This window comes from Actinosynnema sp. NPDC050801, assembly GCF_040673975.1.
In the GTDB taxonomy this organism is placed as follows: Bacteria; Actinomycetota; Actinomycetes; order Mycobacteriales; family Pseudonocardiaceae; genus Actinosynnema.
Map to the genome: position 1 here is coordinate 1 of NZ_JBFAQZ010000018.1, position 57,671 is coordinate 57,671.

Below are 57,671 nucleotides of genomic sequence, written 5' to 3' on the forward strand. Positions count from 1 at the left end.
CACCGAAGTCGAGGCCGTCTACTACCGTCAACACCAGCCAACCCCGGCTGGAGCAGTCAACTGATCGAGTCTCCACCGAACCCGGGGCGGTTCACGGGCGAGCTTCAGCCCGGCGCTGCGTTCATCGCCGGAGCACTCGTCGCACTCCAACCCATGGCCTTCGACGACCTGTTCAAGGTGGTTCCCCAACCGAACGACACCCTCACGTGAGCGCCCCGAGGCACGCGGCCACACAGCTGCGCCACGAACTGACAACCTCCCCACACCGCCACCGATTCGACACCGACCGCGTCCTCACGACACTGCACGCGGTGCTGGACGAGCCTGAGACGGCGGTTGCCCTGCTGGCCGAGATCTGGCCCGCCACGCCACCCGACGCCGGCCCCGACTTCGTTCACCGGTTGAGCGACATCGGAGCCCAGCTGACGGGCGTCCTGCCCACGTCCCTGCTTCTGGCAAAGGCATTGCGCCGGGCCGCCCAGTCCCTGCGCGCGAACGACCAGCTCCACTTCGCCGCCATCCACGGCATGCGCGAACTCGCCATCCACCGACAGCGCGACAACGAGCCCGACGCCACCGCTGAAGCCCTGCACGACCTCGCCCAGACCTACCGCTCCCTCGGCGTGCTCCACAAGGTCATCGGCTGCGCCGACGAAACACTGGAGACCTACCTCCTGCACCACCACCAGCCAGGCATCGCACGAACACTCACCCACCTCGGCGCCCTCATGATCGAAGCCCACCGACACGACTCCGCCATCACCTACCTCACCCGAGCCGACAAGGCCTACGCACAACTACCCGAACCCACCACACACGCCGAATCCCTGGTCCTACTCGGCCAAGCCCAGTACCTGTCCGGCGACCACCACACTGCCGACCGCACCCTCAACCGCGCCCTCTCCCTGATCATCCGTCTCGACGACCGCGCAGCGCGAAAGGTCCGAGCCCTCGTCGCGGAGACCCGACCTGCATAAGTAGCTGTTTTCGTCCTGCTGGGGTGGATGAGTCGTCGGCTGGTGATACGGATCGCGGACCAGCGGACCATCGCCTCGTAGTGGCGACGCTGGCAGGGCTGGCCGAGTCGGGCGCGGTGGTCCTGATCATCGACCGGACCTACCCGTTGTCCGAGGCGAGCACTGAACACCTCGACAGGAATTCATCGGCGCCCAACAAGGCGACTATCTCCAGCAAGGGACCTGCCATGCCAGCAGGCTCCAGCCGGTCGGCGTGCTCGACGGAAATCGACCAGGTCGCTGCCACCGTCACCTGGTGCGAGTCCGGCAGTGCCTCATCCTCGCAACACCGCAGCCAACCGCCTGTGACGATCGGTCAACCGCTCCAGCTAGGCGGCGGACGACAGGTCCCGGTCGAGCATGTACGCGGCGACTTGGGCCAATGCCAACGGCAGGTATCCCAGCGCCGTAGCAAAGCTCGACCTTGTCCTGCAGCAGGTACGTACGTTCGCCTACCACGCCGGTCAGATATGCACGCGCCTCAGCCTCAGCGCCGCCCCTACGCCGAGGAACCGACGGCCATGCCCACGCGGCGCGGCGTCGCGTCGCCGAGTTGTCACCACAACGCGTCCGGTGCCCGAGATCGGCGGCCACATCTCCGCGAGGTCACTGGGGCGACCGAACATCGTCGAGCACCCACTAGCCACCGCACCGAGGCGCTCGCCAACCAGTCGAGCAACGGGCGGGCGCCGTCTCCAGGATCAGCGTCCTCGATGCCGGTGAGGTCGGCGGCGACTCGGGCGAAGGCAGACGCGATCGCGTCCCGTGATCCGGCTGAGACCCACACGAGCAGGTCGACCTCAGCGGCGGCCCACCGACGTCAGTCAGCCGTTGGTTCGCCCCGACAAACCGAACGCGGCAAGACCGCCAGAAGATCGACGCCGTCCCCACGGCCGCGATAGCGGTAGGCGGCTAGAAGTTGCGTGGAGCGAGGGTCAGGGCGTCTGGGCGGATGGTGGTGATGGGCTGACATCCTGCCGGGTTGAAGGCTTGGCGGGCGTGCTCCAACTCGAACCCCGATACTCATCGAACCCGAGTTCCTTTTTGGCCTCGATGAGCACCCAGGACATCTCGTCCACGACCGACCAGACCCGATCATGCAGGAAATCCCACCCCCGCTCTTCCGGGGTGCAGAGATCGTGCGCCACCATCGCGATCTCGTACCACGCGTTCATGGCGGTGTGCTGAAGCTCGCCGCCGCTGACCAGTTCCAGCACGCCAAGGGCTTCGGCGGCCGCCTGTTGAGCTTCGATCACCGACTGGCGCATCTCGTTGGTAAGCTGCGGACGGTCATAGTCGATCGCCTGGACGATCTCCTGCATGACGCCCTCCCAGAGACGAACACGGCCGACGTACTGGGCTACCGCCCGGACGGTTTCCGCGCGGCGCTCCATTTCTTTGTCGTGGATGCGTTGTCGTTCCTCCCGCTCCCGGTCACGAGCCCAACGCACATCCTCCCGGGCCCGCTCACGTCGCGCGTTGATCAGTTGCCCGAGCACGACACCGACGATTCCGAAGATCCCGGCAAGCAACGCGACCACGATCGGCACCCATACGGACACCTGTCCTGACTGCATGATCGAACCCTAGGAACGACCGCGCCCACCGCACTGCGGATCGTGTTCCGTTCACCCGACTGGTGGAGTTGGTCGTCTGATCTCCGCGAAGTTCGAGCTGTCCTCTGTCCAGTGGGTGGCGCGGTTGGCACATCTGCACAACGCCCAGCTCCTCGAACTCGAACTGCTCGACGCCTATTACGCAGGCGAACAGTCCTTGTCGTGCGTGCACCTGGAACCGATCCGCAGGTTGGACTGACCAGGCTCAACTGGCCCAGCTGGTCGTAGACGCGTTGGAGGAGCGGTTGGACCTCACCAGTTTCCGGCCGGGAGGGCAGCACGCCGCAGACCGCGAGCCTTGGCAGATCTGGCAGGCCAACCGCCTGGACCTGAACGTCGAACAAGCCCGTCCGCGAGCGTGCACCGCTGCCGGTACAGTTCCGAAAACCGGTGCTCACCGGGCGGTGACCGTCCGACGGAGCCAGCGGCTCCCCTCGTCGTGGAAAACCCGGAGAACCAGTCGGGCGACCAGAGCATTGCCAAGGCGATACTGAACCCAATCGCCAGCGCCGTCGCCAGCCGATGGCCAAGCTGTGCGAACATCGCCTTCGGTCCGTTCGTGGTCCGCTCTTCGTCCTGGTCGAGTGGTGGAAGCGGAACGGTTCGTGTGTGCGGACCGACCTCAGTACTCGAGGGACGGCGAACACGACGCACCTGGCACGCTGCGGCTCGCAACCGGCCAGACACGTTCTGCCCAGTCCAGGCGATCATGTCGAACTCGCCCAGTTCGGCCAGCGCGGTGAACTGGTGATCGGCCGAGGCCACGGAGAACGTTTGACAGCCGCGAGCATGGGCGTAGCGGGCGTGCGACAGCAGCGCGGTCAGCCGCGTCCGCGCCTGGGGTGACCAACCATGTGGGTATCCGCCCTGTCCGACAACCCGACCACTCCCGTCGACGCCGCTGCTACTCCGGCTCGTGTCGGATCTCTTCCTCGGTCCACGTCCCATCATGATCGTGATCCCGCGGCTCAGCGACGAGGACGATCGCTACATGGCTGCGGTCTACCGGGTGTGTTCCCAGCAAGCTGGTGGGCTGGCGCCCGGCCGTTGTTCGCTGCACTCAGGGTATGGCCGAGTAACGGCTTCATCGGTAGCGCTTGCAGTCCGTGGCTATGGCATAGAGGCGTGCGCGAGGAAGGTTCACCCCCTCGTCGAGGAGAAAACAACGGCGACCTGAAGCCTCTTAGCTACGCGGTTATGTTACGCCAGTTTCACGACGTAAACGTCTTTCAGTCGCCTTTTGGTGAAGCTGGACACCACTCCGGCTTTTTTGAGGCGATCGAGGACCGTTCGATGCGAGTGATCAGAACTCACCTCGAACTTGTCCTGGGCGCGACTCGTCAGGTTGCTGTAAGGGTCCCCCAGTTCGGTCAATACCATGACGAGTTCAGTCGCATCCACCAGAGGCGCCGCAGATGCAAGCAGCTTCAACGTAAGGCCTTGATCCTTGGTGGCAGCAGCGATCCGGCGAACTTGATTCGCGGCGAGATTCCGCCGTTGAGAAAAAGCATACTGGCCGGCGGCCGAGAGTGAAGCTGCATCGTCGGGAACGTAACGTTCAAAGTCGCTGATGACCTGGTACTTGGCTTGCGAAGGACTCACCCGACTGCCGAGAAGGTCCGGGATGAACTCGCTGACGAGGTCGGGATTCATGAACTCGACAAACTTCTTCGATTTGGCAATGGCAGGTTCGATCGTGGCCCATCCTCCACTTCGGAAATGCATGAACGATTCCAGGGAATCTTCAACCAAGTTGTGATCCAATAGGAGTGCCAGGAGATCGCCAGTGACTGATTCGATCGCTGCAGGCGACATGTATTCCTCGGGATCCAGACTCGCCGCGAGGTTCACCCTATGACTAGACTCGGGGATGAACTCGGTCGCGTTGAGTATGTCGATGGCAACATTCGCCTTCGCAGTCTCGCCCTCGCCAGCGCTCTCTATGCTTCCGCTGCGTACAAGCAGTTCGGCAAGCCTTTGGTCGATAGACCCAATCGCTTTGCTGTAGGCCAGTACATTCCGGACAGTCGCGCGGAACAGGTGGTGCGTAGCAAGGTCCGGCCAGCATGGCTCGGGAATGGAATCCAAGTGCTCAAGTTGACTGTCGGGTGCAGCCGTCGCAATCAGCTCACGGAGGTGGTCCATTCCCCAAACTTCGGATAGTTCGGTCAAGGCCTCGGCAAGAGCAGTCTCTGTGTGGACCGAGTACTGAGTAAGCTCATCGTTCCGTACTGCGATGAGATACTCGTTCGGGGAACGTCGGCAACGGTCCAGTACGTCCGGGTGTTCGCGCACTCGATCGTAACTGATGTCACCGCTCACATCTAGTGCCACCCGCAGGTTGTCTGCTGTGAGGCGGTACAGATCGTGGTGGACGATGCAGTCGCGCATCGCATTGTCTAGTATTGCCAGTTCGGGAAGGACGGCGCCGAGCTCTTCCATGAACGCAACGACCTTTGCGGCTACGGAGTCGTCTTGGCGATGTGTGAAGGCCTCCATCTCCGAGTAGTTCGCGATGATGAAGTCGCAAACCTTACGATTCAGTTCGTAAATGTCGACGCGGTTAGCCGCGCGAAGCGCACTGTCAACGAGGGCAGGTCGTATGTCGACAGGGATTCCCTCCTCTAGAGCTAGGTACGCGAAGACCTCCGACCAAGGGCGCCTGCTCAGCAGTGCAGCAAAGGCCGCCCTCTCCTGGCCAGAGTTGAAGTATGATTCGAGGAACTTCTGCTCTTGTCTCCCGAAGTTGGACGCGATGGTATCGGCAATGTGCTCCGCCCGCGCATCGTTCTCTTTAAGGAGGTAGTCAAGGAGTTGCGTGTTGTACGCGCTAATCGTGCGACTGAACTCCTCCGGTGCCTCATTGAGTAGATTCTTGATCGCTTCGGGTCCAGTAAAGGTGTAGTCGATGTCCATCTGGTTTACCTGAACGGTCCGCACGATGAACGTTGCTACGTCGACCCCAGTGAAGTGTCCGTAGAATACTGCCGCGTACAGTGCAAAGTTCCGGTCGAGGTAGCCGTGTCGCACGAGATCTCTAGCCAACTTCGACTTCATCGTCGTATCGACGAGATCTATGAAATTCTTGTCGCTGTTCCCGAGTGGGAGAGTGAACCTGCTTTCGCGCATAAGATCCTTGAAGTCGGCTCCGCGCAAGAATGCTACATCGTCGTCAAGCTGCTTGAGTGCGGCTTGAGCGGCCTGCTCGTCATATTCGAACCACTGGTCCGCGTCGACTGCTTCCGGGAAGAGAGCAGTGATCAACCCGCGGTCCAAGTTGCCAACAGGATGAGTACTGGGACCTGATTGGGCAATGATCGAGATGTGGCCCGCCTCGGTAAGCTTGACCCAGAACTCGTATGACGTTACTTCTTGTGAAGTATAATCTTCAGACCCGGTACTGAACCGAACAGACGGCCAACCTGCATGACCCGTCGAAGCCTTTACGGCCACCCAGACGGCGATTAGTCGATTGCCAATCCGCTCGGCCGTCAAAGCCCTTGTTTGATATCTGACTACTCCTGCCAGGACGTTGCGTTTGCGCCTTTCACACTCGTCGATGGATTCGCGCACAAGCTTGCGGTGTAGATCGTAAAGCTCGTCCAGGTCGCTGCTGCGGTGTGAAATTCGTTCGAAGTCATTGAGATGGAAGTTCTTATACGCAACAAGTGCGAAAAGATTGCTGGAAGTAAGTCCGGGAGCGGTTTTATCCGACACGAGCAGGCGCTCAGCGAACACGGAATACTCGTTGCAGATGTTTCTCAGCAACCGCATGTCGGTGGCGTGTCGAGCAACTAGGGCTACTAGCGGGCGTTCGATGCCCGCCACCCCTCGATTTTTAAGCAGTTCATCAAGGAGTTCGCGCGCGTTGCGGTGCGAAATGAACGGAACAACCGGAATCACAACATCGAAGAATTTTGTGCGATTCGCACGCACGACCTCGATAGCTGCAGCGTCGTCCTGCGACTTCTCCGTGTCGGAGCCCAGCTTCTCGAACAAGCTGTCCTTGATGGCGTAGATGAACCGAAGTGGATTTCCCTTGAGGCGCTTGGGTGTCTGATTGAGGAGTGTATTAAGTTCGCGCAGAGCCTCGAAAATGTGTGGATCGTCGAACCGGTCAAGGTCTTCGAAGATCACAACCTCGGGGAAGACCTTGTCGAAGAAGTAGACGATCTCTTCCAGATACTCATCAAAGTAGGTCGAGCTACGGGGTGATAGCTTCACGGCGGCCCCGGCTGCTGAAACGTCGGACACAACGAAGCGACCGTGAACGATCAGTAGTAGAGTGGCCACAATGACGATGGCACCGCTGGCGAGCCCTAGCCACGATAGGCCGGGAATCCACCAGGGCTTTCCCGGCCCTGTCCCGACCGTGTTGGGTAGCAGTTTCAGAAGCCATAGCATTCCGCCGACGATGCCGACGGCAATTGCCGCCCTGATTGCCGCACGTGTACGAGAAAGTGAGACAATGCGATTGAAGCGCGAGAAGCGAAAGTCTCTCGGACTCGCTCGATAAATGAGCTGCTTGACAAGTTCCTTCTGGATTCGATTGGTTAGAGTGGATCCCTCGGGCCTGACGTCCTCCGATCTTGCCTCAACCGCCCTTGCCTCCTCCGAGCTTGGGCCGAGCGTGGAAATTGTGATACGGAGCGTCTTTTTCTTAGGTTTGAATGCCTTACGTAGGGACTTCTTGTTCGTGGACTCGAACTCGTCGAGAACGCTGGACTTGCCCGTCCCGTACCCGGCCAGTAAGTGCGATATTACGGTTCCGCGGGTCCGCTACCGCCTCGTGGAGGTGTCGAAGATACGTCGCGTGTTGGTCAGCAACGTAGCGTGATGCCAAGGACTCCAGCGTAGCGGCCTGGGGGGCGGGAATGGACGCCGTCGAGCCTGACCTGTTGGTGATGCCGCCAGGCGCTCCAACATCGCGGCCGCCCTCGGACACGTTGTCGGGCGACACATTGTTAGGTGTGGTCATCCAGGTCCTCTGTACCTCTCCATTCGCACCCGTCCACCTGACCAAACCACCCCGGTGCCGGTGGCTCGTGCGGGCCACCGACATCAGGACGGCAGGGCACCCTGCCGTTGCGCGAGGTCGAGCAGGACGTCGACTCGCAGGGCCGTTGTTCCGACGGTGTGGAACAGACGCATCACCGCCTGGTTGTTCCACTCGGCACTACCCGGTCCCTCCAGAGCCTTGAGCAGCCGCCGCGGCTCGGGATTCACGTGCACCAGGCCACCGCCGTAGAGCATGGCCTCGGCGACCTCCCAGTCCGTGTAGACCCGGTCCGGTGGAGTTTCGCCCTTCCTCCACGTGCCGGTCGTGGCGAACAGCACGCTCTTGCTCGCCCTCTTGTAATCCACCCGCAGGTCGTCGAATCCCTTGGCGATCAACGGATCGGTGCACCCCTGCCTGAACTGTCCGAAGCAGACGAGGAGGGAGACCATGTCACGCTGGGACAGGAACGGGCGCAGCACCGAGGCCAGGTAGTGCTGCTGGTCCTCGGTGGCCGGCGGGAACAGGAACCGACTCCCCTGCGGCGAGGCGAGCATCGTGAACGAGAACGAGTAGACCGCGGTCGCGAACAGCGGGTGGGCGCGCACCTTCGCGGCCTGCACGCGGAACGCCTCCACCCGCTCGCCCACGCCGACCTGGTCATGCGGCTTCCTGCCCATGGCCGGGCAACGTACGCCCGCCCACCGACAAAAGCACCCCGGATACCACGGCGAACAGCCGCCGGTCACCGTCCCAGGCACCGCACCACGCAGCGGGCGTCCGGTCCGACGCCGCGCAGCGTCGCCGAGGACAGGCCGCGCTGCCACTCCAACCCCACGAACCCCAAACCGGGGTGCATGGTCGACAGCCCCGAGCGGTACCGCGCGGAGCGGTACGGCAGTCAAGCCCGGGCCGTGGTCGATGCCCGTTGACGGCTCATCGCGAAGCCGTGGCGGTCGGGTGGCTGCCTTCGACGTGCGTGGCTGGAAGGATGGGCGCGGGGTCGGCGTGGTCGGCCCTGTCAGGCCGGTGGTGAGCGGGCCAGGGTCAAGCTGGCCCGCTCACCACCGGTTGCGCCTCGACCACCTGCAGTGGGTTGGTCGGGGTTACACGGTGGCGCTGCACACGCAGACGCCGTCCGGGCTCGCGGCGCACGTGCTGACGTCGCCCTGCCCGCCGACGACCGTGTCGAGCTCGGTGTCGGTCAGCTCCAGGATCTTCTCCATGATGGGTTCACCTCCTTCCGTTGCCGTGGGTGGTCTCCGCTGTCGCGGAGGTGGCTGGTGTGGGCACCTGCGGTGCGGTCGCGGGCTGGTCGAGTTGTGCGGTGACCAGCGCGGTGTAGTGCCCGTCGCGGGTGAGCAGCTGGTCGTGGGTGCCGGTTTCGACCAGGCGGCCGTCGTGCAGGACGAGGATCTGGTCGGCGTCGCGGACGGTGCTCAGCCGGTGGGCAATGACGATCTGGGTGCACCGCTGGTCGGCGAGGTTGCGGTGGACGCGGGCCTCGGTGACGGCGTCGAGGTGGCTGGTGGCCTCGTCGAGCAGCAGCACCGTGGGGCGGCGCACGAGGGCGCGGGTCAGGGCGAGGCGTTGGCGCTGCCCGCCGGACAGGCCGGTGCCGCGTTGGGCCAGGCGGGTGGCGTAGCCCTGGGGCATGGCGCTGATCTCGTCGTGCAGACCGGCCAGGCGCGCGGCCCGCACGATCTCCTCGTCGGGGATCGCCGGGTCGTGCAGGGTGATGTTGTCGCGGATGGTGCCGCTGAACACGAACGGCTCCTGCAACACCACACCGATCTGGCCGCGCAACGCGCGCGGATCAAGGCTGCCGATGTCGTGGCCGTCGAAGCGGATGGTGCCCGCCGTGGGGGCGTAGAGGCCGAGCAGGAGCATGCCGAGCGTGGTCTTGCCCGATCCGGTGGAGCCGACGACGGCGACGCGCTGACCGGGGCTGATGGCGACGGTGACGTCGTGCAGGACGGCGGGGCTGTAGGGGTCGTAGCCGAAGCCGACCCGGTCGAGTTCGATCGCCCCCCGCAGCCGCGGCGCCGTGTCCTCGGAGGGCTCGGGCCGCGGTTCCGTGGCGGTGTCGAGCACGTCGGCGAGGCGTTGCAGCTGCGCGCCCGCCAGTTGCAGGCGTTGACTGTTGGCCGCGACCGAGGCCAACGGGGTGAGGATCGCGGCGGCCAGCCAGGTGACCGCGAGCATGGTGCCCGCTGACAGGGTGCCGTCGAGCACCCGGGTCAGGCACAGCCACAGCACCAGCAGCGGCGTCACGAAGCGCAATGTGGAGGTGACCGCGTCGATGGTGGAGGCGAGGTAGCCGCGGCGCAGGGTGACCGAAGTCCAGGTGGACACCAGGGTCGACAACCGGCCCATGGCGCGGTCCTCCGCCGCGGCGGCCTTGACGGTGGACATGCCTTCGAGCATCTCCACCAGGTAGCCCTGAGCCTCGGACTGCGTGGCCAGGTCCAACGCCATCCGTTCGCGCACCACCCTGGTGGTGCTCCACAACAGCACCACCACGGCGACGGCGACCGCCAGCACCGCGAGCGCCACGGTCAGGTCGACGAAGAACAACAGGCCCAAGTAGGTCAGCACCAGCACGGCGTCGAGCAGCGAACCGAGGGTCTGCCCGGTCATCAGCTCGCGCAGCATCGCGATGCTGCCGAACCTGGTCACCAGGTCGCCGGTGCTGCGTTGCTCGAAGAACCGCATCGGCAGCCGCAGCAGGTGCGCGCTGAACCCGAGCAGGGCCTGGGTGTCGAGCCTGCCCTGCAACGCGACCAGCAACGCCGCCCGTAGCAGGCCGGTGACCAGTTGCGCGACGGCCACGACCAGCACGCCCACGCCGAGCAGGGTCATCAGCGAGGAGTCCCGCAGGGTGGCCGTCTCGTCGATGACGAGCTTGGTGGCCAGCGGCATCGCGACCACGAGCGCCTGCGCGACCAGGCTGACCAGCAGTACCTGCGCCAGCAGGCCACGTGTGCCGGGCAGGGCGAGCAGCGAGCGCAGATAGCGGCGCCAGAACGGTTCCACGCGCCGACCGCCGGGCTTCGCGCCCTCACCGGGCCGGATGCTGAGCACGACCTTGCCCAGCCCGGCGGAGAACTCCGACGGCGACAGCCGTCGCCGTCCGAGCCGGGGGTCCACCAGGTCGACGCCGCGGTCGGAGACCCGTTCCACGACGACGAAGTGGTCGTCCTCCCAGTGCGCGATCAGCGGCAGCGGCACCTGCTCGAACACCGCCGAGACCGCCGGGTAGCCAGCTGCCCGCATACCCAGTTGCCTGGCGGCGCGGACCATGACACCGGCGCTGATCCCGTCACGCCCGACCGGGCACAACCGCCGCACCTCCTGCGGCGAGATCACGTGGCCGTGGCGGTTGAGCACCATGGTCAGGCACGCGACCCCGCACTCGGCGCGGCTGGCCTGCAACACCACCGGCACCCTGCGCCGCCCGGGTCTGGCGAGGACGGGCATCACAGGACCGTCCCGATCGCCACCGCGATACCGGCCAGGACCAGCAGCACCGCTGTGAGGACGAGCCAGGTCCGGCGCACGGCCGCGGGACGCGCCTGAGCGGGAAGCAGCTCCTCGGCCGGGCCGGGGAGCCACCGCGCGGCGTCGTCACCGAACAGGAGTCGGTCGGCACCGACGGCGTCCGGTAGCGCGGCGGAGGGGGTGGTCGACGGCATCACACGTCCTCGACCTGCTCGACCGGCGGATCGGTCTGTGCCTGCGGTGACAGCGGCTGCGACGGCGCGTCGCCGAGGTCGATCACGGTGCCCAGCCGGCGCATGGCCTCGCGGTCCACCGAGTAGTAGGCCCAGCTGCCCCGCTGTTGGCGGTGCAGGAGTCCGGCGCCGACGAGTTGCTTGAGGTGGTGGCTGATCGTGGACTGGGGCATGCCCATCGCGACCTGGATGTCGTAGACGCAGGCCGCGAACGGGCTGGACACCAGCAGGTTCATCAACTGCACCCGGGTCGGGTGCGCCAGGGCTTTGAACACGACCGACAGGTCGTTGGCCTGTTCGTGCGACAGACGTGGGGCGGTGAGCGGAACACTGCAATGGGGTGCGCCCGACGACCGCGTCTCCACGATCTCCAAGCCGATGACCCGCCCAGCGGTTGTCACGAGCCGTCCACCCCCGACATCGAATACCGTCGATCCCTAAGGGGATCGAACTCCGTCGATGTGACCGAGAGTAGGCCCGGAGTGGCGGGCCGCGCAATCCCCTGGCACTGCCGACTGGTCAAGAGCCAGGTGTCAGGGGACCGCGCGGGGTCAGGCCGCTAGGCGAACTGGGCCAGCTTGCTCTCGTAGAACTGCTTCATGCCGGCGTTGGCCTGCACGGTGACCTTGAGCGCCTCGACGAACTCGTCGACCTTGGCGCCCGGCAGCACGGCCAGCATCCGGTCGGCCGCGATGCCGGTGAACGTGCGCATGCCGATGCAGCCCAGCGCCATGCGCGGCTGCCCGGTGTCCATCGCCAGCGCCAGCGCGGTGCACCCGGGACGTCCGGACACCTGACCCGCCTCCGCGGTCCAGTTCGCGTTGCCGGACGCCTCGTTGTAGATCATCGCCTGCGCCGGGGTGAGCCACAGCAGCACCACGTCCGGCTCGACCGGCAGGTCGGCCAACGGCCCGTAGACCACGCCCGTACCCGCCTTGCGCACCGACGGGATCCTCGCCACCTCCGACATCTCCAGGTACCGGGCGTCGCACATCGACTGCACCAGGCCGCCCAGCTCGGCGTTGACCTCGTCGGGCATCTCGAAGCCCATCACCATGGACCCCACCGGACAGTTGAAGTGCTCCGCGGCCTCGGCGTAGAAGACCCCCTTCTCCGCCACACGCCACATCGCACAGCTGGACGGCACCGGCCGACCGGTGTCGACAACACCCTCCGGCCGCGCCTCCACCTTCGACAGCGCCACCGGTGGCAGGTCCAGCGACAGCAACTCGGTCAACGCGGTGGCCAGCTCGGAATGACTCATCACTTCGTCCTCTTCTTTTCATTCCATGCCATGACGAATCAAGCGCGCCACGACAAATGATGGGGAAAGCTCATATTTCGACGACTCACGACGCGGACCGCAAAAGGGCGGTCGGCACAGGATCAACTGACAGACCTAAGGCATCCCCCCAAAGAACTCTGCCCGCGATGCGCCTAACGGCGCACCCCCGGAAGCGCAGTCTGAACCAGACCCAATCAACGACACACCCCGCATACGGGTACGTTTTCCGCAGCCGCGAACGGCCATCCCAGTCACACAACGTGCCGACCCTGCAGATGTGACTACACCTTGCGGGTGAGGGCGACCGAGAGCCGCTGGCGTTGTCGCCGGAGTCGATCCGCCGTCCCACCACGTGGTGACGATGTTCCGCGAGGCAGCGACGACCGTCTGCTGGGTGGGCTTTGGGTCGATCAGCTCGCACGCGCTCCCTGCTCGGCCGCCGACGCACCGTCATCGAGGAACTCCGCCCGCTCATCCTTCGCAGGACAGCGCTTCGCACCACCGTTGCGGAGAAGGACAACAGCGGCGGCGCCTCAGCGACGGAAGGGGCGGCGGGGGTCGCGTGGGGTCATGTTGTCGAAGGTGGTGAACCAGGCTCGTGGCGTGTAGTCGCCCATGCCCGGGTGGCGGTTCTGTTCGTCGTCGGGGTCTTCGATGCCGTCGAGGCCAGCGTTGAACAGGGCGAGGATGTCGGTGTCCTGGAGCAGCACGTCCGGCAGCAGGTCCCAGTCGAGGTCGCGGTCGTGTTCGGGGAGTCCGGCGAAGTGGGTTTCCAGGCCCGACCAGCCGTCGTCCACGGCCGACTCGCCGTAGCGCAGCATCAGGTGCAACGCCATCTCCTCGGCCGAGCACGTCGGCTGCGGCCACTGCCCCGCCGCCAGGTCCGCGGCGAGGTCGTCGAACGCCCGAGCCGCCTGGCGCCGCCACACCGCGTCCTGCCGCCAGGTGATCCCGGGGAACTCGCCGAACACCAACCAGATGCCGTCACTGCCCTGAACCGGGTCGTCGCCGTGCTCGATCACATCGTCGTAGGCCTGGTCGGCGAGCAGTCCGGCCATGCTCCACAGCACCGCCGCCGTCCGCCGCGTCACGCAATCGGAGGCACACCTCTCACAGTCCGGTGTGCCGCAGCCGCACACCGGGAACAGGGCGGCGAAGTCCGGCCACATCGGAAGCGGACGGTCGTGTTCGTCGACTTCCTCGACGCCGCACTGCGTCTCGCGGACCTGCACCCCGTCGACGTCGACCACCAGGTCGTCGGCGTACACCAGTTCCTGCAGGGCCGAGGCGACACCGCCACGCACACGTTCCCGCTCGGCGGCGCGCACGTCCTCGACGGTCTCGTCGGAGCCGCGGCCTACGACATAGGTCGCCTCGTCGACGTGCAGCAGGGCCGCCTGTGTCAACGCGGCTTCGTCGACGACGTCGACGAACACCTCGGCGGTCAACTTCAGTCTGCGCACGTTCGCGCCGGCCTCGGTCATCCGGCGACCTTACGACCCCGTCCGCCACAGGTTCAGGCGCTTGACGAACCTTGAGGGCGGTTCACGCCAACGGGTGACGTTTGGCGGCGGTTGGCGACATTCACCCGTTCGAGGCGACCCCATTTGGCGTTGGTCAAAAGTCTGGAGCGACCCGCTCCCGATTTCGCTCCTAAACAGCGTTCACCAAGATCGCAAAGTTACTGTTCCGTGACCGAATGAAGATCAACAGCCGAACACGAAAAAGCCCGCTGACCTGGTCAAATGTCCAGATCCAGCGGGCTTCTTCAGACCGTCGGGACGACAGGATTTGAACCTGCGACCCCTTGACCCCCAGTCAAGTGCGCTACCAAGCTGCGCCACGTCCCGGCCGCATCCCGTTGTGGGGTGCGCGGATAGCTTAGCGCACTCGCAACGGGCCCCCGACGCGGCCCCCTTGGAGGGGCGCCCAGGCGATCTACCTGCGGAGATGGCAGAGGCCCGCGCTTGGCGGGCCCCTGTTCCCCTCGGTCGCACCGCTCCCCCGAGTCGACGCCCCGGTTTACTATGCGTTCGCGGGGTTTCGTGCACTACCGCCGAAAGTCGAGTCATCTGTGTCAACTTTCGACGGACTTGAGGGTAGGTCGGCTTCCAGCACGAACCCGCCGTCGGACCTCGTGGTGGTGGTCAGGGTGCCGCCGGCCTGGGTCACGCGCTCCGTCAGGCCGTGCAGGCCGTGGCCGCCTTGGTCCGGGGTCGGCGGCGTGGTGGTCGGTGGGCCGTTGACGATCGTCACGCGCAGGCGTCCGTCCTTTTTTGACAGTCGCACGTGGACGGCGGCGCCGGGGGCGTGCTTGGTCACGTTGGTCAGGGCTTCCTGGATCACCCGGTAGACGGCTCGGCCCGTGGCGGGTGGTGGGGGTGGGCCGCTCTGGTCTTCGAAGTGGACGGTGAGGCCAGCGGCGGTCGCCCGATCGATCAAGGAGCGGATGCCTTCGATGCCCGGCGTGGGTTCGGTGTTGAGCAGGCCCAGTGCTGCTCGCATCTCGGCCAGGGCCTCCTTGGCCAAGGCTCTCAGGCGCAGGGCCGTCTCACGTGTCTTCGTGTCCTCCGTGGTGGCGGCGAGGGCGGCTGACTCCACCGCGATGAGCGTCGCGTGATGACCGACGGCGTCGTGGATCTCACGGGCTATCCGGGCGCGTTCCGACGCACGCGCACCGCTCTCGCGGGCCTCCAGTTCGGCGGTGCGGGCGCGGGAGGCTTCGGCGAGGCTCGCGGTCAGTTCGCGCCTGGTCGTGATCAGGGCGCCGAGCGCGGTGGGGGCGCCCGCCATGAACAGGCTGAACGCGAACGTGAGCAGGGCGGCACCGGGGGCCAGGCCTTGGCTGGCGACGACCAGCGTGGACGGCAGCACGGTGGCCAGGGTCACCCAGGTGATCATCGCTCGAACGGTGGACTTGCGCCCCACCCGGTACATCGCGACCACGGTGGGTGGCCAGCCCAGACCCCCGATGAGGCCGGGCAGGCAGGCCAGGGCGGCTGTCCACGGCTGCCGGCGGCGCACCGGCAGCAGCAGGCAGGCCGCCAGCGCCGTCGGGATGGACCACGAGTACGGCACGTAGTCGGCGAGCAGCACCATCGCCGCCGGCACGGCGACGACCAGGAGCTCCAGCAGGATCACCACGTGCCCACCTGGTGCGCGACGAGGGCGGCTTGGACGCGGTTCTCGACGCCGAGCTTGGTGAGCACGGTGGACACGTAGCTCTTCACCGTCGCCTCGCTCAGGCCGAGTGACGCGGCGATGGCGCCGTTCGGCTGCCCGCTCGCCAGCAGTTCGAGCACCTGCCGCTCACGGGCGCTGAGCCCGTCGAGCTGCGCGTTGCCCCGCAGCCGGGAGGTGCGCAGCTTCGGCAGCAACCGGGCGGTGATGCGGGGGTCCAGGACCGCTCCCCCGGCGGCCAGGTCGAGCACGGCGCGCACCAGGGCGTCGGGCTCGGCGTCCTTGAGCAGGAAGCCCTGGGCGCCGAGCTCCAACGCCGTGGCCACGTAGTCGTCCAGGTCGAACGTGGTCAGCACGGCGAGTGCGGGCGGGTCGGGCCAGGTCAGCAGGACCTTCAGCGCGGCCAGCCCGTCCATGCCCGGCATCTGCACGTCGACGAGCGCGACGTCCGGCCGGAACCGGCGCACGACGTCCAGCAGGCCGGCGCCGTCCGCGGCCTCGGCCACGACCTGCACCCGACCGTCCGCTTCGAGCAGCACCTTCAGCCCTCGGCGGAGCAGCGGTTCGTCGTCAGCTAGGACCAATCGCACCGGCACGATGCCAGGCAACCGCATTCGGCCTGCCGGAGCAACCGATCACGTCGGCAACCGGTCACGCCGGCAACCGGTCACGTCGGCAACCGGTCACTTCTTGGTGCGCTTCTCCCGCACCCGCACCGAGATGCGCACCGGGCTGCCCTGGAAGCCGAACTCCTCGCGCAGCCTGCGCTCGATGAACCGCCGGTAGCCCGCCTCCAGGAAGCCGGTCGTGAACAGCACGAACGTCGGCGGCCGGGTGGAGGCCTGGGTGGCGAACAGCACCTTCGGCTGCTTGCCGCTGCGCACGGGCGGCGGGGTGGCGGCGATCAGGTCGGTCAGCCACGAGTTGAGCTGACCGGTCGAGATGCGGGCGTCCCAGGAGGTCAGGGCCGTGCGCAGGGCGGGGGCGAGCTTGCGCACCGCACGTCCCGTCAACGCCGAGATGTTCACCTTCTCGGCCCACGGCACCCGGACGAGCCCGCGTTCCAGCTCACGCACCATCGCGTGGCGCCGGTCTTCGTCCACGAGGTCCCACTTGTTGAACGCCAGCACGCACGCCCGACCGGAGTCGACGACCATGGTCAGCACCCGCAGGTCCTGCTCGCTGATCGGCTCGGACGCGTCCAGCAGCACGATGGCCACCTCGGCGGACTCGATCGCGGCCTTGGTGCGCAGGGACGCGTAGTACTCGGCGCCGGAGGCGAAGTTGACCCGCTTGCGCAGGCCCGCGGTGTCGACGAACCGCCACATCTCGTCGTCCAGCTCGACCAGCGAGTCGACCGGGTCGACGGTGGTGCCCGCGACGTCGTGCACGACCGACCGGTTCTCCCCGGTCAGCCGGTTGAGCAGGGACGACTTGCCGACGTTGGGCCGGCCGACCAGGGCCACCCGGCGCGGGCCGCCGCGGACGGCTTCGAACGTCTCGCGCGGCGTCTGCGGCAGCGCCTTGAGGATCGCGTCGAGCATGTCGCCGGAGCCGCGGCCGTGCAGGCCGGACACCGGGATCGGCTCGCCGAGGCCCAGTGACCACAGCGACGCGACCTCGGCCACGAGCCGCTCGTCGTCGACCTTGTTCGCGACCAGCAGCACGGGCCGCTTGGACCGGCGCAGCAGCTTCACCGCGGCCTCGTCGTTGGTGGTCGCGCCGACCGTGGCGTCGACCACGAACAGGATCGCGTCGGCGGTCGCCATGGCCAGTTCGGCCTGGGCGGCGACGGCGGCCATCATGCCGACGGCGTCGGGCTCCCAGCCGCCGGTGTCGACCACGGTGAACTTGCGGCCGTTCCACAGCGCGTCGTAGGCGACCCGGTCGCGGGTCACGCCCGGCACGTCCTGCACGACCGCCTCACGACGGCCGATGATGCGGTTGACCAGCGTCGACTTGCCCACGTTCGGTCGGCCGACGACGGCGAGCACCGGCATCGGCGGCGTGCCGCCCTCCTCGCCCTCCACCGTCTCGTCGAACGCGGTCCAGTCGGACTCGTCCGCCCAGGTGCCGTCCAAGTCCGTCATGGTGTTGCTTCTCCTCGCTGGCTGTCGAGCTCGGCCACCAGCGTGGCCAAGCGGTCGCGGACCTGCTCGGTGGCCTTCACGAGCGCCTGGCGACCCTTGTCGGTCGGCAGCTCGAACGGCTCACCCACGAGCACGTCCACCACGGGCCGGAACCGTCGTCGGGTTCCGGCCGGGCGCAGGGTGCCGCGGCACGCGATGGGCACGACGACCGCGCCGGTCGTGCGGGCGAGCCACGCGGCGCCTGCTTGCGCCTCGGCCACGTCGCCCGTGCCACGGGTGCCTTCGGGGAACACGCCGATCACGCCGCCGGCCCGCAGCACCTTCTGCGCGGCGAGCAGCGGCGCCCGGTCGGGTTCGCCGCGCCGCACGGCCAGTTGGCCGATCTTGCGCAGCAGCGTGCCCGCCACACCCCTGAACATCTCCTGCTTGATCAAGAACACCACACGTCGGGGCAGGAGGCCGAACAATATCGGTCCGTCCACCATCGAGCTGTGGTTGGCCACGATGACCACGGGGCCGTCCAGCGGCATCCGTGAGGCGCCGTGCGTGCGGACGCGGAACGGCACGTGGAACGGTCCGCGCGAGATCCACCGGCCGACGTCGTGCAGCCAGGGCGTCGCACCGTCGGGGAGCTGGTCGGTCACCCGCGCACCCGTCCGCTCGGCTGGGCCAGCAGGCCGTGCGAGTCCACCAGCTCCAGCAACGCGGCCAGCGTGCCGGGCAGGTCGAGCGTCGTCGTGTCGAGCACGATGGCGTCCTCGGCGGCGCGCAACGGCGACACCGCCCGTGATGAGTCGTAGGCGTCACGGCGCTGCACGTCGGCGAGCGTGGCGTCCAGGGTGGACTCGCGGCCGGACGCGCTGTCCTGCTTGGCGCGGCGCTGGGCGCGGGCCTCGGCGTCGGCGGTCAGGTAGACCTTGAGCGGCGCGTCGGGTGCGACGGCGGTGCCGATGTCACGGCCCTCCACCACGATGCCGCCGACCTCGTCCACCGCCCGCGCGATGATCCGGCGCTGTTCGGCGACGAGCAGCTCGCGCACCGCGGGCACGGCCGACACCGGTGACACGGCCAGCGTCACCTCGGGGCCGCGGATCTCCGCGCCGACGTCGTGGCCGTCGAGGAAGGTGGTCGAGCGGTCGGGGTTCGTGCCCTGCACGAGCGGTGCCGCCGCGGCGACCCGGGCGACCTCGACCTGGTCGGCGAGGTCGACGCCGGCGCGCAGCACGGCCAACGTCACCGCCCGGTACATGGCCCCGGTGTCGAGGTAGCGTGCGCCGAGGGTCGCCGCGAGCCGCCGCGCCGCGGAGGACTTGCCGGTGCCGGAAGGCCCGTCCAGGGCCACCACGCCACGCAGCTCACCGTGTCCCACGGGGTATTCCTCCTCAAGCGACGACGGTCGTCAACCTCCAATTGTGCCTGGTGCGGCCCGTCACACCCACATCAGGTGGCCTGTCGTGCCTCGTCCGCGCCGCCGGCGCCGTCAGCCCAGGTCGGCCAGCAACAGCCCGCTGCGCGGCTTCGGGGTGAAGTAGGTGCTCTTGCGCGGCATCCGGCCGCCGGCCGCGTGCACGTCCAGCACGTCGGCCAGCGGCACGGGGGCGATCAGCAGGACCGCGTCCACCGGTGCGCCGTCGGGCACGTCACCGGTCACCGGCCGCACGTGCGGGCTCTCCGGGTCCAGTCCGAGCGCCTTGTCCAGCAGCACGGCCTCGACGAACGCGTGGTCGACGCCCGCCGACGGCAGCTCGACGCGGACCGCGGCGGACCCGGCCACCGCGACGACCACCCCCGGCGACGGGCGGGTCGCGGCGTCGACCGGCGTCACCACCAGCCCGAGCGCGCGCCACGCGACCACCATGTCGGCCAGCGACAGCCCGGTGCCCGCCACGGCACGGTGGATCGGCCCGATCCGCAGGTCGGGACCGGCCGTGACCAGCGCCAGCAGTCCGGACAGGCCGGCCGACGCGGCCACCCGGTGGTTGCCGTCGGCCACCATCAGCGGGTGCTCACCGGCGGCGGCCAGCAACGCGTCCTGCCGTTCGCCCGGTCCCACGAGCCACAGCCAGTGCCGCCGCCCGCCGGGGTCGACGACGGACACGGCGGGCTCGTCGTCCACCTCCGCCACGAGCCGGGTCAGCGCGACCTCGCGCGCCACCGGCACCAACATCGCCGCGCTGGTCACGCAGCCGAGGCCGGACAGCACGCGCGCCCGTTCGGCGACCACGTCGGGGTACACGTCCTCGGTGTGCCCGACCGCGGCCGGGTCGACCATGCACAGCAGGCCGTGCGCGGTGCCGTCCGGGCCGTCCACCCGGTACGGCGCGACCACGTCCCGCACCTCGCGGTAGGCGGTGCGGCGCAGCTGGGCGAGCTCGGCGACGGCGTGCGGCAGGGAGTCGAGCAGGCTCGACCCGGCGGCCAGCGCGGCGGGCGTGCGGTGCGGGTGCTGCACCGCGAGCAGCGTGCCGGGGCGGGCGCGAGCCAGCGCGGCGACGATCCGCTCCGGCTCGGCGAACTCGTCGACGTCGGGCCCCGGCACGCGGTCGCGCACCACCCACCCACGGCTGATAGCCCGAACGCGTGCTGTCACTCGGCTAGGATCACATGGTGTGAACGTCGAGGTGACGCCGCTTCCGGGGATCGGCACCCGTCAGGACTTCATGATCCGGGCGGGCCGGCGGATCGGGGTGATCACGCACCGTGACGGGAAGTTCGAGCTGATCGTCTCGCACCTGGACGACCCGGACGACTGCGCGGCGTCGATAGCGCTGACCCCGGCGGAGGCGAGCACCCTGGCCGGGCTGCTCGGCTCGCCGCAGCTGGTCGCGCACCTCCAGGAGCAGCACCGCGAGGTCGCGGGCATCTCCACCAAGCAGTTCCCGATCGTGCCCGGCTCCCGGTTCGACGGCAGCCCGCTGGCCGAGACGGAGCTGCGCACCCGCACCGGCGCGTCCATCGTGGCCGTGGTGCGGGCTGGTTCGGTGCACGCGTCGCCGCGCCCGGACTTCGTCTTCGCGGGCGGCGACCTCGTCGTCGTGGTCGGCACGGCCGACGGCCTCGGCGCCGCGGCCGAGTTGCTGGGCGGTGGCTGAGCACCTTGCACAACACCGCAATCGCACTGATCCAACTGGGTGCGGTCTTCTTCGGGCTGGGCCTGCTCGGCAAGATGGCGTGGCGGGTCGGCATCTCCCCGATCCCGCTCTACCTGATCGGCGGCCTGGCCTTCGGGCAGGGCGGCCTGGTGCCGCTGCACGGCATCGAGGACTTCACGCACCTGTCCAGCGAGATCGGCGTCATCCTCCTGCTGCTCCTGCTCGGCCTGGAGTACTCGGCCGTCGAGCTCATGACGGGGCTCAAGAAGTCGTGGACGGCGGGCCTGCTCGACATCGTGCTGAACGCGACGCCGGGCGTGATCGCGGCGTTGATCCTGGGCTGGGGCCCGGTGGGCGCGTTGGCGATGGGCGGCGTCACCTACATCTCGTCGTCCGGGATCATCGCCAAGGTGCTCGGCGACCTGGGCCGGCTGGGCAACCGGGAGACCCCGGTGGTGCTGTCGGTGCTGGTGTTCGAGGACCTGGCGATGGCGGTCTACCTGCCGATCCTGACCGCCGTGCTGGCGGGCGTGAGCTTCGTCGGCGGGTTGACCGCGGTGGGCATCTCGCTGGCCGCGATCACGGTGGTGCTGGTGATCGCGCTGAAGTTCGGCCGGTACGTGTCGGCGCTGGTGGACAGCCCCGACCCGGAGGTGTTCCTGCTCAAGGTGCTCGGCGCGGCGCTGCTGGTCGCGGGCGTGGCCTCGCAGCTGCAGGTGTCGGCGGCGGTGGGCGCGTTCCTGCTGGGCATCGCGATCTCCGGGTCGACGGCGGAGAACGCGACCCGGATGCTGGAGCCGCTGCGGGACCTGTTCGCGGCGATGTTCTTCGTGGTGTTCGGCCTGAACACCGATCCGGCGTCGATACCGCCGGTGCTGGTGCTCGCGGTGGCGCTGGCCGTGGCGACGACGCTGACGAAGGTCGCCACCGGGTGGTGGGCCGCGCGGCGGCAGGGCATCGGGCGGATGGGTCGGGCCCGGGCGGGGGCGGCGTTGGTGGCGCGGGGCGAGTTCTCGATCGTCATCGCGTCGCTCACGGTGGCGTCCGGCGCGGTGGACGGGCAGTTGGCGGCGCTCGCGACGGCGTACGTCCTGTTGATGGCGGTGCTTGGGCCGGTCGCGGCACGCGTAGTGGAGCCGTTGGCCAGGAAGTTCACCCGAAAGCGTGGTACGGCTCCGGCAACGGCCTGACCTGTATCTCTGCCCACCTGGACGGCTCCACTACGGCATAGGTCCACGTGCGCGCAAGTCGCCAACTCTTCCGGGCGATTGAGCGCGGGCGTGATCCGGGGTTACACCTGACTGCCGTCCAACCCCGAAGGGGGTCGTCATGTCACAACCAACGGGCACCGAGACCACGGGCCGCTACCTGGTGCTGCTCGACGACAAGTCCGTCGCCGCCGGCGCCCGGGAGATGCACCGGGTCGCCGGCATCAGCACCGCGAGCACCGCCGACGCCGCCACCAGAGCGGATTTCGCCGCGGCCGACGGCGTGATCTTCCAGGACCTGGGCATCGCCGTGGTCGACGCGACGCCGGACCAGGTCACGAGGCTGACCAGGGCCGCCGAGGCGCCGGGCCCGATCGCCGTGGTCGAGGCCGAGCGCGTCGTGCACGCCTACTCGGCGGCGCCGGACACCGGCACCGACCAGGCCGCCGCGTCTCCCGTGGACGAGTCGGTGTTCACCTGGGGCTTGCAGGCCGTGGGCGCGAACCTCAGCTCGGCCACCGGCAAGGGCGTGCGGATCGCCGTGCTCGACACCGGTTTCACCGTCGCGCACCCCGACTTCGCCGGCCGCACCGTGATCACGCAGTCGTTCATCGACGGTGAGACGGTGGACGACGCGCACGGCCACGGCACGCACTGCATCGGCTCCGCGGCGGGACCGCGCCAGGCGCCCAGCGGCGGCCCCGGCTACGGCGTCGCCCACGAGGCCGAGATCTACGCGGGCAAGGTGCTGTCGAACAGGGGCAGCGGCACCGACAGCGGCATCCTGGCCGGCATCGAGTGGGCCATCGCCAACAACTGCGCGGTCGTCTCGATGTCCCTGGGCGCGACCGTGCGACCGGGCACGCCGCACTCGCAGATCTTCGAGCACGCCGCCACGCGCGCCCTGGCCAAGGGCACGTTGATCATCGCGGCGGCGGGCAACGACAGCAAGCGGCCGGGCAAGGTCGCACCGGTCGGCCACCCCGCCAACTGCCCGTCGATCCTCTCCGTGGGCGCGGTCGACGTGCAGCGCGCGATCGCGGTCTTCTCCTGCGGGACGGTCGACACGATCGGCCAGGTCGACCTCTCCGGTCCCGGCGTGGACGTCTACTCCAGCTGGAACGTCGAGGACGGCGGGCTCGGCATGCACAAGCGCATCCAGGGCACCAGCATGGCCACGCCGCACGTCGCCGGCGTCGCGGCGCTCATCGCCGAGAAGCACAACGCGCGCGGGTGGGAGCTGTGGGCCAGGCTGTCGCAGAGCGGGCGTCGGCTGGGCCTGCCCTCCACGGACGTGGGCGCGGGCCTGGTCCAGGCCCCCTAGTCAGGTGACGGGGGCACCCGTGGACAGGGTCGTGGTCTCGGTCGCCAACGACGGCCTGGCCGACCTGCCCACCGTGGTCTCGGCGCTGCGCGCGGCCGGGATGGTCGTGGAGGACGTGCTGGAGGCGCTGGGCGTGGTCACCGGGTCGGTCGCCCCTGGTGGGGGCGACCTGCTCGGCGCCGTGCCCGGCGTCTCGAACGTGGAGGTGGACCGCACCGTGCGGCTGCCACCGACGCCTGAGGCCTGACGCCTGACCTGCGCATACCACTTGGGCGTCACCCGGTGGAGGGACGAGAGGTTTGGGATGGCCACCTCGGGTAACCGGTTCGCTGAGACGTACCGGTCGTCCGAGGAGGTCGAAGACGATGAAAGCCCTGCTCGCCGCGCAGACGGTGCAGGCTCAAGGCATCGGTGACGCAACCGGTGACGCCCTGCGCTCCGTGGTGACCTTCCTGCCGAAGCTCGTCGGGTTCCTGGTCGTGCTGCTCATCGGGTGGATCGTCGCCCGGTTGCTGCGCACGGCGGTGAACAAGGTGCTGGAGCGGGTGCACTTCGACCGCGCCGTGCAGCGCGGCGGCATCGGTGACGCGCTCGCGAAGTCCAAGTTCGACGCCTCGGGACTGGTCGCGCAGCTCGTGTACTACGCGGTGCTGCTGATCGCGCTGCAGATCGCGTTCGGCCTGTTCGGGTCGAACCCGGTGAGCAACCTGCTGACCGAGATCGTGGCCTGGCTGCCGCGGGCGATCGTGGCGATCGTCATCATCGTGGTCGCCGCCGCCATCGCGCGGGCCGTGCGTGACATCGCGACGCGGGCGCTCGGCGGGCTGTCGTACGGCCCGACGCTCGCCAAGGTCGCCTCGTGGTTCATCATCGCGCTCGGCGTGATCGCGGCGCTGAACCAGATCGGTGTCGCCACCACGGTCACCACCCCGATCCTGATCACCATCCTGGCGACGGTCGGCGGTATCGCGGTCGTCGGCGTCGGCGGTGGCCTGATCAAGCCCATGCAGCAGCGGTGGGAGGGTTTGCTGACGAAGGCGGAGAACGAGGTGCCGCAGGCCAAGGCTCAGGCGGAGGCCTACCAGCGCGGTCGTGAGGACGTGCAGCGCACGGCCCAGGGCGCGCCGGTGTCGGCGTCCGAGCAGACCACCCGGATCACCGAGACCCCGGCGCACGCGGCGAGCATGCCGACGCCGCCGGTCGGCCAGCCGATGCCGCAGGTCGACCCGACCCGACCGGTCCAGCCGCACCCGGGCCAGTACCCGCCCAACGAGCAGCGCTGACACCGGGCACGGCACGCACCGAGCCGACCGGGCACGGGCAGACCCGAGAACAGCCCTGACCTGGAACGCGCTCACACCGTTCGAACGCTCCGCGGCCGTTCCGGAGCCGCTCCGCCCACCAGGGCGGGCAGTTCGAACGCTTCGCAGGGGTCCTCGCCCAGGGGACCCCTGCTTTTATTCTGCCGGCGGGGTCTGACAGTTTTGATCGCCGAGGACACTTCCGGGCGCTGTTCGCGGGTGTCCGCGCAGGCCGGTCAGCCGGGATCGAGGGGATGCGGGTGGCGCTGAGCGTTGACGAGTTGGTCGGTCGGGACGAGTGGGACGCGGTCAACCGGTCGCTGCGGCGCCCGTTCGTCGTCTACAAGTTCGCGGCCACGCTCGACGGGCGGATCGCCGCCGAGGACGGCACCAGCCAGTGGATCACCAGCGCCGAGAGCCGCGCCGAGGTGCACCTGCTCCGCGCGGGCTGTGACGCGACCGTCGTCGGCTCCGGCACGCAACAGGCGGACGACCCGAGCCTCGCGGTGCGCGGTGACGCGCTCCCCGACCGCCAGCCGCTGCGCGTGGTGATCGACAGCAACGCCAGGACGCCGCGCGACGCGAAGGTGTGCGACGACACCGCGCCGACGCTCGTCGTGGTCGCCGAGGACGCCGACGCCTCGCACCTCGCGGGAGTGGCGGACGTGCTGAAGGTGCGGCGGGCAGAGAGGGGCCTGGACCTGCCGGCGGTGCTCGCGGGCCTGCACGCGCGTGGCGTGCGGGCGCTGTTCCTCGAAGGCGGGCCCACGTTGGCGGGCGGGTTCATCGCGCACGGGTTCGTCGACCGCGTGGTGAACTACGTCGCGCCCGCCCTGCTCGGCTCCGGCAAGAGCGGGCTGGGTGACGCCGGCGTCCGCAGCATGTCCGGGATCCTGCGCCTGGAACTGGTGGACGTGTCCCGGTCCGGGGCCGACGTGCGGCTGGTCAGCAGGCCCGTGCGGGGCTAGGACTCGAGCGCGGGCTCGTCGTGGCGGGCGAGGTGGCAGACGGCGGCGAGTCTCAGCGTCAGCCAGTCCGCGTTCGCCCAGTCCACGATCGCGGGCGGCTCCCAGCCGTGCGCCTTCGCCTCGTCCAGCACACCCTTGGCGTACCCGGCGAGCAGCACCACGCCCGCCACCGCCGCCGCAGGCACGCCGAACGCGAGGATGTCGCGCACCGCCGCACCGTGCTGGTCGACCGCGGCCAGCACCCCGGGCGCCAGGACACCGGGCGCCAGCACCGCCGCGAAACCGATTTCGTCGCTCAACCGGTCCAAGAACCGGCGAGCGGAGAAGTGCCTCCAACCGCTCACAAGGCCGACACCCTACGCTGTGCGGGGCGATCGACCCACCATCGAACACGTGTTCTATGATCACGCCGGGTCGAGCCGGATGCGCAGAGAGGAAACGAGAACGTGCAGGCGGACACGCTCGTGGAGCAGGAAGAGACGGTGGACGCCGAGGCGCCCGCCGCACCCGTGCAGCAGGAGGTCGCACCCGTGGCGCAGGCAGAGCAGGCAGCACAGCCCTCCAAGACCGAGGCTGAGGCCAAGCCCGCGGAGCCCGAGGCCAAGCCCGCGGACGCCGAGGCGAAGCCCTCCAAGCGGCCGAAGTCGACGGCCAAGAAGACCCGCACGGTCGAACTGACGCTGACCGTCACCGGGACGGCCGACGGCGAGTGGCAGGCCGATCTGGTGCACGGCACCAAGCGGGTCGTGCAGGGCCTGTCGATCTCGGCCGCGGCGGTGTCGCGTGCGGCCAAGGAGCTGCACGAAGACATCGCGGGCGGCATCGACGAGGTCATCGAGACGGCCCGCGCCCAGCACCGCACGCGGATGGAGGAGCTGGAGGCCGAGCTCGCGAGGGTCAAGGCCGCGTTGGCCGAACTGAGCGACTGAGCACCCGGGGCGGGGGCCGCCCGATCACGAGTGACCCCCGTTCCGCACCTACCGCGACGGGTCCAGTACCAGCTTGCCGGTGGTGCGGCGGGCGCGGAGGTCCTCGTGGGCTTGGCGCACTTCGGACAGGCCGTACTCGCCGCCCGGCACGGCGCGCAGGTCGCCGGCCAGGACCAGGTCGAACAGCTCGGCCATGGCGCGGTGCACGACGCGACCCGGGAGCCTGAACGCGTGGGGCAGCCACATGCCCGCGATGGCCGTCGAGTGGACCAGGAGGCGGCCCGGGTCGACCGGCGTCGGCTTCTCGCGGCTGGCCATGCCGTAGAACGCCAGGCGTCCGAACGGCGCGAGCGCGGCGATGCTCTGGTCGGTGACCGCGCCGCCGGTCATGTCCAGCACGACGTCCACGCGCCGCCCGCCGTTGGCCTCGCGCAGCACGTCGGTCATGTCCGGTGCGGTCGAGTCGACCGCGACGTCCGCGCCCAGGTCCAGTGCGAGCTTGCGCTTGTCCTCGGTGCTGGCGGTGGCGATGACGCGGCCCGCGCCCCACTTCTTGGCCAGCTGCACGGCCAGCGACCCGACCCCGCCGGCGGCCGCGTGCACGACGACGGTCTCCCCCGCCTCCAGGTGCGCGCTCTTGCGCAGCAGCAGCCACGCCGTCGCGCCCTGCACGACCATGCTCAACGCGGTGAGGTCGTCCACGCCGTCGGGCACGTCGAACGCGGTCGCCTCGGGCACGGCGGCCTTCTGCGCGTACCCGCCGAAGTTCGTCAGGGCGACCACGCGCCGCTCGCCCGCCGTGCCGACGACCTCGCCGCCGGGCACGAGCGGCAGCTCCATCTTGGACAGGTAGGAGTTCTCGGCCTGGTGGGTGTCGGCGTAGTTCAGGCCCGCGCGGCTGACCTCGACGAGCAGTTCGCCCGGCCCCGCGACGGGGTCGGGCAGCTCGACCTCGGTGAGGACTTCGGGTCCGCCGAACTCGGTGATCTGGATGGCACGCACGGGTGTCAGCTCTCCTTGGTGGCGATCGGGTCGTGGTCGAGCCGCACGCGTTCGCCGGTGGCGGTGCGCGGGCCGGGCGGGTTGGGGAAGGCGAACGGCGCGCTGGGTCGCCCGGCCTGCACGAACCAGCATTCACCGGGTTTGCCGTCGCGCAACACGGAGACGAACGCGTCGACGACGTCGTCCACGCTCATCACCGGCATCCCGGCGGCTTCCAACGTGGACTTGAAGCCGGTGATGATGGCGGTGTCGGCGAACGACGGGCACACGGCGTTGACGGTGACGCCCTCCGCGGCGAGCCCGGGGCCCAGGCCGCGGACCAGGCCGACGACGGCGGCCTTGTTCGCGCCGTAGAGGGGATCCATGGGCATGGCCATGAGGCCTGCCATGCTGGCGGTGGCGACGATGCGCCCACCGCGCTTGCGCAGCTCGGGCAGCGCCGCGTGCACGCCGTACACGACACCGTCGAGGTTGATGCCCATGACCGTGCGGTACCGCTCGGCGTCGAAGTCGTCACCCAGCCCGAACCCCGTGGCGATGCCCGCGTTGAGCACGGCGACGTCCAGCCCGCCGAACCGCTCCACCGCCGTCGCCACCGCGGCCTCGCTCTGCCGCGGGTCCCGGACGTCGCAGTGCGCGAACACGCCGTCCACCTCGTCGGCGACGGCCTGGCCCCGCGCGTCGTCCACGTCGGCGACCACGACCGAGGCGCCCGCGGCGGCGAGTCGGCGCGCCACCCCCGCCCCGATGCCGTTCGCGGCTCCGGTGACCAGTGCGACCTTGCCCGAGAACTCCACCGCGCCTCCTCTGGCTGACATTCCGACCAGTCGGTATGGTTCCCCCGACGCGCTCTGGCGTCAAGGCGACCTCGCCGGTAGGTTACTAAGCGGTTGCTTAGGCCCGCAGATCAAGGAGGACTGACCGTGGCCGAGACGGACGCACGGGTGGCCATCGTCACCGGTGCCGCACGCGGCATCGGCGCCGCCGTAGCCACGCGGCTCGCGCAGGACGGCATGGCCGTCGCGCTGCTCGACCTCAACGAGGAGAGCTGCGCCGAGGCCGTGGAGAGGATCAAGGCCTCCGGCGGGACCGCGATCGCGGTGGGTGTCGACGTCAGCGACAGCGCGGCGGTCGACGCGGCCGTGCAGCGGGTCGCCGACGAGCTCGGCGCGCCGACCGTCCTGGTCAACAACGCGGGCATCCTCCGGGACAACCTGCTGTTCAAGATGACCGACGACGACTGGGACGCGGTGATCAACGTCCACCTGCGCGGCTCGTTCCTGATGAGCCGGGCGGTGCAGAAGTTCCAGACGGCGGCGAACTGGGGTCGCATCGTCAACCTGTCCAGCACGTCGGCGCTGGGCAACCGCGGTCAGGCGAACTACGCGGCGGCCAAGGCGGGCCTGCAGGGCTTCACCAAGACGTTGGCGATCGAGCTCGGCAAGTTCAACGTGACGGTGAACGCGATCGCGCCGGGGTTCATCGCGACCGACATGACCGCCGCGACGGCGGCCCGGGTCGGCATCGACTTCGAGGACTTCAAGAAGGGTGCGGCGGCGGCGATCCCGGTGCAGCGCGTCGGCACCCCCGAGGACATCGCGCACACGGCGTCGTTCCTGGTCAGCGAGGGCGCCGGGTTCGTGTCCGGTCAGGTCATCTACGTCGCCGGCGGACCGAAGGACTGATGATGCGGGTATTCGCGAACCTCGACGAGCTGGCGGCGGCCAAGGGCGAGCACCTCGGTCACGGCGAGTGGCACGAGATCACGCAGGCGGAGATCAACCTGTTCGCCGACGCCACCAGCGACCACCAGTGGATCCACGTGGACCTGGAGAAGGCCGCCGCCGGGCCGTTCGGCGCGCCGGTCGCGCACGGGTTCCTGACGTTGTCGCTGATCCCGATGCTGGTGCGGGACATCTACACGGTGCAGGGCCTGTCCATGGGCGTGAACTACGGGCTGAACAAGGTGCGCTTCCCCAGCCCCGTGGTCGTCGGGTCGCGGGTGCGGGCCGGCGCCGAGCTGGCCGAGACCACCGACGTGGCGCAGGGCAAGCAGGCGGTGGTGAGGGTGACCGTCGAGATCGAGGGCAACCCGAAGCCCGCGTGCGTGGCCGAGACCGTGGTGCTGCTGGTACCGGCCGCCTGACAACACCGGCGGGCACGGCGTCGTCCTGGCGTCGTGCCCGTTGCTGTCGGTGATCGCCCCGGGCTCAGTCGGCTGCTTCGCTCGCCACGCGTTCCAGCTTGGCGCGGTAGGTCTCCCAGTCCACCGACGGCATGTTGTCGTTGTCCGGGCGCAGGCCCGACGCGCCGTCGACCAGCTCGCGGACGATGTCGGCGTGGCCCGCGTGGCGGTTGGTCTCCGCGATCATGTGGATCAGGACCAGGTGCAGCGTGACGCCCCGGCGCTGCGGCCCCCACCACGGCACCTCGCCGGTCGAGTCGAGGTCCAGCGCGTCGATCGTCGCGTCCGCGTGCGCACAGGCCCGTCGGTAGAGGTCGACGATGTCCTCACGGGACTCCTCCGCCGTCGCCCACATGTCCGCGTTGGGCTCGGCGTCGGCGCCCATCCACTCGAACCGCTCGCCGAACGGCCTGGCGAACGTCTCGGCGAAGTAGCCGATCTCCATCGCGGCCAGGTGCTTGACCAGGCCCAACAGGTTCGTGCCGGTCGGCGTCAACGGCCGCCGCGCGTCGTGGGACGACAGGCCGTCCAGCTTCCACAGCATCGCCTCGCGCGCCGTGCGCAGGTAGCGGTGCAGGTCTGACTTCATGACGAACCCTCCACAGGACGCAAGGACGCGAGCAGCAGGTCGGCGAAGTGACGGCCCACCTGCTTCGCCGACAGCGGCCCGTCGGCGCTGTACCACTGACCGAGGTGGTGGACGCTGCCGAAGAAGTAGTGCACGGTCAGGTCCGCGGGCACGTCGGCGCGGAACACGCCCTGCGCCTGCCCCTCCTCCACCAGCGAGCGGAACCGCTCGTGGTAGCGCCGCCGCTCCACCCGCATCTCCCGCCGCTTGTCCTCGGCCAGGTGGTCGGCCGAGCGGAAGTACACCCGCGCCTGGTCGAAGTTGTCCACCGACGTGACCACGACGTCGACCGCCGCCGCGTGCAACCGCTCGGCGACCGGCGCGGACCCGGACGCGAAGTGGTCCAGCCGCTCGGTCTGCATCCGCAGCAGGCTGCCGTAGATCTCGTGCAGCAGGTCGTCCTTGGACCCGAAGTAGTGGTACATGGCGCCCTTGGTGACGCCGGCGAGGTCCACGATGTCCTGCACCGCGACCCGGTCGAAGCCCCTGTCGGCGAACAACCGCGTCGCGGCGTCGATCAGCCGCTCCGGTACCGATGCCATGGGCCAAGCATCGCACGCCCGATCACTGGAACATCGCGATCGGGCGGATGACGAGCTGCTGGGCGTCCGCCTTCCACGACTGGACCTTGCCCAGGCACCGCGCCTGGAAGCCGCCCTCGGGCACGACGTCGTCGCGCAGACCGGCGTTGTAGCACTCGACCCGCACCTGCGGCCCCTGCTCGGGGTCGTCCGGGTCGCCGAACGGGGCCAGGAACACCGTGGTGCCGTCGCCGTCGGACGCCACCCGGAACACGCCCTTCACCGACACGTACGAGTCGATCCGACGCAGCCGCACCGCGTCGGTCGCCTCCAGGTGCTGCTCCAACGCCGTGTTCCGCAGCACGGTCAGGTCGCGCAGGTCGACGTGCACGACCCCGGACGCGGACTCCAGCGCGTCCAGCAGCACGCCGACCACCGCGATCGGCTCGTACTGCTCGATATAGGTCTTCACCACCTCGCGCCCGGACGTCCGCGCGCCCTCCACGCCCAGGTCGAGGCCCTTCAACGCGATCTTGCCGTCCTTGGTGACGCCGACCCGGTCCACCACCTCCTTGGTCATCGCGTCGCCGTACCGCCCGACCTGGTAGAGGTCCATCACGGACTTCTCGTGCAGGTAGATGGTCAGCCCGGGCACCTCGCGCGGCGGCGCGAACCGGTGCCGCGACCGCCACGCCCACAGGCCGACGCCGATGGCCACGACGATCGCCAGCGCGGTCACGATCCACACGACCGCCCACGGCCACCACACCGACCACCACAGTCCTCTATCGACAGCCACGGATCTCCTTCACCGCCTCCAGGAGGGACCCGGTGGTGGCGTCCACCACCCGGCCGCCGGTCGCCCTCGCCACCCGGTCCAGCTCCACCGGGTCGGCCTCGCCGAACCGGATCGCGTACGTGCGCGCGGGCGGGGCCGGCCACGCGGCCAGGAACTCGTCCGCGCTCATGCCCGCGTTGTTCTCGCCGTCGGTCATCAGCACCACCGTGCCCTCGCCGACGACCCGGTAGGCGTGGTCGAGCGCCGACCAGATCGCGGTGCCGGTCTCGGCCAACTCCGCCGTCGTCAACGCGGTGGCCAACCCCTCCAGGTCCGCGGCACTGCCGATGACGACGGAACGCTCCTCCAGCACGGTCCCCGCGAACCGCACCAGCACGACCGTCTCCCCCAGCCGGAACCGGTCGAACCCGCCGGCCCGGCTCAACGTCGCGAACGCCTCGCGCAGCCCGGCGATCCGCGCGCCCGCCATGGACGTGGAGTGGTCCAGCACGAACACCACCCGGCCGGACCGACCGGCCCGGTCGTAGGCGGCGAGCAGGGTGTCCACGACCTGCTGCGTGCCCGGGAAGTACAGCGCGGTGCCGATCGGCTCGCGCAACCCGTCGGTGCGCTCGACCTGCGGGTCGACGGGCCGGCGGTGGGTGCGTTCCATGATCGACCGCTGGGCCGACGGCGTGCGCAGCCACTGCACCACCCGGTCGTACACGGCCCGCTTGTCCGGCTTGAGCAGCATCAACGGGTAGTCGGACAGCACGATCCCGTCGCGCGGGTACACCACCTCCAGCGGCTCGCGCAGCTGCCCGGACGCGTTCAGCGACAGCACGGTCGACTCGTAGGTCACCACGGCGTCCACCTCGTCCTGCCGCTTCACGTACTCGTCGACGACCTCCGCCGCGCCGTCCGCGCCGAACACCCGTCCGGTGAGGAAGCCCTGGAGCTTGTCGCAGGTGACGTCCTCGGCGCGCAACGCCGCACCGGTGCCGGCCGCGGCCGTGGCCACGCCGATCAACGCCGCCATCCCGCTGCCGGACACCCTCGGGTCGGCCATCCCGAACCGCAGCTCCCCCGCCGCCGCACGGCCCGCCACGTCGGCCCACGACGCACCGCGCAGCGCGTCCGCCTGGCCCTGCTTCACGCCCAGCACCAGCGGCGAGAGCATCGTGCTGGTGGACAGCGGCAGGTCGGCGGACTTCAGCCTCAGGTACCGGTTCGTGGCCAGCCAGGCCAGGTCGTGGTCCACGCCCGCGGCCAGCTCGTCGCTCGCCCGCACCGTGCCGCGCCGGTCGAGCTTCAGCTCCACCCCGGTGTCGCGGCGCAGGTCGGCCAGCACGGGCGCGAGGTCCGCCAGCTCCGAACTGGCCAGCACGGTCAGCGTGACCGGTTCGGGCGTGCCGGACGTGCAGCCGGCCAGGACCAGGGCGGCCACCGACAACGCGGCCAGGCCGGCCCTCACAGCGGCACACCACCCGGGCAGCGGCCGACCTCCGCGATCATCGTGGTCAGGTCCTCGGACTTGGGCAGGAACGCCTCCGTGTCGCCCGCGCCGGGGTCCGGCACGTCGATACCGCGTTCGGTCAGCACCGTGCCCACCGAAGCGCTGCCCGCCCGACCGAGGCGGAAACCGAGCTCCAACGCGCGCCGCTGGAGGTCGGTGTTCTCCTGCAACAGCCGGCCGACCTTCTCCCCCGCCTCGCTGAACGCGATCAGCCAGGGCTCCGCGTGGTGGTGGGCGTCGGGGTAGAGCAGCACCCGGTCGGGGTCGACCGACCCGGTCCGCTCCTTGGTGCGGATCTGGTAGGCCAGGTACTGGTGTTCGTAGATGACGCCCACGGGGGCGAACGTGCGCCCGTCCGGGCCGAAGAACGTGCGACCGATGCCCGCGCCGAACTGCCCCTCGACCTCGAACAGCGGCTTGATCCGCGCGCCGACCGCCTTGGCGTCGGCCGCGGTCGGCACGTTCCGGCCGTTGGCGGCGAACGCGACCAGCGCGAGGTAGGCCGCGCCCGAGTAGGCCCGGCACGGGTCCGGCGACTGGGCGATGATCCGGTTGGCGTTGGTCAGCCCGTCCTCCGACAGGTCCTTCCAGGTCGTGCCGTCCAGGGTGAGGCCGACGAACTCCGGCATCTTCAGCGTGTAGTAGAGCTTGTCCTCCCCCGGCTGCGGGTCCGCCACGTCCTGCCGGTCCAGCGCTTCGGCGTAGTCGCGGAACGCGGCGATGACCAGCGGCGTGGTGAAGGGGTAGAACGGCGTGCCGCCCACCTTGTCGTGGATCTGCCGCGCGGTCAGCTGGCCCGAGGGCATGACGAAGTCGAACGCGGCCGCCTCTTCGGTCCTGGGTATCTCCTGCGAGCCGCCGGAGTCGGTCAGGTGCACCTGCACGCCGTTGGCCATCAGGATGCGGCGGACCTCGTTGTCGGAGAAGAACTCGACCTTGGAGGCCATCATCGCGCGCACGATCGTGATGCCCTGGAACGGCAGCGCGATCACACCCGAGGCGAACAGCGCGACGGCGCCCACCAGCGCGATGCCCGCCGACACGCCGAACGGCAACAGGAAGCGCTTGCGCCGGAACACCGACCGCGGCGGGTCGAGGATCACCAATGCGGGTTCTTCGGTCGAACTCTTCGCGACCACGGACTCCCCCGGGGCGGACGGCGATCTTCCCTGCCTACGAGGCTAGATCGCCGTGCCGCCGCGGTGGGTTACAAGTCGGGAGTTCAGCCGCCCAGCGTCACGCCGCCGTCGATGACGAACGTCGTGCCGGTGGTGTAGCCGCCCGCGGCCGAAGCGAGGAACACGACCGCCGCCGCCAGCTCCTCCGGATCGCCCACCCGGCCCATCGGCAGCTTCGAGATGTGCGCTTCGAGGTAGCCCTCGGGGTACTGGTCGGTCATCTCGGAGGCGAAGTAGCCGGGCGCGATCGCGTTGACCCGGATGCCCTTGCGGCCCGTCCACTGCTGCGCCAGGTCGCGGGTCAGGCCGATCACGCCCGCCTTCGACGCGGAGTACGCCGCCTGCGGCAGCCCGCCGGACACCAGGCCGAGCACGCTGGAGACGTTGATGATCGACCCACCACCGGTCATCACGGCCGCGGCCGCCTGCGCCATCCAGTAGGTGCCGTTGAGGTTGACGTCCATGACACCGAGGAACTGCTCCGGCGTCTCCCGGGACGCGGGCACCGCCGACGCCACGCCGGCGTTGTTCACCAGCACGTGCACCGGGCCGAACTCGGCCGCGGCACGGGCCACCTCACGGCAGTCGTCCGGCTGCGCCACGTCGGCCTGCACGACCAGCGCGCGCCGACCGGTGTCCTCCACCAGCCGCGCGGTGTCCTTGAGCCGGTCCACCCGCCGGGCGGCGAGCACCACGTCCGCGCCCGCCTCGGCGAGGCCCTTGGCGAACGCCACACCCAGCCCCGAGGACGCGCCGGTGACGATCGCGACCTGCCCGTCCAACCGGAACTTGTCCAGGATTCCCATTCAGCTCAACCTCTCCAGGATGATCGCCATGCCCTGACCGCCGCCGACGCACATCGTCTCCAGCCCGAACTGCGCGTCGCGCGAGCGCATCCCGTTGATCAGGGTGGTCATGATGCGGGCGCCGGTGGAGCCGAACGGGTGGCCCAGCGCGATCGCGCCGCCGTGCACGTTCAGCTTCTCCATGTCGATGCCGAGCGCGCGCTGGCTGCCCAGCACCTGCACCGCGAACGCCTCGTTGATCTCGACCAGGTCGATGTCGTCGATGGTCAGGTTCGCGTGCGCGAGCGCCTGCCTGGTGGCGTCGACCGGGCCGAGGCCCATGATCTCCGGCGAGAGACCGGACACGCCGGTGGACACGATCCGCGCCAACGGGGTCAGCCCGAGTTCCTCGGCGCGCACGTCGCTCATGACGACCACGGCGGCCGCGCCGTCGTTGAGGGGGCAGCAGTTGCCGGGCGTGACGGTCCCCTGCGGCCGGAACGACGGGTTGAGCGCCGACACGGCGTCGTAGGTGACGCCCTTGCGGGGTCCGTCGTCGGTGGAGACGACCGTGCCGTCCGGGAGCGTCACCGGGGTGATCTCGCGGGCGAAGAAGCCGTCCGCGATGGCCTTCTCGGCCAGGTTGTGCGAGCGGACGCCGAACTCGTCCTGGTCGCGGCGGCTGATGCCGAGCGTCGTCGCGACGTTCTCGGCGGTCTGGCCCATCGAGATGTAGTAGTCCGGCAGCACGCCGTCCTCGCGCGGGTCGTGCCACGGCTCGTTGGTCTCGGCGGTGCGCTGCGTGCGTGCGCGTGCCTCGTCGAACAGCGGGTTGAGGTGCGGGTCGCCGTGGCGGTAGCGCGAGACGCACTCGACGCCCGCGCTGATGAACGCGTGGCCCTCGCCCGCCTTGATCGCGTGGAACGCCATCCGCGCGGTCTGCACCGAGGAGGCGCAGAAGCGGTTGACGGTGGTGCCGGGCAGGGTGTCCAGGCCGAGTTGCACGGCGATGCGGCGGGCCACGTTCTGGCCGTGCTCGTCCTGCGGTTCGGCGCAACCCAGGTGCAGGTCGGTGATCTCCCCCCGGTCCAGCTCGGGGACCTGGTCCAGCGCGGCGGCGACGACCTGCGCGGCCAGGTCGTCCGGGCGCAGGTCGACCAGCGACCCCTTGCGCGCCCGGCCGATCGGGGAACGCGAGGTGGCGACGATGACAGCCTCGGGCATGGCGGTGCTCCTGTGTCTAGAGGCCGAGGTCGCGGCCGATGAGTTCCTTCATGATCTCGTTAGAGCCGGCCCAGATCCGGGTCACGCGGGCGTCCATCCAGGCGCGCGCCACGCGGTACTCGGTCATGTAGCCGTAGCCGCCGTGCAGCTGCACGCACGCGTCGATGACGTCGTTCTGCACGTCCGCGCTCCAGTACTTGGCCTTCGCCGCGTCCACGGCGGTCAGCTCGCGCCGGGTGTGCGCGTCGGTGCACTGGTCCAGGAACGCCTGCGTCACGTCGATCTTGGTGACCAGCTCGGCGAGGGTGAACTTGTTGTGCTGGAACGAGCCGATCGCCTGGCCGAACGCCTTGCGCTCCTTGGCGTACCCGATGGTCTCCAGCAGGATCTGCTTGGCGTGGGCCAGGTTGGAGATCGCGCCGCCGAGGCGTTCCTGCGGCAGCCGTTCCATCATGTAGATGAAGCCACGGTCGACCTCGCCGATGACGTTCTCCGCCGGGATCCGGACGTCCTCGAAGAACAGCTCGGCGGTGTCGGACTCGGGCTGGCCGACCTTGTCCAGCTTGCGGCCGCGCTCGAAGCCCTTCATGCCGGTCTCGACCGCGAACAGGGTGATGCCCCTGGCCTTCTTCTCCGGGCTGGTGCGGGCGGCGACCACGATCATGTCGGCGGAGAAGCCGTTGGTGATGAACGTCTTCGAGCCGTTGAGGATCCAGTCGTCGCCGTCGCGGACCGCGTTGCTCTTGAGCGCCGCCAGGTCGGAGCCGCCGGAGGGCTCGGTCATGCCGATGCCGGTCGTCATCTCGCCCGAGCAGAACCGGGGCAGCCAGCGCTGCTTCTGCTCCTCGGTGCACAGGTCGACCAGGTAGGGGGCGACGACGTCGCCGTGGATGCCCAGGCAGGAGGACATGCCGGCGCTGACCTTGGACAGCTCCTCGCCGAGCACGGCGTTGAACCGGTAGTCACCGGCACCGCTGCCGCCGTGCTCCTCGGGGACCTCCAGGCCGAGCAGGCCCTGCTTGCCGGCTTCCAGCCACACGTCGCGGTCGATGTGGCGCTGCTCGACGAACCGCTCGTAGTTCGGGCGGAGGGTGCGGTCGCAGAACGCCTGCGCGGTCTCGCGGAACGCTTCGTGGTCGGGTTCGAACAGCGTGCGGCGCACTCTCAGATCCTCCATACTAAGCGGTTGCTTAGGTCTAAGCGTGTGCTTAGCCTGCGGTATCGTTCGGGCTCGTGTCAAGGAGGGCGGCTGTGAGGACAACCCGTGGGGAGTTCGCGCTCCTGGATGAGACGTGGTCCGAGGTCACGCCCCCGGCGGCCCGTCGGATGCTGATCGCCGCCGCCGCCGCGTTCTCGGTGCGCGGCTACCACGCGACCACCACCCGTGACATCGCGGCGCAGGCCGGCATGTCACCCGCGGCGGTCTACATCCACTACCGGTCCAAAGAGGAACTGCTGTTCCAGATCTCGCGCATCGGGCACGCGACCTCGCTGTCGGTGCTGACGGGTGTGTCCGAGGTGGACCCGACGCGGCGGTTGGCGGCGGCGGTGCGGGCGTTCGCGTCGTGGCACGCCGAGTACCACACGACCGCGCGGGTCGTGCAGTACGAGCTGAGCGCGCTGACGCCCGAGCACCTGGCCGACGTGGTGGAGCTGCGCAGGCGGATCGAGGCCGCGGTGCGCGGGATGGTCGAGGCCGGTGTCGCGGCGGGCGCGTTCGACGTGCCGGACGTGCGCGGGGCGGCCCTGGCGGTGCTGTCGCTGTGCATCGACGTGGCCCGCTGGTACCAGCCGGGAGGCCGCCGCACGCCCGCGGAGATCGGCGACCTCTACGCCGACCTGGTGCTGCGCATGGTCGGCGCCGACAACGGCTGACCGTCCTCCGCCCGCCTGACCGTCCTCACCGCCCGCAGTCAGCCCAGGTCGTCGAGGTCCCGGCCGGAGAACCACTCCTCCACTCCCTCGGCGCGGTCGTCGAACGACGTGGTCATCAGCTGGATGCGCTCGGTGACCGCGTCGCCGTGCCGGCGCAGCAGTGCCGCGATGAGCGGGTCGCGACCGCCGATCCACTGCAGCTCGTCCAGCTGGCCGATGGTCATCCGGGCCAGCACCGACCAGTCACCCTCGGCGACGAACTCCCGGGTGCGGTTGGCCGCCGACGCCGCCACCAGCGTGTAGAACGCCTCGCTCGGCGAAGCCGGTGCCTTCGCCACCAGCTGGTCCAGCGACTGCTTGAGCTGCATCCTGGTCCACGGCTGGGAGGGCAGGCACGTCATGCCCCAGGAGATCTGCGCCGCGAACACGCGGTTGGTCGGCAACGGCGGCTCGACCTGCGGGATCTCGCCGGTGGCGCCCACCCGGCGCACCGCCGCCGCGGCCCACCCGACCTGCACCCAGTGCTCGGCCTCGTCCCGGACCGGGAACCGCTCGACCGCCGTGCCGATCGCCCGGGCGAGGGCGGCGGCGATGTCGGCGTGCTCGTAGCCGTGGCGTTGCAGCCACAGCACCAAGCGGGGCGCCGCGTTGAGGTCGAGGCGGTGCACGAGGCGGTTGGGGTCCGCGTCCTGGACGACCGCGACGATCGGGTCGGCCATGTGCTCGGCGTCGCAGGCCACCAGCATGGTCAGTAGCCCCGGCAGCGCCCTGAGGTCGGTCGGGAGCATGTGCTTGAGCCGGGTGGCGATCCGCTCGGTGTCGACGCGCAGGGCGGCCCGCCGCGCCCAGTCCTCGTCCCACAGGCGCGACATCCTCAGCACCTCGGTCACGAACCGGGGGCCGCGCAACGACGGCATGGACTTCAGCCGGAGGTCGAACGCCCTCTCCATCCAGGCGGTCTGCGGCGCGCCGTGCCTCAGGCCGACCGCGTGCAGGTGCCGGGCCACGGTCCACTGCTGGGTGGGGTTCTGCAGGTTCTGGACCTCGCTGGTGAACCACCTCCACCTGGGTCGGTCGTCGAGCGCGAGCTTCAACAGCCGCTTGCCGGCGCCCCCGACCGCCTGCTCCACGGCGTCCATGAGGTTGGCCGCGCCGAGGTGGTCCTCGCTCGCGAACCGCATCCGGTCGGCGAGCACGCTGCGCTCGCCGTGGTCGGGGTACTGCCCGGTCCTGCGGGCGAGCTCCTCGACCTCGGTGGCGGTGAAGCCCGGGTCGAGCCGCATCATCAGCCGGATCGACTCGGCCAGCTCGCCGGGCGTCATGGACGCCCTCAACTGCGACTTGAACTTCTTGGCGTTGAGGTCCCGCGCGGACTTGAACACGGCACTGGAGGTCTCCGGGGCACCGGCCACGGCCAGGGTTCGGCTGACCTCCAGGACGTAGTTCAGCGCCGCGTTGACCGCGCCGCGCAGCGACACGCCGTCCTGGCGGTACTGGCCGAGGTAGAGCTGCGCCGCGTCGGGGTGCAGGATCCGCCCCAGGCGGTGGAAGAAGGTCCTGGCGTCGGTCGAGCCCGCCTTGGTCATCCCCTCCACGATCCGGGCGACGCGCACCTCGGACCGCAGGCGGTCGAGGAACTCGCGGGCCACCTCGGGGTCGTCCGCGATGATCAGCGCCAGCTGCGGCCCCCACGGCCGGAGGGTGGTGCGGATGGAGTTCGCCACCGACTCGACCGCGGCGTCGAGGACGCGGTCGGCGAACGTGGTGCGCGCCTGCCACATGCCCTTGATCAGGTGGCTCACCACCGACGGCCGCACGTCGTTCGTGACCTGGTCGAGGAACCACTCCTCGCCGAGCTGCTCGGCCAGCTCGTGCGCGAACCCCGTGGCCGGGTTGCCCTTCCAGTCGTCGAGTTGGTAGGCGGCTGCCAGCAGCATCCCGGCACCCTTGTTGTCCCCGGTGCCGACGATCACGGCCGCCAGCTCCTGCGCGAGCGTCCTGCGCGGCGTGGCGTTGCCGTACCCGTTCGCGGCGGAGGTGTCCTGGTACAGCACCTCGAACGCCAGCTTGGCATGGCGGTTGGTGAGCGTCTGGAGCAGCAGCGCCGCCTCCATCGCCAGGGCGTTCTTGCCGATGAGGGTGCGCAGGCTGGCGTTGAGGTGTTGCACGGAGTTCAGCAGCTTGATGCAGAACGCGGGCTCGGCGGCGTGCAGGTCGGCGACGGCGTAACGCAACTCCTGCACGTCGGTGTGCTGCAACGAGCTCGCGATGGTCTGGCTGTGCTCGCGCAGCCAGACGTCCCAGTCCTGGATGTCCTCCAGCCCGAGCTTGAGCGTCAACCAGGCCAGGATGAGCGGCAGGCCGCTGCGGGCGGGCACCCGGTGGTCGAGGAGCTTGCGCACGGACGGCTCCTCGGCGGTGTGGTGCACCTCGATGTCCGCCCGCCGACCCGCCTTCTTCACCAGCCGGTCGACCCGGCGCGCCGTGCCGTAGTCCTGGACGACGTTCGGGTTGAGCCCTTGCAGCACGGCCAGCCCGCGCTCGGCCACCAGGACGTTGAACGCCGGTTCCTGGAACCGCAGCAGCTGGTCCAGCAGGCGGTGGGCGCCCCGGCCGCGCCGCTCCTCCACCGAGTCGAACAACCGGCGCAGCTCGGTGACCAGCCCCTCCAGGCTGCCGTTCAGCTCCGCCTGCACGTCCGGGCGGACGCGCCACAGCGCCCGGAGCACCAGCTGCATGTCGCCGACGCTGGTCCCGGGCAGCTCGCCGCACCGGTTGGCCAGTTTCTGCGCCAGCTTGTACTGCAGGTCGTGCGGCATCATCCCGTCACCGACCAGGACCAGCTCGGCGATCGCCGTCACCGACGCCTGCTCCAGCCACGGCCCGAAGTTCTCCTTGAACCTGTTCTCCTCCAGCAGCTTGCGGAACGCGGTCTCGTCGGCGTGGCGGCAGCACCTCAGGAACGTGACGACGTGGCCGGGCTGCTGCTTCATCACGTGTTCGAGTTCCAGGCTCACCACGGGCAGGACCACCTCGCGGATCGCGTCGTCGTCCGGCCGATCCCGGGCGCCACGCCGGTTCGGGCTGTGGTTGAGGATGTCCCGGCACAGGTCCGGGCTGGCCAGCCGCCACCCGTTGCGCCGGGTGGACCGCACCGCGCCCACCGCCCTCAGCACGTCCTCCCGCTCGTCGAGCGGCCACAGGTTCTTCGGGTACACCTCGTTGTTCAGCAGGGACACGGCGGCGAGCTTGCGCAGCGCGTCGAGCTCGTTCTCGCCCAGCCCGCTGATCGTCGCGTCGAGGTCGTCGCCCGCCGGGCGGCCCGAACCGGCCTTCGCCGCGGCGACCATGGCGTTGGTCAGCCGCCGCAGGTCCCGGTGGTACTTCCGGACGAGGTCGGCCAGGTGCGGTCGCGCGCCGCCGAGGAGCTCCTCGTTGTGGTCGATCAGCTGCATGGCGAACTTGAGCGTGCGGGGCTGCCCCACGACCGCGTGCGTCACCGAGGTCTCGTCGGTCCTCCAGGTCGCCGCCCGGATCTCGTACTGCAACGCCGCGAGCACACCGATGGTCCGACGGCCGCTGCTCAGACGCGCGCTCACGTCGCGCAGCAGGGTGTCCACGTCGGCGTCCTGCGCCTCGCCGACCGGGATGATGTTCTCCAGCACCAGCACGTGGTGCTCGGCGTCGCCGCCGAGCAGGACGGTCCGCGCCACCTGCACGATGAGGTCCTCGTCGGGCAGCCGGCCGCTGGACGGCGACACCGCGACGACCTTCCAGCCCTTGGCGCGCAACGCCTTCGCCACCATCCGGATGATCGTGGACTTGCCGGTGCTGGTGGGTCCGCCGAGCATGACGGTGGCGTTCGGCCTGGCCGTGAACATCGCCTCGACGTGATCGACCTGCTCGATCCTGGTGTCCCGGACGGCCTGGTCACGGTCCTCGGTGTCGAGGTCCACCAGGGTGAAGCGCAGGCGTTCGAGCACCTTCGTGCGGCGCTTGGCGGCCCACTCGGCCCACTGCTCCCCCCACAGCACGCCGGCCGCCGCCTCCAGGCTCAGGTCACCCGTCCCGACCACCACGGGCTCGTCCTGCCCCGGGTGCCACCGCTGCCAGCCCTCCGCCACCGGGACCAGCAGGTCCAGGCCGAGGTCGGCCGCCGCATCGCGACGCCGCTTCACCTCCTCGGCCGAGAGCGCCGCGAACACGCCGTCGACCAGCGCGCCGGCGGCGACCACCTCGACGCGGGACCCGCTCCACGGCAGGAAGTGCGCCAACGCGCCCAGTGCGACGGGCAGTGCGAGTTGCCCGTCGTCCAGGTCCGCGCCGAACGGGTCGCCCTTCAGTGCCAGCCCGACGCCGACCTCGGCGCTGTGCCCGAGCAGGTCGAGCAGGTCCGCCACGGCGGCACGGGCCGCCTCGACCGCGGCGACCGCCTTCGGCCCGAACCCCGGCGCGGCCGCCTTCGGCTCGTCGGTGACCGCCAGGTCGACGCCCAGCGACACCACCTGGCCCGACGCCTGCTCCGTGATACCGACCGGCAGACACGTCGCGGTGATCGAGCGGTCGGCGGTCCACTGCGCGAACACCCGCTCGACGAGTTCGGAGGCCTCCTCGACCGCCGATAACGAGGTCGGGTCGATCGGGCCACCCGGCAGGGTTGCGGCGTCGAGCAGGGCGTAGCCCAGCCGCTTGCCGTCCGGCAGCTCCGCCAACCAGTTCGGCGGCACCAGGCCCTCGACCGAGTGCGCGTCCACCCAGCTCACCAGTCGCGAGGCCGAGGCCACCAGCAGGCCGTCGTCGTTCGCGGCGATCGCCCGGCGCACCGCAACCAGGGTCATCACCAGCGTGTTGCGCTCGACGCAGCGCTCGTCAGCCTTCATCGGTTCCTCCAGGAGCACGGTCGAGGGTCAGGTGGGCCATACCGTCGGACGCGGCCAGCACGACCGTGCCGTCGTCGACGAAGCCGACCCCGGTCAGTTCGTTGGGCAGCACGAGTTCCAGCACCCGTGCCGCCCGGTCGTCCAGGTCGTGCACGACCAGGCTCGGCCGGCGGCCACCCTCCGCCACGAGCAACCAGCGGTCGCTGACCGCGACCCGGGCCGGGTGGTTGATCGACAGCCGGGCCACCTGTTCGTGGGTGGACAACCGGTGCACGGTCAGCGCACCGCCCGCGCCGACCACCGCGACGGTGTCGCCATCGGGCGACGTGCACAGGGCGGTGATCGCCTCCTCACCCCGGTGCAGCACACCGGTCACGGTCTGGCGGGCGTGGTCGCGCACCAGCACGTCCCCGCTCCTCGTGCCGACCACCAGCGCGGGCCGTTCGGGCGTGCCCACCGCGACGCGGTCCAGCTTCAACGTGACGGGAGCCCACGCCCGCCGCGTCACCCCCGTCTCGACGTCGAGGTAGGACAGGCTCGACTGGTGGGTGAACGCGACCGTGGTCGCGTCGGCGAACGCCATCGACTCGATCGTGCCGCCCTTGACCGGGGGCAGGTCGCCCCCGTCGGCGGCGACGACGGTGACCCGCCCGCCGCGCCGCGCCACCACGGCCAGCGGTTCGTCCGACGGCGCCACCGCCAGGGCGCTCACCAGGTGCTCGCCCTCGTCCGCCGCGAGCTTCCGCGGGCCTCCGTGCGGGGACAGCGACCACAGGGTGGCGGACCCGTCGTCGTGGCCGGCGACGGCGGTGTGGCGGTTCACCGCGAGCTGCACGATCGCGCCGTGGACGGGGTCGGTCTGGACCGCCCAGTCGACGCGGGCGGACGACCCGCCCACATCCACCCGCTCGATGTCCAGCTTGCGCCACCCGACCAGCAGGGTGAGCACCAGCCGCTTGGCCTCGGTGGTCATGGCACCCACGTGCAGCGAGTGCCACGCCTCCAGCAGCGCCTTCGTGCGTATGCCCGGCTTGGGGACCCGCTTGTCGTCGTCGCCCACGATCGGCACCGGAAGGGTGTTGACGAGCAGTTCCTGGTCCGCCAGCACAGTTTCCAGCGTGGTGGCGTCGGACGCGGCCGACCGCACCAGCAGGCGCGCCAGCTCCGGGTGCGCCGCCGACCACTGCCGCCGACCGCGCGCCGTGGGCACGACGGCCAGCAGCAGGTTCGTGACGTCCTGCACCGGCCAGTCCAGCGAGGGCGGCGGCACGCGCAGGCGCCACCACCTCTGGCCGTCGACGACCTTGCGGTCCAGCAGCGCCCCGGCGGCTGCGGCCACCGCCTCGATCTCCGCCGGGGTATGCCGGTGCACGCCCGGCGCGGCGGCCAGATCGATCCACAGCGACTCGGGCAACCACTCGTGGCCGTCCAACCGCAGCGGTGCGAACAGGGTCGAGTACTCCGGCACGACGTTCTCCACCGCCTGCCGGAACAAACCGAAGACCAGCTCGCCGACCCGCTTGCGCCACTTCGCGCTGGTCTCGTTCACCCACCGCTTGTGGGTCTGAGGGCCGATCAGGTCGTTCGCGACCAACGCGGCGATGCCGAAGTTCGAGGCGCACATGGGCGCGACCCAGAGAGTCACGCTGCGCACCTCGTCCTCCCGACCGGCGAGGGGCGCGCCGTCGGTCCTGGTGGCCCTGAACACCAGGTAGTCCGCCAGCTCCCGGACGTCGGCCGGGTGCGCGGAGTCGAGGTCCACCACTCGGACGGTCCGGCCCAGCTCAACGGGTTGCCGCGCGCTCATGACGAGGCGGACCACGCCGGTCGCGGCGAGCGGTGCGATGAGCGCTGCGGTCAGTTCCTCGGGCTGCTCGCACCGGTCGACGTCGTCCAGCACGATCCCGATCGGGCCGGGACGCCCGGCGAGCGCGGCCAGCAGTTGCGCGGGGGTTCCCGCCTGGACCCCGAGCTGGTCGGCGAGGCGGGTGGCGATGTCGTCGACCGACCACGGCTCGCGGATGCGCAACGCGGCTTGGACCGCCCCGGGCCGCGGCAGGTGGCCGTGGCGGGCGATGGGCGGCATCCTGCTACCCGGCATCCCGGCCAGCACCAGCCTGCCCAGCAGGGCCGACTTGCCCGAGCCCATCCCGCCGACCACGAGGTGCGGCGCCGGGCGCATCTCGTCCGGGTCGAGCACCGCGACCAGGTCCACCAGCACGTCGTCGCGCCCGGTGAAGAACCACCCGGCCTGGTCGACGGCGCGCAGACCACGTGCGACCGCGCTCCACTCGTGCCACTCGCCGGACAGCCAGTCCGGTGGCTGCTGCGGCATGTGCGACGGGTTGGGCAGCACCCGTCCAGGCCCTGTCCTCGACGTGGACAGCGCGGTGGCCTGCTGTTGCCTCGATAACGACTGGTTGATCCGACCGCACAGCTCCTTCACCGGCAGGTGCTCCCGGCTGCGGCCGCCGTTCAGGGCCGCGTGGCGGAACGCCTGCACGAAGGTCGTCTGACCGGCGAGCTGCTCGCGGTAGGACGACGACAGGATCCACAGCCGCAGGCTCCCCGCGACGCCCTCCCACTCGTTGTGGACCTGGTCCATGGCATCGACGGAACCCCCCTCGGACATGCACGAGTCGAGCACCAGCATGACCTCGTCGACGATTCCCGTCTTCTTGACGAACGGCCGGATCAGATCGCCCGACCGCAACAATCCCTTGTGCGTGTCCGGGTCGTACTCGCGACCGGTGAGGAACCACTCGGTCGGCGACTCCTCCGGCTGGTAGCCGTGGCCGGTGACGTAGATGAACACCGACGGCGGCTCCCGGAGCTCGCCGCCGTCCTGCTCCTGCTCCTCCGCCCGCAGGCGGACCCAGTCGTACAGGGCGTCCTTGAGGTCGTGCGGGTCGATGTCGGGCTGGTCGGCCAGGTGCGGCGCACCGTCCTGGAAACCGAGGAACGTCAGCACCTCGCGCATCTCCCGGAGTTCCTCGGGCACCAGCGGGAGGTTGTGCTTGCTGTCGTTGTAGGTACCGACCCCGGCCAGGAAGAAGACGCGGTCAGGCGAGGGCATCCGCGATCGCCTGACTGGTGTGGACTGCGGCGAGGTAGCGCACCGCCAGGTGGGCCTTCATCCGGGAGTTGTGGACCCGCTTGTCGACGACGTCCGCGCCGTAGAACGGCTTGAGCTCCTTGACCAGCGCCACGGCGTCCTCGGTGGCCGCGACGTTGACCCACCGCCGCACGTTCGGCAGCCGGTTGGCCTCGGCGTCCGCCGAGGTGCCGAGCCGTTCGCGCACGGCGCGCAGCCCCAGCGGTGAACCGACCGTGACGAGGGTGTCGACCTCGATGCCCGGCTCGTCCCGCAGCACGTCGTAGGCGATCACGCTGCCCAGCGAGTGCGCGACCACCACCGTCGGGCCGGTCTTCAGCGCGTTCAGGACCTCGGTCCGGGCGCCGAGGTGCAGCTCCGCGTCGGCGAAGTAGCGGCCGACCTGCTTGACGAACCTGCGGATCGCGAGGTGGCCGAGCCCGGCGAAGTAGTCCGTCGACTCCAGCGCCCGGACCGCCCACTGCACCCCGCCGGGCAGGTACGCCTTGCCGCCCGCCGGCGGTTCCCCGGCCAGTTCCAGCAGGAAGGACTCCTCGAACTCGTCGAAGTCCGCCGGTCCGGGCGCGGCGCCCTTGTGCCCGGCGGCCGCGGTGTAGAGGTGTCCGTAGTAGGCCGCTTCGAAGGTGAACACGTCGTGCTTCGGGCTGCGCTCGTTGTGCAGGCCGGCCGCGATGTGGCTGCGCCAGAGCTCGATCATCTTGGCCCGGCTCTCGAACTGCCAACCCACGCCGTGCACGCCGACCACATCTGTCACTACGAACTCCGATCAGGTGTCACCTCAATTATGGACACCTTCGGAGGTCGACCACACTCCGTTACCTGACCCCACCCGAACGGTCTAAGGCACGGGCCGTGCGACCACAGCGAGCAGGGCCTGCCGGAACGTCCGGCAGGCCCTGCTCGTCAGGTCGGACCTAGCGCACGGATTTCTTGCCGTAGAAGCCCGCGACGAGGCTGACGCCGATGGCGGCGATGATCACCTGCACGATGACCTCGATCCAGTCGATGCCGGGCGTGTCCTCCACGCCGAAAGCCCGGGCGACGAACGTGCCCAGGAACGCCGCCACGATGCCGACGATGAGCGTCAGCCAGATGGGGATGGCCTGCTTGCCCGGCGCCACCAGCTTGCCCAGCAAACCGATGATGAGACCCACGATCAGAGCGCTGATCACACCGCCGATGCCCACGATGCCTCCTGCGGATTAGTCGCCTTCGAAGAAGTCCCCGATCCGTACGAGGGCCTCGCGCATCATCATCGCACCGATCACGCCGGCCGCAGCTCCAGCGACAACTCGGTTTGCCTTCGATTACCCGCCCGTGGCGACCTCCGCGGCGGCTTCCTAGTGGCCGAAACCGCGGGAGGACCGCCTGCCCGCGACCTGATCCATCCACTGGTGCAGCAGCGCCGCCCAGTCCGTGCGGATCACCTCATCGTGGGACATCGCGAAGTGGCCGAACGAGTCGCCGCCCGCCCGGAACATCCCGCCGCGGCGGTCCGCCTCCAGCACCACGTACAGCCGGTGCGGGTCGGTCACGAAGGTCAGCTCCAGCTGGCTGACCTTGGCCAGGAACTGCGCCGGCGGCAGGAACTCGATCTCCTGGTAGAACGGCAGCTGCTGCGGCACGCCGTGGATGCGCCCGGACTCGTTGTCGGCACGCTGGAAGCGGAACCCGATCGCGCCGAACGCGTTGAGCACGTGCTCCTGGGAACGGATCGGGTGCACGGCCACCGGGTCGAGGTCGCCGGGGTCGACCGCGCCGCGCACCTCCAGCTCCGTGCGCAGGCCCATCGTCATGCCGTGCAGGTGCTGGCCGTGCACGACGGTCAGCGGCGTCTCCAGCGGCACGGGGAACTGGAACGGCAGCACCAGGTTCTGCCCCGGCGCGACGGTGATCCGCTGACCGACCACGACCCGCGCGAACTCGACGTTGCGGTTGTGCTCGTTGTCACCGCTCTCCACCTCGACCCGGGTGACCAGCGAGAGCTTGACCTCGTCGATGTCGGCGGCGTGCTCGCCGCCCGCGATGCGCACCTCGCCGGTGATCAGCTCGCCCGGCCGGGTGTTCGGGTTGGTCAGCACGGTGTCCACCGACGGACCGCCGACTCCGAACGCGCGCAACATCCTCTTGAAAACCACGGTGGTGCCTCCTGGCCTGCTTCTCCGGTCACGCCCTTTGAACCGGGTTTGTCCCAAGGACGCCGCGACTGGTGCATCGGTTCCCTCTGGACGAACGCCGAGCCCGGGTGCAAGTATGCGACCGCGGTCACATACTAAGCGGTCGCTCAGGAGGTCAAGTGCCCACGCTGCTCGTCGCCAACCGGGGAGAGATCGCCGTCCGGGTGCTGCGCGCCGCCGCCGACCTCGGCTGGCGGACCGTCGCCCTGGTCACCGACTCCGACGACGCGCACGGCCGGTTCGCCGACCGCGCGGTCCGGTTGCAAGGCTCCTACCTGGACGTGGACGCCGTGCTGGCGGCCGCGGACGGGTGCGACCTGGTGCACCCCGGCTACGGGTTCCTGGCCGAGAACGCCACGTTCGCCCGCCGCTGCGCCGAGGCCGGGCTGACCTTCGTCGGACCACCGCCCGAGGTGCTGGAACTGCTCGGCGACAAGAGCCGGGCCCGCGCCCTGGCCGCCGAGGTGGGCGTGCCGGTGCTCGCGGGCGCCGAGGACGGGTTCGAGGACTTCTTCCGCGCGCACGGCGCGGTGGTGGTCAAGGCCGTGGCCGGTGGCGGCGGCAAGGGCGTGCGGGTGGTGCGGCGGCTCGCCGACCTGGCCGCCGCGGTGCAGCGGTGCCGGGCGGAGGCGCTGGCCGCGTTCGGCGACGACACCGTGTTCGTCGAGGAGCTGCTCGAACCGGCCAGGCACGTCGAGGTGCAGCTGGTCGGCACGACGGTGCTCGGCGACCGCGACTGCTCGTTGCAGGTCCGGCACCAGAAGCTGGTCGAGGTCGCGCCCGCCCCCGACCTGTCGCCCGACCTGCGGTCCGCGCTGCACGAGGCGGCGGCCACGATCGCGCGGGCCGTCCGGTACACCGGCCTGGGCACGGTCGAGTTCCTGGTCGCGCCGGACGGCCGGTTCGCGTTCCTGGAGGCCAACCCGCGGCTCCAGGTCGAGCACACCGTCACCGAGCAGGTCACCGGGCTGGATCTGGTGCGCGCCCAACTGCTGCTGGCCGCCGAGGTCGAGCCGGACCTCACGCACACGCCACGCGGCAGCGCGCTGCAACTGCGGGTGAGCCTCACCTCGACGGGGCGGTTGTCGGCGTTCGTCCCGCCGACCGGACCGGGCGTGCGGGTCGACACGCACGCGTCGGTCGGCTACCGCGCGGGCCTCGGCTTCGACCCGCTGCTGGCCAAGGTCGTGGTGCACGCCGACGACCTGGACACCGCGCTGCGCCGTGCCCGCCGTGCGCTGGACGAGTTCACCGTGGACGGTGCCAGGACGAACATCGGCTTCCTGCGCGGGCTCCTGGACCACCCGGACGTCCTGAAGGCGCACACCGGTCTGGTGGATTCACTGCCGCGTGAGGACACCGGAGCGCGCGCCCCCGTGCAAGGAACGGTGGTGGCCATCGAGTCCGGCACCGTCGTCGTGGAAGCGATGAAGATGCAGCACGTCGTGCCGATCGGCGACGCCCGCGTGCTGGTCGAGGTCGGCGACACGGTCGCGGAGGGCGCGTTGCTCGCCGAGAACGTGGACCTCGCGGTCGAGGAGAAGTCCGTCGAGGTCGACCTGGAGGACGTGCGACCGGACCTCGCCGAAACGCTGGCGCGCCACGACTTCTCCCGCCCCGAGGCGGAGGCGAAGCGGCACGCGGCCGGTCGGCGCACGGTCCGGGAGAACATCGCCGACCTGTGCGACGAGTTCGTGGAGTACGGCGGGCTGACCATCGCCGCGCAACGCCGCCGCCGGTCGTTGGACGAGCTGGTCGAGCGCACGCCGGCGGACGGGCTGGTCGCGGGCGTCGGCCGGGTCAACGGCGGGCAGGTCGTCGCGATGTCCTACGACTACACGGTCATGGCGGGCACGCAGGGCCTGCGCAACCACGCCAAGAAGGACCGGATGTTCGCCCTGGCCGAGCAGCGGCGGCTGCCGGTGGTGCTGTTCGCCGAGGGCGGTGGCGGCCGGCCGGGCGACACCGACCACGGCGGCGTCAGCGGGCTGGACTGCCTGGCGTTCCACCTGTTCGCCAAGCTCTCCGGGCTCGTGCCGCTGGTGGGCATCGCCTCCGGCCGCTGCTTCGCCGGCAACGCCGTGCTGCTGGGCACGTGCGACGTGGTCATCGCGACCCGTGACGCGACCATCGGCATGGGCGGCCCGGCGATGATCGAGGGTGGCGGGCTCGGCGTGTTCCGGCCGGAGGAGATCGGGCCGGTCGACGTGCAGGTGCCCAACGGCGTGATCGACGTGCTCGTGTCCGACGAGGCCGAGGCCGTCGCGGTGGCCAAGAAGTACCTGTCGTACTTCCAGGGGCACCCCGACGGGACGCGCACCGACACGTGGGAGTGCGGCGACCAGCGGCTGCTGCGCCACCTCGTGCCGGAGAACCGGGTCCGCGCCTACGACGTGCGGTCGGTGGTGCAGACCCTCGCCGACACCGGCTCGGTGCTGGAGCTGCGCCCGGAGTTCGGCCGGGGCATCGTCACCGCGCTGGTCCGGGTCGAGGGCAGGCCGCTCGGCCTGATCGCGAACGACCCCGGCCACCTCGGCGGCGCGATCGACGCCGACTCGGCGGACAAGGCCGCCCGGTTCCTCCAGCTGTGCGACGCGTTCGACCTGCCGGTGGTGTCGCTGTGCGACACGCCGGGGTTCATGGTCGGACCGGACGCCGAGCGCACCGCGACCGTCCGGCACCTGACCCGGATGCTCGTGACCGGCGCGAACCTCGACGTGCCGTTCGGGTTCGTCGCGCTGCGCAAGGCCTACGGGCTGGGCGCGCAGGCGATGGCGGCGGGCAGCTTGAAGGTGCCGCTGTTCGCGGTGTCGTGGCCCAGCGGCGAGTTCGGCCCGATGGGGCTGGAAGGCGCGGTGCGGCTCGGGTACCGGCGCGAGCTGGACGCCATCGACGACCCCGAGCAGCGCAAGGAGATGTTCGAGGCGATGGTCTCCGCCGCCTACGAGCACGGCAAGGCCCTCAACGTCGCGTCGGCCTACGAGATCGACGACGTCATCGACCCGGCGGACACCCGGCGCTGGATCACCACCCTGCTGACCGCTCCGGACGGCGCGCCCGTCGCCGACCGGACCGGCAAGAAACGCCCGTTCGTGGACACCTGGTGAAAGGGAACAAGCACATGGTCACGACCGCTCCCCCAGAGCGGCGCACGTTGCGCAAGCTCATGGCCGCCGGCCTCGTCGGCTCCAGCCTTGAGTGGTACGACTTCTTCATCTACGCGACCGCCGCGGCGCTGGTGTTCCCGAAGTTGTTCTTCCCCGAGGCATCGCCGCTGGTCGGCCTGCTGCTGTCGTTCAGCACGTTCTGGGCCGGGTTCGTCGCCCGACCCGTCGGCGGGCTGGTGTTCGGGCACGTCGGCGACAAGTTCGGCCGCAAGCCCGCGCTGGTGACGTGCCTGGCGCTGATGGCCGCGGCGACGTTCCTGATCGGCCTGCTGCCGACCAGCGCGACGCTGGGCGTGCTGGCGCCGGTGCTGCTGGTGCTGCTGCGGTTCCTCCAGGGCATCGCGGTGGGCGGGCAGTGGGGCGGCGTCGTGCTGCTGCTGACCGAGACCGCGGGGCCGCAGCGGCGCGGGTTCGCCGGGACGTTCGGCCAGGCGGGCGTGCCGCTGGGCGTGATCCTGGGCAACGTGGCGTTCCTGGTCGTGGGCGCGGTGGTGCCGGCCGCCGAGTTCGCCTCGTGGGGGTGGCGGGTGCCGTTCCTGGCGAGCGCGCTGCTGTTCCCCGTGGTGCTGTTCATCCAGTTGAAAGTGGAGGACAGCCCGGTGTTCCGGGAGATCAAGCAGCGGCGCGCGGAGGGTCCGGCCGTGCCGGCCGCGCCGTTGCGGGAGGTGCTGCGGACGCACCGCAAGCCGGTGCTGCTGGGCGCCGGGCTGCTGTTCGCCTCCAACGCGGTGTTCTACGTCAGCATCGCGGGCGTGCTCGACTACGCGACCCGCGAGCTGGGGTTGGCGCGCAACTCCGTGCTGGTGGTGACGCTGCTGTCGTCGCTGGTCAGCGTGCCGGTGATCCTGCTGGCCGGGCGGTGGTCGGACCGGCACGGCAGGCGTCCGCTGATCGTGGCCGGCGCGGTGGCGATGATCGTGTGGGCGTTCCCGTACTTCTGGCTGATCGACACCGCGTCGCTGGGGCTGATCTTCGTCGCGCTGGCCGTGTCCGGCATCGGGTCGAGCCTGGTCTACGGGCCGGTGGCGGCCTACCTGGCCGAGCTGTTCGAGCCGCAGGTGCGGTACTCGGGCGCGTCGCTGGCCTACCAGTTGGCGTCGATCCTGGTCAGCGGCGGCACCCCGGTCATCATGACCGCGTTGCTGGTGGCCACCGGCAGCTCGCTGTCGGTGTCGGCGTTCCTGCTGGTCATGGGCGTGGTGACGCTGGCGTCGGTGCTAGGCCTGCGGGAGACCCACCGCCCCTGACCGGGATCTCACGGAGGAAGGGGTATCCCCAACGGGGCCCCTTCCTCCGCCGGGACTCACGACCGACCACGAGGTGACTATGAGTAACCACGCTCTGCGTGTGCTTCGACCAGGAGTGAACTGTCAAACGGGTGACGTGCGGAACGTTGCGCGCTTGCCGTACGTTGCCGTGCCGTGACCACTCTCCTGGGACGGTTCAAGCAGCGGCTGCGCCGGTTCGCGCAGAAGCCCGGCTCCGCCGACCTCACGCCCTACCGGAAGCTGCTCGAAGAGGTCAACGAGCAGGCCGAACGCGTGGGGAAGCTCAGCGACGAGGAACTGACCGCCGCGGCGGCCGCACTGCGCGACAAGGCCGACTTCGGCCGCCCCGAGCTGGTGGAGGTGTGCGCGCTCGGCCGCGAGGCCGCCGACCGCGCGCTCGGCCTGCGCCCGTTCGACGTGCAGATCCTCGGCGCTCTCGGCCTCCTGGAGGGCCACGTGGTCGAGATGGCCACCGGTGAGGGCAAGACGCTCTCCGGCGCCATCGCCGCGGCCGGCTTCGCGCTGCGCGGCGACCAGGTGCACGTGGTCTCGGTCAACGACTACCTGGCCCAGCGCGACGCCGAGTGGATGGGCCCGCTCTACGAGCTCATGGGCGTGCGCGTCGGCTGGATCAACCAGAGCTCCAAGCCCGAGGAACGCCGCGCCGCCTACCAGGCCGAGGTCATGTACGCCTCGGTCTCCGAGATCGGCTTCGACGTGCTGCGCGACCGGCTGGCCACCGACGAGGGCGACCGCATCGTGCCCAAGCCGCGCGTCGCCCTGGTCGACGAGGCGGACTCGGTGCTGGTGGACGAGGCCCGCGTGCCGCTGGTGCTGGCGGGCTCCACGGCCGGTCCGGCGGTCGACCCGGCGCTGGCCGACCTGGTCAAGCGGCTGCGCCGCGACCTGCACTTCGAGATCGACGACGAAGAGCGCAACGTCTACCTGACCGGTGCGGGCAGCGAGCTGGTCGAGCGGTCGCTCGGCGGCATCGACCTGTACTCCGACGAGCACGTGTCCACCACGCTGAGCAAGGTCAACGTGGCCCTGCACGCGCAGGTGCTGCTGCACCGCGACGTGGACTACATCGTCCGCGACGGCAAGGTGCACCTGATCAACGACACCCGGGGCCGGATCGCGAAGCTCCAGCGCTGGCCCGACGGCCTCCAGGCGGCGGTCGAGGCCAAGGAGAACGTGGCGACCACCGACGCGGGCGAGGTGCTGGACTCGATCACCGTCCAGGCGCTGCTCAGCCGTTACCCGGCGGTGTGCGGCATGACCGGTACCGCGGTCGCCGTCGCCGAGCAGCTGCGCGACTTCTACCAGCTGGAAGTGCTGGTCATCCCGCCGAACGTGGAGACGATCCGGGAGGACGAGGCGTCCCGGCTGTACACCACGCTGGAGCAGAAGGAAGCCGCGATCGTCGCCGAGATCAAGGAGGTCCACGAGACGGGCCGCCCGATCCTGGTCGGCACGCTCGACGTGGCCGAGTCCGAGCGCCTGTCCCGCAAGCTCGCCGAGGCGGGCCTGGAGTGCGTGGTGCTCAACGCGAAGAACGACGCCGAGGAAGCCTCGATCATCGCCGACGCCGGGTCGTTCCAGCGGGTCACCGTCTCCACCCAGATGGCGGGCCGCGGCACGGACATCCGGCTCGGCGGGCACGAGTCGACCGACCGGGAGCGCATCGCCGAGCTCGGCGGCCTCTACGTGATCGGCACCGGGCGCCACTCCAGCAGCCGGCTGGACGACCAGCTGCGCGGTCGCGCGGGCCGGCAGGGCGACCCCGGCGGCTCGGTGTTCTTCTCCTCCTTGCAGGACGACCTGGTCACGCAGTACGTGCCCGACCACGACGAGCCGGCCGAGGTGGACGACGACGGCCGGATCACCGACGTGGGCACGCTGCACACCGTGGAGCACGCGCAGCGCGTGGCCGAGGGCGTGCACCTGGAGATCCACCGCAACACCTGGCGGTACAACAAGCTGATCGAGCACCAGCGCCAGCTGCTGCTGGAGTACCGGGACAAGCTGCTGAGCACCGACCTGGCGTGGCAGGAGCTGTCCGAGCGCAAGCCGGACAAGGCGCACGAGATCAAGGAGCTGGACGAGGAGGTCAAGGTCACCGCGGCCCGGCTGATCGCGCTGCACCACCTCGACCAGCGGTGGAGCGACCACCTGACGTTCCTGACCGACCTGCGGGAGGGCATCCACCTGCGGGCCCTGGCGCGGCAGAACCCGCTCGACGAGTTCCACCGGGAGGCCATCCCGGCCTACCACAAGATCATCCCGGACGCGTGGGACGAGGCGGAGGAGACCTTCGCCAAGGTGGAGATCGACGCCGACGGCGCGCACCTGGCCGAGGCGGGCGTGCAGCGCCCGAACACCACCTGGACGTACCTGGTCAACGACAACCCCTTCTCCTCCGGCCTGGAGGAGACCTTCAAGGGGCTGGTCAAGCTGGTCCGGCGCCGCTAGTCCGATCGTCCGCGCGCGGGCTGGGAGTCAGGCCCAGCCCGCGCGGGCGTTCACCGGACAGGTGCGGAGATCTTCTCGTCCTCGGCCGGCTTCGCCTGCCGGGGCAGCCTGGCCCGTCTCGGCATCCGCTGCGCCACCGCCTGCTCGGTGAGCACCCGGATCTCCGCCAGGATGTCCAGGTGCTGCTGGGACGGTGGCGGACCGACGAGGTTCGAGTGGTCGAACGCGGTGCGTTCGGCCCGGTGGGCCAGGTTCTGGATGCGCCGGATCAGGTCCCACTCCCGGTCTGCGCGCGTAGAGCGCCGTTGCTCAGTCACCCCGGAAGCAGACACCTCACGCCGGGTGAACGTAAATCACCTGGCAGTGCGAACTTCGCTGGGTCAACTCAGCTACCCCTGCCCGGGCGGTCGAAACGCACCCATCGTGCGACTCAAGGCGTCCACCGCCGGGCGAGGGACCACGCCGCGCACGCGGGGACGTCCAGCACACGGCCGTTCGAGCGGTCGTACAGCACCGTCATGGTGAAGTCATGCAACGATCAGCGTCACCCGAGCTGATGAACACCTCGGTAACGCCTGTTCGTGACGCGCTGTCGAGAAGCCGCCGTTCCAAGGGTCACTCATCGGTGTGTCGACGGTGGCTGCGCGCACCACATCCGCCCCACCGGCCATGGCGACCGACGCCATTACGCCGCACGGCGAGCCGTCTTACCGTGCCTGGGGTGAACATCGCCGTTCCGCTGATCGCAGCGCTCCTCGCGACGACGGCGCAGGCCGTCCCCGCGTCCGCCCACGGATGCGGGCCCCTGCGCGTTCCCGGTGCCGAGCGCCAGGAACTGACCCACCTCGCCGACCTGTCGACCGCAGGCGGCCGCACCGATCCCGCCGACTGGGCCGGGCTCACCCCGGCGGGCCTGCCCGCCCCGACGCCCGTGGCCGGCACGCAGGTGGACGGCTACTTCCCCGACTCCTCCACCGGCAACACCAACCACGGCTGGGCGCACGACTCGCAGTTCGTGATCCGGCTGCCGCAGCGCTGGAACGGCGGCCTCGTCGTCACCGGCTCCCCCGGCGTGCGCGAGCAGTACGCCAACGACCGCGCGATCAGCGACTTCGTGCTGGCCCGCGGGTACGCGTTCGCGTCGACCGACAAGGGCAACACGGGCGTGACCTTCCACCGGGACGGCAAGCGGCCCGGTGACGCGATCGCCGAGTGGAACCACCGGGTCACCCAGCTGACCCGCGCGGCGAGGGCCGTGGTGGCGCAGCGGTACTGCCGGCCGCCGTCGCGGACCCTGGCCACCGGCATCTCCAACGGCGGCTACCTGGTGCGGTGGCAGCTGGAGAACCACCCCGAGCTGTACGACGGTGGCGTCGACTGGGAGGGCACGCTGTGGACCGCGAAGGGCCCGAACCTGCTGACGTTCCTGCCGCCCGCGTTGACCGGGTACCCGAGCGGTGACAAGGCCGCGGTGGTGGCCGCCGGTTTCCCGGCCGAGTCGGAATTCCTGTGGCCGTTCCACCACCAGTACTACTGGGACCTGACCCAGCGGATCTACCGGGAGGAGCTGGACCCGGAGTGGGACGGTGACGCCGAGGCCGGCACGCCGTTCTGCGCGCCCGGCACACCCCTGTGCGACGCGGACTACGACTACGCCTCACGGCCGCAGGCGCAGCGTGCGGTCGAGCGGATCGCGCTCACCGGCCGGATCGGCAAGCCGCTGCTCACCCTGCACGGCACGCTGGACGTGCTGCTGCCCATCACGCGTGACTCGGACGTGTACGCGGACATGGTGCGCTCGGCGGGCCGCGGCTCCCTGTTCCGCTACTACCGGATCGAGGGCGGCACGCACGTGGACTCCCTGTTCGACGCCTTCCCGGACCGCCTGCGGCCCTTGACGCCGTGCCACCGCTCGGCGTTCACCGCGTTGGAGGGGTGGCTGTCGGGCACCCGCCCGCCCGCGTCGGCGACCGTCCCCCGCCCGGCGGCGGTGAACGCGACGGAGTGCGCCCTGTCGTGACCCGGGGTGTCCTGCCGCTCGGCCTCCCCAGGGCGGCCGGGCGGCAGACACCGGCTCACCCGACGGGCACACCCACGCCCGCGCACGTGTGCCGAGTCGGGCGGTCGGTGGCGGGCACCTTCAGTCGCCCAGCACCTTCAT

The 57,671-nt window shown here is 70.0% G+C and carries 47 protein-coding genes, 1 tRNA gene and 1 pseudogene (1 of these 49 running past the window's edge); 16 read left to right on the forward strand and 33 right to left on the reverse strand.

Annotation, left to right across the window (positions count from 1 at the left end):
• Positions 1 to 210 (forward strand): annotated as a pseudogene (locus AB0K14_RS30660) (hypothetical protein); the annotation flags it as partial.
• A gap of 101 nt (positions 211 to 311) precedes the next feature.
• Positions 312 to 977 carry a tetratricopeptide repeat protein gene (locus AB0K14_RS30665; RefSeq protein WP_360456496.1) on the forward strand — a complete coding sequence of 222 codons (666 nt, stop codon included), beginning with the start codon at positions 312 to 314 and terminating at the stop codon, positions 975 to 977.
• Positions 978 to 1,951: 974 nt separating this feature from the next.
• Here AB0K14_RS30665 and AB0K14_RS30670 read toward each other — a convergent pair.
• The 15 genes from AB0K14_RS30670 to AB0K14_RS30740 form a co-directional block, all read right to left on the reverse strand.
• The gene (locus AB0K14_RS30670) at positions 1,952 to 2,566 is read right to left on the reverse strand and encodes a hypothetical protein (protein WP_364339484.1); all 615 of its coding nucleotides are present in this window, start codon (positions 2,564 to 2,566) and stop codon (positions 1,952 to 1,954) included.
• Between the two features lie 1,266 nt (positions 2,567 to 3,832).
• A complete protein-coding gene (locus AB0K14_RS30675; protein ID WP_360456813.1) occupies positions 3,833 to 7,393 on the reverse strand; it encodes a hypothetical protein in 3,561 nt (1,186 codons plus the stop codon).
• 300 nt (positions 7,394 to 7,693) lie between these two features.
• On the reverse strand, positions 7,694 to 8,308 hold the full coding sequence (locus AB0K14_RS30680) for a hypothetical protein (protein ID WP_360456501.1): 615 nt from the start codon (positions 8,306 to 8,308) through the stop codon (positions 7,694 to 7,696).
• A gap of 553 nt (positions 8,309 to 8,861) precedes the next feature.
• On the reverse strand, positions 8,862 to 11,108 hold the full coding sequence (locus AB0K14_RS30685) for a peptidase domain-containing ABC transporter (protein WP_360456504.1): 2,247 nt from the start codon (positions 11,106 to 11,108) through the stop codon (positions 8,862 to 8,864).
• Positions 11,108 to 11,323, reverse strand: coding sequence for a hypothetical protein (locus tag AB0K14_RS30690; RefSeq protein ID WP_360456507.1), 216 nt, complete (start codon positions 11,321 to 11,323; stop codon positions 11,108 to 11,110). The genes AB0K14_RS30685 and AB0K14_RS30690 overlap by 1 nt, the downstream gene beginning before the upstream one ends.
• Positions 11,323 to 11,763 carry a metalloregulator ArsR/SmtB family transcription factor gene (locus AB0K14_RS30695; protein ID WP_360456510.1) on the reverse strand — a complete coding sequence of 147 codons (441 nt, stop codon included), beginning with the start codon at positions 11,761 to 11,763 and terminating at the stop codon, positions 11,323 to 11,325. The genes AB0K14_RS30690 and AB0K14_RS30695 overlap by 1 nt, the downstream gene beginning before the upstream one ends.
• Before the next feature lie 158 nt (positions 11,764 to 11,921).
• Positions 11,922 to 12,626, reverse strand: coding sequence for a DUF169 domain-containing protein (locus AB0K14_RS30700; protein ID WP_360456513.1), 705 nt, complete (start codon positions 12,624 to 12,626; stop codon positions 11,922 to 11,924).
• Between the two features lie 554 nt (positions 12,627 to 13,180).
• Positions 13,181 to 14,131: a hypothetical protein gene (locus AB0K14_RS30705; RefSeq protein ID WP_360456516.1), complete on the reverse strand. Its 951-nt coding sequence runs from the start codon at positions 14,129 to 14,131 to the stop codon at positions 13,181 to 13,183.
• Positions 14,132 to 14,423: 292 nt separating this feature from the next.
• Positions 14,424 to 14,497 (reverse strand) — tRNA-Pro (locus tag AB0K14_RS30710).
• A 175-nt stretch (positions 14,498 to 14,672) separates the two neighbouring features.
• Positions 14,673 to 15,791 (reverse strand): histidine kinase, encoded by a 1,119-nt coding sequence (locus AB0K14_RS30715; RefSeq protein ID WP_360456519.1) that lies wholly within the window; start codon positions 15,789 to 15,791, stop codon positions 14,673 to 14,675.
• Positions 15,785 to 16,441 (reverse strand): response regulator transcription factor, encoded by a 657-nt coding sequence (locus AB0K14_RS30720; RefSeq protein WP_360456522.1) that lies wholly within the window; start codon positions 16,439 to 16,441, stop codon positions 15,785 to 15,787. Before AB0K14_RS30720 ends, AB0K14_RS30715 begins: the two co-directional genes overlap by 7 nt.
• 69 nt (positions 16,442 to 16,510) lie before the next feature.
• Positions 16,511 to 17,917 carry a ribosome biogenesis GTPase Der gene (gene der, locus AB0K14_RS30725; protein ID WP_360456525.1) on the reverse strand — a complete coding sequence of 469 codons (1,407 nt, stop codon included), beginning with the start codon at positions 17,915 to 17,917 and terminating at the stop codon, positions 16,511 to 16,513.
• Positions 17,914 to 18,561: a lysophospholipid acyltransferase family protein gene (locus AB0K14_RS30730; protein WP_360456527.1), complete on the reverse strand. Its 648-nt coding sequence runs from the start codon at positions 18,559 to 18,561 to the stop codon at positions 17,914 to 17,916. The genes der and AB0K14_RS30730 overlap by 4 nt, the downstream gene beginning before the upstream one ends.
• On the reverse strand, positions 18,558 to 19,286 hold the full coding sequence (cmk, locus tag AB0K14_RS30735) for a (d)CMP kinase (RefSeq protein ID WP_360456530.1): 729 nt from the start codon (positions 19,284 to 19,286) through the stop codon (positions 18,558 to 18,560). Before cmk ends, AB0K14_RS30730 begins: the two co-directional genes overlap by 4 nt.
• 111 nt (positions 19,287 to 19,397) lie before the next feature.
• Complete coding sequence (locus AB0K14_RS30740; RefSeq protein ID WP_360456533.1) at positions 19,398 to 20,507, reverse strand: DUF1015 family protein; 1,110 nt, start codon at positions 20,505 to 20,507, stop codon at positions 19,398 to 19,400.
• Positions 20,508 to 20,526: 19 nt separating this feature from the next.
• Between AB0K14_RS30740 and AB0K14_RS30745 the strand changes: the two genes are divergently transcribed.
• The 6 genes from AB0K14_RS30745 (at position 20,527) to AB0K14_RS30770 (ending at position 25,810) form a co-directional block, all read left to right on the forward strand.
• Positions 20,527 to 21,009 carry a cation:proton antiporter regulatory subunit gene (locus tag AB0K14_RS30745; RefSeq protein WP_360456536.1) on the forward strand — a complete coding sequence of 161 codons (483 nt, stop codon included), beginning with the start codon at positions 20,527 to 20,529 and terminating at the stop codon, positions 21,007 to 21,009.
• 5 nt (positions 21,010 to 21,014) lie between these two features.
• Complete coding sequence (locus AB0K14_RS30750) at positions 21,015 to 22,199, forward strand: cation:proton antiporter (RefSeq protein WP_360456539.1); 1,185 nt, start codon at positions 21,015 to 21,017, stop codon at positions 22,197 to 22,199.
• 139 nt (positions 22,200 to 22,338) lie between these two features.
• Positions 22,339 to 23,541, forward strand: a complete 1,203-nt coding sequence (locus AB0K14_RS30755; RefSeq protein ID WP_360456542.1) for a S8 family serine peptidase — start codon at positions 22,339 to 22,341, stop codon at positions 23,539 to 23,541.
• A 19-nt stretch (positions 23,542 to 23,560) separates the two neighbouring features.
• On the forward strand, positions 23,561 to 23,788 hold the full coding sequence (locus tag AB0K14_RS30760; RefSeq protein WP_360456545.1) for a hypothetical protein: 228 nt from the start codon (positions 23,561 to 23,563) through the stop codon (positions 23,786 to 23,788).
• Between the two features lie 118 nt (positions 23,789 to 23,906).
• Entirely contained in the window at positions 23,907 to 24,824 is a 918-nt protein-coding gene (locus AB0K14_RS30765) for a hypothetical protein (RefSeq protein WP_360456548.1), read from the forward strand.
• A 272-nt stretch (positions 24,825 to 25,096) separates the two neighbouring features.
• Complete coding sequence (locus AB0K14_RS30770; protein WP_360456551.1) at positions 25,097 to 25,810, forward strand: RibD family protein; 714 nt, start codon at positions 25,097 to 25,099, stop codon at positions 25,808 to 25,810.
• On the opposite strand, the gene AB0K14_RS30775 is transcribed toward AB0K14_RS30770, so the two are convergent.
• Positions 25,807 to 26,109 (reverse strand): DUF6401 family natural product biosynthesis protein, encoded by a 303-nt coding sequence (locus AB0K14_RS30775; RefSeq protein WP_360456553.1) that lies wholly within the window; start codon positions 26,107 to 26,109, stop codon positions 25,807 to 25,809. The genes AB0K14_RS30770 and AB0K14_RS30775 overlap by 4 nt on opposite strands.
• A 147-nt stretch (positions 26,110 to 26,256) precedes the next feature.
• Here AB0K14_RS30775 and AB0K14_RS30780 point away from each other — a divergent pair, with 147 nt between their 5' ends.
• On the forward strand, positions 26,257 to 26,739 hold the full coding sequence (locus tag AB0K14_RS30780; RefSeq protein WP_360456556.1) for a DUF6319 family protein: 483 nt from the start codon (positions 26,257 to 26,259) through the stop codon (positions 26,737 to 26,739).
• A 48-nt stretch (positions 26,740 to 26,787) separates the two neighbouring features.
• On the opposite strand, the gene AB0K14_RS30785 is transcribed toward AB0K14_RS30780, so the two are convergent.
• Together AB0K14_RS30785 and AB0K14_RS30790 are read right to left on the reverse strand one after the other, a co-directional pair.
• Complete coding sequence (locus AB0K14_RS30785; RefSeq protein WP_360456559.1) at positions 26,788 to 27,741, reverse strand: NADPH:quinone oxidoreductase family protein; 954 nt, start codon at positions 27,739 to 27,741, stop codon at positions 26,788 to 26,790.
• Positions 27,742 to 27,746: 5 nt separating this feature from the next.
• Positions 27,747 to 28,559, reverse strand: coding sequence for an SDR family NAD(P)-dependent oxidoreductase (locus tag AB0K14_RS30790; RefSeq protein ID WP_360456562.1), 813 nt, complete (start codon positions 28,557 to 28,559; stop codon positions 27,747 to 27,749).
• 105 nt (positions 28,560 to 28,664) lie between these two features.
• Between AB0K14_RS30790 and fabG the strand changes: the two genes are divergently transcribed.
• Both fabG and AB0K14_RS30800 read left to right on the forward strand, forming a co-directional pair.
• Positions 28,665 to 29,426: a 3-oxoacyl-ACP reductase FabG gene (gene fabG / locus AB0K14_RS30795; RefSeq protein ID WP_360456565.1), complete on the forward strand. Its 762-nt coding sequence runs from the start codon at positions 28,665 to 28,667 to the stop codon at positions 29,424 to 29,426.
• Positions 29,426 to 29,887 carry a MaoC family dehydratase gene (locus tag AB0K14_RS30800; protein ID WP_360456568.1) on the forward strand — a complete coding sequence of 154 codons (462 nt, stop codon included), beginning with the start codon at positions 29,426 to 29,428 and terminating at the stop codon, positions 29,885 to 29,887. The genes fabG and AB0K14_RS30800 overlap by 1 nt, the downstream gene beginning before the upstream one ends.
• A gap of 64 nt (positions 29,888 to 29,951) precedes the next feature.
• On the opposite strand, the gene AB0K14_RS30805 is transcribed toward AB0K14_RS30800, so the two are convergent.
• The 8 genes from AB0K14_RS30805 to AB0K14_RS30840 all read right to left on the reverse strand — a co-directional run bounded on the left by AB0K14_RS30805 (position 29,952) and on the right by AB0K14_RS30840 (position 37,718).
• Positions 29,952 to 30,515, reverse strand: a complete 564-nt coding sequence (locus AB0K14_RS30805; protein WP_360456571.1) for a DinB family protein — start codon at positions 30,513 to 30,515, stop codon at positions 29,952 to 29,954.
• Complete coding sequence (locus tag AB0K14_RS30810) at positions 30,512 to 31,096, reverse strand: TetR/AcrR family transcriptional regulator (RefSeq protein ID WP_360456574.1); 585 nt, start codon at positions 31,094 to 31,096, stop codon at positions 30,512 to 30,514. The genes AB0K14_RS30805 and AB0K14_RS30810 overlap by 4 nt, the downstream gene beginning before the upstream one ends.
• Positions 31,097 to 31,118: 22 nt before the next feature.
• The gene (locus AB0K14_RS30815; RefSeq protein WP_360456577.1) at positions 31,119 to 31,874 is read right to left on the reverse strand and encodes a hypothetical protein; all 756 of its coding nucleotides are present in this window, start codon (positions 31,872 to 31,874) and stop codon (positions 31,119 to 31,121) included.
• A complete protein-coding gene (locus tag AB0K14_RS30820) occupies positions 31,861 to 33,327 on the reverse strand; it encodes a VWA domain-containing protein (protein ID WP_360456580.1) in 1,467 nt (488 codons plus the stop codon). The genes AB0K14_RS30815 and AB0K14_RS30820 overlap by 14 nt, the downstream gene beginning before the upstream one ends.
• Positions 33,324 to 34,508, reverse strand: coding sequence for a hypothetical protein (locus tag AB0K14_RS30825; RefSeq protein WP_360456582.1), 1,185 nt, complete (start codon positions 34,506 to 34,508; stop codon positions 33,324 to 33,326). Before AB0K14_RS30825 ends, AB0K14_RS30820 begins: the two co-directional genes overlap by 4 nt.
• Positions 34,509 to 34,591: 83 nt before the next feature.
• Positions 34,592 to 35,353 carry an SDR family oxidoreductase gene (locus AB0K14_RS30830; RefSeq protein WP_360456585.1) on the reverse strand — a complete coding sequence of 254 codons (762 nt, stop codon included), beginning with the start codon at positions 35,351 to 35,353 and terminating at the stop codon, positions 34,592 to 34,594.
• On the reverse strand, positions 35,354 to 36,556 hold the full coding sequence (locus AB0K14_RS30835) for an acetyl-CoA C-acetyltransferase (RefSeq protein ID WP_360456588.1): 1,203 nt from the start codon (positions 36,554 to 36,556) through the stop codon (positions 35,354 to 35,356).
• Between the two features lie 16 nt (positions 36,557 to 36,572).
• Positions 36,573 to 37,718, reverse strand: a complete 1,146-nt coding sequence (locus AB0K14_RS30840) for an acyl-CoA dehydrogenase family protein (RefSeq protein WP_360456591.1) — start codon at positions 37,716 to 37,718, stop codon at positions 36,573 to 36,575.
• A 164-nt stretch (positions 37,719 to 37,882) separates the two neighbouring features.
• Between AB0K14_RS30840 and AB0K14_RS30845 the strand changes: the two genes are divergently transcribed.
• A complete protein-coding gene (locus tag AB0K14_RS30845; RefSeq protein WP_360456816.1) occupies positions 37,883 to 38,431 on the forward strand; it encodes a TetR/AcrR family transcriptional regulator in 549 nt (182 codons plus the stop codon).
• A gap of 38 nt (positions 38,432 to 38,469) precedes the next feature.
• Here AB0K14_RS30845 and AB0K14_RS30850 read toward each other — a convergent pair whose 3' ends face one another.
• From AB0K14_RS30850 to AB0K14_RS30870, 5 genes are all read right to left on the reverse strand, one after another.
• Entirely contained in the window at positions 38,470 to 43,311 is a 4,842-nt protein-coding gene (locus AB0K14_RS30850; RefSeq protein ID WP_360456594.1) for a hypothetical protein, read from the reverse strand.
• Positions 43,301 to 46,387: an ATP-binding protein gene (locus AB0K14_RS30855; protein ID WP_360456597.1), complete on the reverse strand. Its 3,087-nt coding sequence runs from the start codon at positions 46,385 to 46,387 to the stop codon at positions 43,301 to 43,303. The genes AB0K14_RS30850 and AB0K14_RS30855 overlap by 11 nt, the downstream gene beginning before the upstream one ends.
• Positions 46,374 to 47,180 (reverse strand): hypothetical protein, encoded by an 807-nt coding sequence (locus AB0K14_RS30860; RefSeq protein ID WP_360456600.1) that lies wholly within the window; start codon positions 47,178 to 47,180, stop codon positions 46,374 to 46,376. Before AB0K14_RS30860 ends, AB0K14_RS30855 begins: the two co-directional genes overlap by 14 nt.
• Before the next feature lie 160 nt (positions 47,181 to 47,340).
• Positions 47,341 to 47,613 (reverse strand): GlsB/YeaQ/YmgE family stress response membrane protein, encoded by a 273-nt coding sequence (locus AB0K14_RS30865; RefSeq protein ID WP_360456603.1) that lies wholly within the window; start codon positions 47,611 to 47,613, stop codon positions 47,341 to 47,343.
• Between the two features lie 153 nt (positions 47,614 to 47,766).
• Positions 47,767 to 48,564 carry a sporulation protein gene (locus AB0K14_RS30870; RefSeq protein ID WP_360456606.1) on the reverse strand — a complete coding sequence of 266 codons (798 nt, stop codon included), beginning with the start codon at positions 48,562 to 48,564 and terminating at the stop codon, positions 47,767 to 47,769.
• A 158-nt stretch (positions 48,565 to 48,722) separates the two neighbouring features.
• On the opposite strand from AB0K14_RS30870, the gene AB0K14_RS30875 reads away from it, so the two are divergent.
• From AB0K14_RS30875 to secA2, 3 genes are all read left to right on the forward strand, one after another.
• Complete coding sequence (locus AB0K14_RS30875; RefSeq protein ID WP_360456609.1) at positions 48,723 to 51,710, forward strand: carboxyl transferase domain-containing protein; 2,988 nt, start codon at positions 48,723 to 48,725, stop codon at positions 51,708 to 51,710.
• A complete protein-coding gene (locus tag AB0K14_RS30880; RefSeq protein WP_360456612.1) occupies positions 51,707 to 53,017 on the forward strand; it encodes an MFS transporter in 1,311 nt (436 codons plus the stop codon). The genes AB0K14_RS30875 and AB0K14_RS30880 overlap by 4 nt, the downstream gene beginning before the upstream one ends.
• 174 nt (positions 53,018 to 53,191) lie before the next feature.
• Complete coding sequence (gene secA2, locus AB0K14_RS30885) at positions 53,192 to 55,510, forward strand: accessory Sec system translocase SecA2 (RefSeq protein WP_360456615.1); 2,319 nt, start codon at positions 53,192 to 53,194, stop codon at positions 55,508 to 55,510.
• A gap of 50 nt (positions 55,511 to 55,560) precedes the next feature.
• On the opposite strand, the gene AB0K14_RS30890 is transcribed toward secA2, so the two are convergent.
• Positions 55,561 to 55,827 (reverse strand): hypothetical protein, encoded by a 267-nt coding sequence (locus AB0K14_RS30890; RefSeq protein ID WP_360456618.1) that lies wholly within the window; start codon positions 55,825 to 55,827, stop codon positions 55,561 to 55,563.
• A 488-nt stretch (positions 55,828 to 56,315) separates the two neighbouring features.
• Here AB0K14_RS30890 and AB0K14_RS30895 point away from each other — a divergent pair, with 488 nt between their 5' ends.
• Positions 56,316 to 57,530: a tannase/feruloyl esterase family alpha/beta hydrolase gene (locus AB0K14_RS30895; RefSeq protein ID WP_360456819.1), complete on the forward strand. Its 1,215-nt coding sequence runs from the start codon at positions 56,316 to 56,318 to the stop codon at positions 57,528 to 57,530.
• Between the two features lie 120 nt (positions 57,531 to 57,650).
• Here the strand turns inward: AB0K14_RS30895 and AB0K14_RS30900 are convergent, their stop codons facing one another.
• On the reverse strand, positions 57,651 to 57,671 hold the 3' portion of the coding sequence (locus AB0K14_RS30900; protein ID WP_360456621.1) for a GAF domain-containing protein. The gene runs 1,830 nt beyond the window's last position; 21 of the gene's 1,851 nt are visible here — the last part of the coding sequence; its start codon lies beyond the right edge, outside the window — the gene reads right to left on this strand; it ends in the stop codon at positions 57,651 to 57,653.

What these genes read in the sequence shown, in the direction of transcription:
- AB0K14_RS30680 (WP_360456501.1), bottom strand. Translation starts at nt 8,308, where the DNA reads ATGGGCAGGAAGCCGCATGACCAGGTCGGCGTGGGCGAGCGGGTGGAG.
- AB0K14_RS30685 (WP_360456504.1), bottom strand. Translation starts at nt 11,108, where the DNA reads ATGCCCGTCCTCGCCAGACCCGGGCGGCGCAGGGTGCCGGTGGTGTTG.
- AB0K14_RS30690 (WP_360456507.1), bottom strand. Translation starts at nt 11,323, where the DNA reads ATGCCGTCGACCACCCCCTCCGCCGCGCTACCGGACGCCGTCGGTGCC.
- AB0K14_RS30700 (WP_360456513.1), bottom strand. Translation starts at nt 12,626, where the DNA reads ATGAGTCATTCCGAGCTGGCCACCGCGTTGACCGAGTTGCTGTCGCTG.
- AB0K14_RS30705 (WP_360456516.1), bottom strand. Translation starts at nt 14,131, where the DNA reads ATGACCGAGGCCGGCGCGAACGTGCGCAGACTGAAGTTGACCGCCGAG.
- AB0K14_RS30720 (WP_360456522.1), bottom strand. Translation starts at nt 16,441, where the DNA reads ATGCGGTTGCCTGGCATCGTGCCGGTGCGATTGGTCCTAGCTGACGAC.
- der (WP_360456525.1), bottom strand. Translation starts at nt 17,917, where the DNA reads ATGACGGACTTGGACGGCACCTGGGCGGACGAGTCCGACTGGACCGCG.
- AB0K14_RS30755 (WP_360456542.1), top strand. Translation starts at nt 22,339, where the DNA reads ATGTCACAACCAACGGGCACCGAGACCACGGGCCGCTACCTGGTGCTG.
- AB0K14_RS30765 (WP_360456548.1), top strand. Translation starts at nt 23,907, where the DNA reads ATGAAAGCCCTGCTCGCCGCGCAGACGGTGCAGGCTCAAGGCATCGGT.
- AB0K14_RS30770 (WP_360456551.1), top strand. Translation starts at nt 25,097, where the DNA reads ATGCGGGTGGCGCTGAGCGTTGACGAGTTGGTCGGTCGGGACGAGTGG.
- AB0K14_RS30790 (WP_360456562.1), bottom strand. Translation starts at nt 28,559, where the DNA reads ATGTCAGCCAGAGGAGGCGCGGTGGAGTTCTCGGGCAAGGTCGCACTG.
- AB0K14_RS30800 (WP_360456568.1), top strand. Translation starts at nt 29,426, where the DNA reads ATGATGCGGGTATTCGCGAACCTCGACGAGCTGGCGGCGGCCAAGGGC.
- AB0K14_RS30805 (WP_360456571.1), bottom strand. Translation starts at nt 30,515, where the DNA reads ATGAAGTCAGACCTGCACCGCTACCTGCGCACGGCGCGCGAGGCGATG.
- AB0K14_RS30810 (WP_360456574.1), bottom strand. Translation starts at nt 31,096, where the DNA reads ATGGCATCGGTACCGGAGCGGCTGATCGACGCCGCGACGCGGTTGTTC.
- AB0K14_RS30830 (WP_360456585.1), bottom strand. Translation starts at nt 35,353, where the DNA reads ATGGGAATCCTGGACAAGTTCCGGTTGGACGGGCAGGTCGCGATCGTC.
- AB0K14_RS30835 (WP_360456588.1), bottom strand. Translation starts at nt 36,556, where the DNA reads ATGCCCGAGGCTGTCATCGTCGCCACCTCGCGTTCCCCGATCGGCCGG.
- AB0K14_RS30845 (WP_360456816.1), top strand. Translation starts at nt 37,883, where the DNA reads ATGCTGATCGCCGCCGCCGCCGCGTTCTCGGTGCGCGGCTACCACGCG.
- AB0K14_RS30850 (WP_360456594.1), bottom strand. Translation starts at nt 43,311, where the DNA reads ATGAAGGCTGACGAGCGCTGCGTCGAGCGCAACACGCTGGTGATGACC.
- AB0K14_RS30855 (WP_360456597.1), bottom strand. Translation starts at nt 46,387, where the DNA reads ATGCCCTCGCCTGACCGCGTCTTCTTCCTGGCCGGGGTCGGTACCTAC.